This is a genomic window from Bradyrhizobium sp. LB8.2 (genome assembly GCF_040548035.1).
Taxonomy (GTDB): Bacteria; Pseudomonadota; Alphaproteobacteria; order Rhizobiales; family Xanthobacteraceae; genus Bradyrhizobium.
Window position 1 is genome coordinate 1 of sequence record NZ_JBEPQV010000037.1, and the last position, 57671, is coordinate 57671.

The window sequence follows — 57671 nt, forward strand, 5'->3', positions numbered from 1 at the left end:
CCAGCGGTCGGGACGAAAAGCTGGCAGCAATCAAACAAAAAGCTGAACATCCGCCTTGACACACCAAATCCCCATGTGAGCAATCCAGACTGCCAGCCGCGGAAAGATTCTGGATTGCTTCGCTACGCTCGCAATGACGGAGCAGAGGCTACATCTCGCAATGACGGAGTGTGCGGCCCCAGCGCGGCCTACTCCGCCAGCGCCTTCATTTCCTTGTAGAGGTCCGACTTGCCTTCGAAGCCGATGCCCGGCAGGTCGGGCATGGTGATGTGGCCGTTCTCGACGCGGACGCCGTCGGGGAAGCCGCCATAGGGCTGGAACAGGTCGGGATAGCTCTCGTTGCCGCCGAGGCCTAAGCCGGCTGCGATGTTGAGCGACATCTGGTGGCCGCCGTGGGGGATGCAGCGGCTTGGCGACCAGCCGTGGGTCTTCAGGACTTCCAGCGTGCGCTGGTATTCGCACAGGCCGTAGGACAGCGCGCAGTCGAATTGCAGCCAGTCGCGATCGGGCCGCATGCCGCCGTAGCGGATCAGATTGCGGGCGTCCTGGTGGCTGAACAGGTTTTCGCCCGTTGCCATCGGCCCCGGATAGAATTCGGCGAGCGCAGCCTGCAGTGCGTAGTCGAGGGGATCGCCGACCTCCTCGTACCAGAACAGCGGATAATCGCGCAGCATCTTGGCGTAGGCGATCCCGGTCTCTAGATCGAAGCGGCCGTTGGCGTCCACCGCAAGCTGCGCGTCCTTGCCGATTTCCTTCAATACCGCCTCGATACGCGTGCGATCGTCCTCGATTCCCGCGCCGCCGATCTTCATCTTCACGACGTTGTAGCCGCGATCGAGATAGCCGCGCATCTCGCCGCGCAGCATCGAGAGGTCCTTGCCGGGATAGTAGTAGCCGCCGGCGGCGTAGACGAACACGCGCGGATTGGCTTTGACGCCATGACGCTCGGCCAGCAGGCGGAACAATGGTTGGCCTGCGATCTTCGCCACCGCATCCCACACCGCCATGTCGATAGTGCCGACCGCGACCGAGCGTTCGCCATGGCCGCCCGGCTTCTCGTTGGTCATCATCGCGGCCCAGACCTTGTCGGGGTCGAGATTGTCGCCGGCCGCATTCAGCAGCGATTTCGGATCGGCCTCGAGGATGCGCGAGGCAAAACGCTCGCGGATCAGGCCGCCCTGCCCGTAGCGGCCGTTGGAATTGAAGCCGTAGCCGACGACGCGCTTGCCGTCGCGCACCACGTCGGTGACGACGGCAACCAGGCTCGTCGTCATCTTGGTGAAATCGATATAGGCGTTGCGGATCGGCGAAGAGATTGGTTTTGTGATCTCGCGAACGTCGACGATGCGGACGGACATGGGGGACCTTTTACTTTCGTCATTGCGAGGAGCGAAGCAACGAAGCAATCCAGGTTGTCACTGCGGAAAGATTCTGGATTGCTTCGCTTCGCTCGCAATGACGAGTGGAGAGAGCACGGCGAGTTCTATTTCTTATCTCTGAAATACGGCTCGACCAGGCCGTGCACCTTGATGGTCAGCGGGTTGCCGTGGCGGTCCTTGGCGTTCCCTGCGGTGACGCGGACCCAGCCTTCGCTGATGCAGTATTCCTCGACATTGGTCTTCTCGACGCCCTTGAAGCGGATGCCGACGTCGCGCGCCAGGATGTCCGCGTTGTAATGGGGGCTATTCGGATTGACCGAAAGGCGGTCCGGAAATTCGTCGCTCATGATTGTCTCGCTCATAACAGGGTCTCGATTTGCTGCCGCAATCCTTCGGGCCGCGCGGTCGGCGCATAGCGCGAAACCACCTTGCCGGCGCGATCAACCAGGAATTTTGTGAAATTCCATTTGATGGAGGCGCCCAACAGTCCGGATTGCTGGCGTTTCAGGTACTCATACAAGGGATGCGCATGGGCACCGTTGACGTCGATCTTCTCGAACAGCGGGAAGGTGACGTCGTAATGGGTCGAGCAGAACGCCTGGATCTCACTCGCCGGCCCCGGCTCCTGCGCGCCGAACTGGTTGCAGGGAAAGCCGAGCACCGAGAAACCGCGCGGCGAGAGCTCGCGATGCATATCCTCCAGCCCGCGATATTGCGGCGTGAAGCCGCATTTGCTCGCAGTGTTGACGATCAGGAGCACCTGCCCTTCGAAACGTTTCAGGGCGACTTCCTCGCCCGCAAGCGAATTTGCCTTGAAGTCGTAGATCGCAGACATCGCTAACCCACGGGGTCGATCGGCGACGGCGGCACGCCGCCCGCCTCGATCGCCTCGCCTGCAAGCAGACAAAGATCCTCGCGATAGCGGCCGGACACGATGTGCACGCCGACCGGCGCCTTGCCGACGAGACCGGTGGAGACCGCGAGGCCCGGCAATCCCATGAAGGGAATCGCGATCTGCGGCAGCTGTGCCTCCCAGACGCGCATGAAGGAGTCATCGTCCTTGCGGTCGAGATGATCCGGGAACGGCAGCTCGCCCGACACCGGGGTCAGCAGCACGGCATATGTCTCGAAGAACAGCATCCACTCGCGGGTCAGTGCGGCGCGGCGGGTCAACGCCTTGGCGTAATTCGCCTGGTCCATCGGCGTGACCTTGGCGCGGTTGCCGCGGAGGCACGCCAGCGCGCCGGGGTCGCCCTCACGCTCGGCCATCTCGAGCTGCGCCTCGTAGCCGTCGCCGAGCCAGAGTTTTGTCTGCCACTCCACCGGTTCGCGCATCGGCGGGGTGTTCTCGATCATTTCGACGGTCCAGCCGGCGCGTTCCAGCCGCTTGCCGGAATCGATGACGGCCGCCTTCACCTCGGGAGCCGTCGCAAGCCCGTCAGGGTTGAGGCAGAGCGCGGCGCGCTTCGGCCGCGCGGGACCTTCCAGCGGCGCCGGCACAAACCAGGGGTCGCGGATGTCGCGGGCCGACATCGCGGCGAGCGAAATCCTGAGATCATTGACGGTGCGCGCCAGCGGTCCCGACACAGCCATGATCTGCGGCCCGATCGGACGCTCGGGCAGCGCCGGGTTGAAGGCGGGAATGCGGCCCAGGGTCGGGCGCAGGCCGTGCACGCCGCAGGCATAGGCGGGATAGCGGATCGAGCCGGCAATGTCGGTGCCATGGGCGATATGGCCGATGCCGGCCGCGACCGCCGAACCGGCGCCGCCGGACGACCCGCCCGGCGTCAGCGAGGCGTCGCGCGGGTTTTTGGTATCGCCATGGACCAGATTGGTGGTGAACCAGCGGTAGGAGAAGGCCGGGCAATTGGTCCGCCCAAGGAGAATGGCGCCCGCTTTGCGGAAATTGGCGACCACCGGATTGTCCTCGCGCGCGATCAGGTCGCGCTGGAGTTTCAGGCCGTTGGTGGTGGCAAAGCCCTCCTGGTCGACATTGGCCTTGATGGTGACGGGCACGCCGGCCAGCACGCCGGGGTCCTCACCCCTCGCAATAGCGGCATCGACGGCATCAGCCTGCCTGAGCACGTCCTCCGGCCGATGATCGATCACGGCATTGAGGCTGGGGTTGACGGCATCGAGCCGGGCGAGGCCGGCCTTGGCGGCTTCCCTGGCGGAAACCTTTTTGGCTTTGACGAGGGTGACGAGGTCGGCGGCCGACAGGCGCCAGAGATCTTGCATGGCTTGCTCCGTATAACCGGGCTCTTTTAGCCCCGGGAACGCGGCAAAGTCATGCAGATTTCGCAGGGATACCTCCGTCATTGCTATGACGGGGAGAGAGCTGGGGGCTCAATGCCGCGTGGCGGACTGGTCGGGCATGTCGAGGAGCGCCTCGGTGAAGGGGAATTCGAGCACGATCTCGCCTTCGACGTCAGTGACCTCGATGACCGCCTCCATCAGGGCCGGCTGGGTGCCTTCCGATTTCAGGACCTCAAGGATCATTTGGCGGGCGACCTCCCAGGCGCGATCGGGATTGCGCAGGACCTCCCCTTCGGGATCCACGATCAGTTCGTTGCCGATGCGGGTGTTGAAGAAATATTTGGGCATCACCGAGATCCAATTGGGTCGCCTGTACCGGATTGAAAGCTGCACTGCACTCACAACTGCTTTATCAGGACAGCGTTCGCGGCCGAATGCCTCTTGGCGCAAGACTGCCTTATCAAAAGCGGTGTTCCAACCCCGATATTTCGCGCCGCAACATGGCTTTATCGGGAAGATTTCACTAGCGAACTTTTGCGCCCGCACTAACTTAAGGGGTGGGCGGATACGTCCGAATTCGCGAAAATGGAGAGCCGAAATGGCCTGGAAAGCCCCGAAGATCGTCGAAGTGCCCTGTGGCATGGAAATCAACATGTATGTGAGCGCCACCCGCAAGTAAGCGGCTGGCGATCTGCGTTCAGCGCAGGTGGGTCTCTCGGTCACGGCAGGTTTCCGAACGACGGAAACTGTGTTGGCCTGAGATCCACCTCGCAGCGTTCCTTCCAGGAGACGGATCATGCTTCGCGTCGTCGTCCTGGGCGCCGCAGCCGGCGGCGGAGTGCCGCAGTGGAATTGCGGCTGCGAGGGCTGCCGGGCGGCCCGTGAAAACGGCCAGGAGCTCCAGAGAACCCAGGCCTCGGTCGCCTTCAGCGGCGACGGCGAGCACTGGTTCCTGATCAACGCCTCCCCCGACCTCCGCCAGCAATTGAATGCCACGCCACAGCTGCATCCGAAGACAGGCGCGCTGCGCCACACCCCGATCGCAGGCGTGATCCTGACCAACAGCGAAGTGGACGCGGTGGCAGGCCTGCTGTCGATGCGCGAGGGCTCGCCCTTCACGGTCTATGCGCATGAGAAGGTGCTGGCGATCCTGAAGGCCAACAGCATCTTCAACGTGCTGAACGAAAAGAACGTGCGGCGTCAGCCGATCGACATCGATGAGCCGTTCGAGCCGCGGCTGCCGGACGGGGCGCGCTCAGGACTCGAGGTGCTGCCCTTCGCGGTCTCGGGCAAATCGGCCTGGTATCTGGAAGGCAAGGCGCATCCGGGCGGCGAGAGCGGCGACGGCGATACGCTGGGATTGAAGATCACCGACAAATCGACCGGCAAGTACTTCTACTTCATCGCCGCCTGCGCCGAGGTCACCGACGCGCTCAAGGCCGAGATCGACGGCGCCGCTTTGGTGTTCTTCGACGGCACGGTGTGGCAGGACGACGAGATGATCAGGTGCGGGCTCGGCCACAAGACCGGGAAGAGCATGGGCCATGTCGCGATGTCCGGCGACGACGGCGCCATTGAGCGGCTCGCCGATCTCACACTCGACAGGAAGATATTTCTGCATATCAATAACTCGAATCCGGCGCTGCTGCCCGCATCACCCGAGCGCAAGGCCGCTGAAGCGGCGGGCTGGCAGATACCCGCTGACGGAACGGAGATCGTGCTGTGAATGCCGCGTCACTGACTGGAATGACCTCGCTCTCGATCGGCAAGGACACCAAGCTCAACTCCGCCGAGGAGCTGGAGGCGACGTTGCGCCATATCGGGGCGACGCGCTATCACAGCCTGCATCCGTTCCATAAGCTGCTGCACGGCGGCAAGCTGAACAAGGGCCAAGTGCAGGCCTGGGCGCTCAACCGGTACTATTACCAGAGCACGATCCCGATCAAGGACGCGGTGGTGATCTCGCGCTTCCGCGACCGCGCCACCCGGCTGGAATGGCGCCATCGCATCGAGGACCATGACGGCGATATCGGTTCTGAGGGCGGCATCGAGCGCTGGCTCAAGCTGACCGACGGTCTCGGGCTCGACACGGCCTATGTGGAATCGACCGAAGGCATCTTGCCGGCGACGCGCTTTGCGGTCGAAGCCTATGTTCACTACTGCCGCGAAAAGAGCCCGCTGGAGGCGATCGCCTCCTCGCTCACCGAATTGTTTGCGCCGAACCTGCACGAAGAGCGCATCTCCGGCATGCTGGAGCACTACGACTTCGTCAATCCTGACACCATGAGCTACTTCAAGCGGCGGCTGGCGCAGGCACCGCGGGACGCCGGCTTCGCGCTCGACTATGTCAAGGCGCATGCGAGGACGCCGGAAGAGCGAGCCTTGGTCTGCAACGCGCTGATCTTCAAGACCAACGTGCTATGGGTGCAGCTCGACGCGCTCCAACACGCCTATGTCGAGGGCCACATTCCGCCGGGCGCGTTCGTGCCCCAAGAACACCAAAAGGCGAGCTGAGGGAACAACCGATGGCCGGGCCGCGTAACATCAGCGTCAGCGAGACGAGCCGGCCGGTTCTGCCGCGGCACGCCAAGCTGAAGTATGACGAAACGCGAAAAGTCTGGGTGATTCTGGCGCCCGAGCGCGTGCTGGCGCCCGACGAGATCGCGGTCGAGGTCTTGCAGCTCTGCAACGGCGAGCGCAATGTCGGCGACATCTCCGACCAGCTGGCCGCGAAATACGCCGCGCCGCGCGACGCGATCCTCACCGACGTGATCGCCATGCTGCAGGATCTCGCCGACAAGGGCTTTCTCACGGAGGCCCGGGAGAAGACGTCATGAGCGATGTGCTCGGTAATCCCACCATCCCGGCTGACGCCAGCGACAGCCTCGCGGTGCTCGAAAAGCAGCGCTCGACGGCGGAAACATTCGGCATTCCGCTCGCGGTGCTGCTCGAGATCACGCATCGCTGTCCGCTGCAATGCCCCTACTGCTCCAACCCGGTCGAACTCGACCGCTCGGGCAAGGAGCTGACAACCGAGGAATGGAAGAAAGTCCTGAGCGAGCTCGCCGAGATCGGCGTGCTCCAGGTGCATTTCTCCGGCGGCGAGCCGACCGCGCGCAAAGACCTCGTCGAGCTGGTCAAGCATGCCAGCGACGTCGGCCTCTACACCAACCTCATCACCTCCGCCGTGCTGCTGACACGCGAGCGGCTAAGCGAGCTGGCCGATGCCGGGCTCTGCCATGTGCAGATCAGCTTCCAGGGCGTTGAAGAAGCCCTCGCCGATCGCGTCGGCGGCTACAGAGGCGGGCACCACAAGAAGCTCGAAGTGGCAAAATGGACGCGCGAGCTGGACCTGCCGCTCACCGTAAATGCGGTGATGCACCGGCAGAACCTGCATCAGCTTCCTGATATCATCCAGATGTCGATCGATCTCGACGCCGACCGGCTCGAGGTCGCCAACGTGCAATATTACGGCTGGGCATTGAAGAACCGCGCCGCACTGATGCCGACGGTGGCGCAGCTCGACGAGTGCACCCGCACCGTCGAGGAAGCGCGCGAGCGGCTCAAGGGCCGGCTGACGATCGACTACGTCGTGCCCGACTATTACGCGCTGCGGCCGAAGAAGTGCATGGGCGGCTGGGGCCGGCAATTCTTCAACATCTCCCCGGCCGGCAAGGTGTTGCCCTGCCACGCCGCCGAGAGCATCACCGGGCTCGACTTCGAATCGGTGCGCTCCAACCATTCGATCGCCTGGATCTGGCAGAACTCGGACGCCTTCAACCGCTATCGCGGCACCGGCTGGATGAAGGAGCCGTGCAAGTCGTGCGAATTCCGGGAGATCGATTTCGGCGGCTGCCGCTGCCAGGCTTTTGCGCTGACCGGCGACGCCGCCAACACCGATCCGGCCTGCGCGCTGTCGCCGCTGCACGAGACCATCTTCAAGCAGGCCGAGCGCGAAGCCGAGGGCGACACCAACCGCTTCCTCTATCGCAATTTCGCCGGCGGCACTCTGGAATCCGAGAATGGTGCCTGACGCCGACGCGGCCGCATCCGCCAAACGTACCGATCCCTTTGCGCCGCTGACCTCCGAAATGCTCGACGTCGGCAACGGCCACGAGCTCTATGTCGAGAGCACCGGCCGCGCCGACGGAATCCCTGCGGTCTATCTGCATGGCGGCCCCGGCAGCGGCTGCCAGCCCGACCATCGCCGGCTGTTCGATCCCGACCGTTTTCATGCCGTGCTGTTCGACCAGCGCGGCTGCGGCCGCAGCCGGCCGAAGGGATCGCGCGAGCACAACACCACGGCGCACCTGATCGCGGACATGGAAAAAATCCGCGAAAAATTCGGCTGCGAACGCTGGATGGTGGTCGGCGGCTCCTGGGGCGCAACGCTGGCGCTGGCGTATGCGCAGGCGCATCCCGAGCGCGTCTCCGGCATCGCGCTACGCGCGACGTTTTTGGGTACGCGAGCCGAAGTGGAGACGGCCTTCAACTCGCGCCTGTCGCTATTCTATCCCGCGCTCTACGAGGATTTCTTGAGCGTGCTGCCGGTCGGGGAGCGCGACCGGCCGGTGGACGCCTATTGGCGCCGCATCCTCGATGCCGATCCCGCCGTGCACGGCCCAGCATCGCGCGCGTGGCATGATACCGAGCGCGCGTTGTCCGAGCACAAGGCGGCAAAGACGCGGATCGACCTAGGCTCGCTGAATGTGTGGCGCACATTGCCTGCGACGCCATTCATGGAGGCGCATTATTTCGTCCAGGACAGCTTCATGTCCGAGAACCAGTTGCTGCGGAACGCCGGTCAGCTCGATGGCATTCCAGGCATCATCGTCCAGGGACGCTACGATCTGCTGTGTCCTCCTGAGACATCTCAGGCGCTCGCGAAAGTGTGGCCGGGTTCCGAGATTCGCATCGTGGAAGAAGCCGGACATTCACTCTATGATGCCGGCGTGCGGGACGCGGTCATGAAGTCGATCGCGGATCTCGCCTCGAAGGCCGCGCGATAGATCTATCTCCTCATCCTGAGGAGCGCTTCGAAGGAGCGCGTCTCGAAGGATGCAGGCCCCGAGATGCGAAAGCCGGGCCTTCATGGTTCGAGACGCCACTTCGTGGCTCCTCACCATGAGGGTGTGGATGGGAAGGACAACAAGAAAATGCCGCTCGCCGGAACAGGCATGCTGCTGACGTCGATGAACATCGACGCGGCACACGAAGCCGATTTCAACCGCTGGTACGATCGCGAGCATCTGGAAGAGCGCGTCGCGATCGAGGGATTCCTCGAGGCGCGGCGCTATGTCGCTCACGCCGCCAATCCCAAATATCTCTCTTTGTATTCGACCGAAACGCTCGACGTGCTCGACAGCCCCGCCTACCGGGCGCGGCTCGCCAATCAGACCGAATGGTCGCGGCGGAACATGGCGCATTTCAAGGACATGCTCCGCGTTGTCGCGCGTATCACCATCAGCAACGGTACCGGGCGCGGGGCTGCGCTCGGCGTGGTGCGGCTGCGGCCGACGCCTGAGAATGCCGGGGCATGGCGTGACGCACTGCAAGAAAAGCTGGCGCCTCAACAGCGCGAGGGCATCATCTCCATGCATCTGCTCGAGAGCGAACCCGAATTGTCGGGCGCGACCGCGGACATTCCGGCGGTGCGCAACGAAGGCGCGCGCGACTGGTTCGTGCTGGTCGACGGCACGCATGTCAGCGCGGTCTCGGCCGTGATCGCCGAGCGCTTCACCGGCCCTGCCGCGGCGCCATTCCCGCTTCCTGTGTCGGTCGGCACCTACAGCCTCATGTGGGATCTCGCGAAGAGCGACATCGCTCACAATTAAGCAATCGGACGCATCGCAACATGCTGCACCGCCGCATACGGCGCGGCCGTTAATGCTGTGCGCGCGGAGCTCCCATGAAAGAGGGGAAGCGCGAAAATTTGCCGTTGTACTTCGGAAGGGTTCTAATAAGCTAACCCAATGACGTCATTCAGAAACCAGATCGAAGCGAGTTAGCGTTCGCCAAGCTCAAGAAAAGGCCGCGGGGGTCTTTGAGCCTGCGCGGACAGGGTAGGAATGAAACCGACCGATATCGCGGCCCCCGACTACTTTCACAAAGTGGTCGATTGCCAATGGGCCTGTCCTGCACACACCCCCGTCCCCGAATACATCCGACTGATCGCCCAAGGCCGCTACAGCGACGCCTACATGATCAATTGGAAATCGAACGTGTTTCCCGGAATTCTGGGACGCACCTGCGACCGTCCATGCGAGCCGGCGTGCCGGCGCGGACGCGTCGAGGAGACGCCGGTCGCGATCTGCCGCCTCAAGCGTGTCGCCGCCGACTTCAAGGACGATATCACGCAGCGCCTGCCGCGGCCTTCGGCGAAAAACGGCAAGCGTGTTGCATTCGTCGGCGGTGGCCCCGCCTCGCTGACGGTCGCGCGTGACCTGGCGCCGCTCGGCTATCACTGCACCGTGTTCGACGGTGACCCCCAGGCCGGCGGGATGATGCGCTCGCAGATCCCGAAATTCCGCCTGCCCAATTCGGTCATCGACGAGGAGACCGGCTACATCCTCAATCTCGGCGTCGACTTCAAAGGCGGCCATCGCATCGAGAGCATGAAGTCGCTGCTCGCGGAGAAATATGACGCGATCTTCGTCGGCTCCGGCGCACCGCGCGGACGCGAGCTCGACATCCCCGGACGCAAGGAAGCAGCCGCCAACGTCCATATCGGCATCGACTGGCTGTCCTCGGTCTCGTTCGGTCATACCGACAAGATCGGCAAGCGCGTCATCGTGCTCGGCGGCGGCAACACCGCGATGGATTGCTGCCGGACCGCGCGCCGCCTCGGCGGCGAAGAGGTGAAGGTCGTCGTGCGCTCCGGCTTCGAAGAGATGAAGGCCTCGCCCTGGGAGAAGGAAGACGCGCTCCACGAGGACATCCCGATCCTCAACTTCCTCGTCCCCGTCGCCTTCGTCCACGACAACGGCAAGCTCACCGGCATCACCTTCCAGAAAGTGAAGGCCGAATACGACGCCAAGGGGCGCCGTAACCTCGTGCCCTCCGGCGAGCCGGACCAGACCATCGAATGCGACGACGTGCTGGTCGCGGTCGGTCAGGAGAATGCCTTCCCCTGGATCGAGCAGGATTGCGGCATCGAGTTCGATAAATGGCACATGCCCAAGGTCGATCCGAAGACGTTCGCATCGACCAATCCAAAAGTGTTCTTCGGCGGCGACGCCTCGTTCGGACCGAAGAACATCATCTGGGCCGTGGCGCAGGGCCATGATGCCGCGCTGTCGATCCACAGGATGCTCTCTGGCGAGGACATCACCGAACGGCCATTGCCGGAGGTGCATGTCTCATCGCAAAAGATGGGCATCCACGAATGGAGCTATGACAACGACATTTCCAACGACAAGCGTTTCAAGGTGCCGCATCGCGACAAGGTGATCGCGCTGAAGGACATTGGCACCGAGGTCGAGCTTGGCTACGACGTCAAGCTGGCGCTTGGCGAAGCCGAGCGCTGCCTGAACTGCGACGTGGAGACGGTGTTCTCGACCTCGCTCTGCATCGAATGCGACGCCTGCGTCGATATCTGTCCGATGGATTGCATCACCTTCACAGAGAATGGTGAAGAGGCCGATCTGCGCCAGCGCCTGAAAGCGCCCTCGCCCCGTCCGGACCAGGACCTCTATGTGTCCAGCGACCTCAAGACCGGGCGCGTGATGGTCAAAGACGAGGATGTCTGCCTGCATTGCGGGCTGTGCGCCGAGCGTTGTCCCACCGGCGCTTGGGACATGCAAAAATATTTCATCGAGATGACTTACGCAGGTTCAGCATGTCCGACAAAAAGCCGATCAGCAGCGTAAACGACTTCGTCGTCCGCTTCGCCAACGTCAACGGATCGGGCTCGGCCAGCGCGAACGAGATGTTCGCGCGCGCGATCCTGCGTCACGGCGTCCCGGTGAGCCCCCGCAACATCTTTCCCTCCAACATCCAGGGCCTGCCGACCTGGTACGAGGTGCGGGTGACCGAACACGGCCATCTCGGCGCCCGCGGCGGCGTCGACATGATGGTGGCGATGAACCCGCAGACCTGGGACAAGGACGTCGCCGGCATCGAACCGGGCGGCTATCTGTTCTACGATTCCACCAAGCCGATGCCGTCGACGAAATTCCGCGACGACATCACCGTGATCGGCGTCCCCCTGACCGCGATCACCAACTCGACTTACACCGATCCGCGCCAGCGCCAGCTGTTCAAGAACATCATCTATCTCGGCGCGCTCTCGGCGCTGCTCGACATGGACCCGAAACTGATCGAGCAGCTGATCGGCGAGCAGTACAAGGGCAAGGAGAAGCTGCTTTCCTCCAACGTCCACGCGCTGCATCTCGGCCGCGACTGGGCGCTGCAGAACCTGAAATGCCCGACCGGGCTGCGGGTGAAGAAGTCCGATAAGGTCGGCGACCGCATCTTCATCGAGGGCAACAGCGCCGCCGCGCTCGGCGCCGTCTATGGCGGCGCCACCGTGTGCGCATGGTATCCGATCACGCCGTCCTCGTCCGTGGCGGAGGCTTTTACCGCTCACTGCAAGAAGTACCGGCACGATCCTGATACGGGCAAGGCGAAATACGCGATCGTGCAGGGCGAGGACGAGCTGGCTTCAATCGGTATCGTGATCGGCGCCTCCTGGAACGGCGCGCGCGCATTCACCGCGACCTCCGGCCCCGGCATCTCGCTGATGACGGAGTTCATCGGCCTTTCATACTTCGCCGAAATCCCGGCCGTGATCATGAACATCCAGCGCGCCGGTCCCTCGACCGGTATGCCGACCCGCACCCAGCAATGCGACATCATCGCCTGCGCCTATGCTTCGCATGGCGACACCAAGCATGTGCTGCTGTTCCCGGAAGATCCGGCTGAAGCGTTCGAATTTGCAGCCGCCGCTTTCGATCTCGCCGAGCGGCTCCAGACCACCATCTTCCTGATGCTCGACCTCGATATCGGCATGAACCACCGGCTCTGCCGTCCCCTGAAGTGGGACGACGCCAAGCAATATGACCGCGGCAAGGTCATGACCGCGGAGATGCTGGACGAAGGCCGTGACTTCGGCCGCTATCTCGACGTCGACGGCGACGGCATCCCCTACCGCACCTATCCCGGCACGCATCCGACCAAGGGCTCCTATTTTACCCGCGGCACTTCGCGTGATCGCTATGCGCGGTACTCCGAGGAAGGCTCGGTCTACGCCGACAACATGCAGCGTCTCATGCGCAAGTTCGAGACCGCGCAGGATCTGGTGCCGCGGCCGCTTCAGGCCAATGCGGAACGGCCGACCAAATACGGCGTGATCTATTTCGGCTCGACCACGCCGGCGATGGACGAGGCGATTGGATTGCTGGAAACGCGCGGGCATCAGCTCGACCGCCTGCGCATCCGCGCCTTCCCGTTCCACTCGAGCGTGGCGAGCTTCCTCGCCGAACACGATTTCGTCTACGTGGTCGAGCAGAACCGCGACAGCCAGCTCCGCCAGCTCATCGTCAACGAGAACGGCATCGACCCGGTGCGGCTCGTGCCGATCGTGCATTACGACGGTTCGCCGATCACCGCCCGCTTCATCGCAAAAGCCATTGGCGACCACCAGGATCACCTCAAGGTGACCCCGCTCCGCAAGGCCGTGTCATGACCTATGGTTTGCTCTATCCGTCATGCCCGGGCATAGCCGTCCGAAGGACGGCGTCGCTTCCGCTCGCCTATACCCCGGCATCCACGCCTTTCTTCTTTCCGGCCAAGACGTGGATGGCCGGGACAAGCCCGGCCATGACGCGTCGGGCCTTCCAGGTGCTCTCATGACCTACATTGCAAAGCCGAAATTCCATCATCCGGGCCTCAAGAAGAACGAGCTCGGCTACACCCATCGCGACTACGAAGGCAAGATCTCGACCCTGTGCGCCGGCTGCGGCCATGACTCGATCACGGCGTCGATCATCGAGGCCTGCTACGAGCTTTCGATCGAGCCGCACCGGGTGGCAAAAATCTCGGGTATCGGCTGCTCCTCGAAGACGCCGGACTACTTCCTCGGCAATTCACACGGCTTCAACACCGTGCATGGCCGCATGCCGTCGGTCCTGACCGGCGCCAACCTCGCCAACCGCGATTTGATCTATCTCGGCGTCTCCGGCGACGGCGACTCTGCCTCGATCGGCTTCGGCCAGTTCGCGCATTCGATCCGGCGTGGCGTCAACATGACCTATATCGTCGAGAACAACGGCGTCTATGGCCTGACCAAGGGCCAATTCTCCGCGACCGCCGACCGCGGCTCGAAATCCAAGAAGGGCGCCACCAACACCGACAACGCCATCGACCTCGTCGCGATCGCGCTACAACTGGGCGCCACCTTCGTCGCGCGCTCGTTCTCCGGCGACAAGTCCCAGCTCGTGCCGCTGATCGCGGCGGCGATCGGCCACAAGGGCGCGTCGTTCATCGACGTCATCAGCCCCTGCATCGCCTTCAACAACCACGCCGGCTCGACCAAGAGCTTCGACTATGTCCGCGAGCACAATGACGCGGTGAACCGGCTCGATGTGCTGGTCGGCCGCGACCCCATCGCGGTGGATTACGCACCAGGCACGGTGCAGATGGTCGAACAGCATGATGGCAGCAAGATCGCATTGCGCAAGATCGACGCCGACTACGATCCGCATGACCGGCTCGGTGCCCAGACCTTCCTCCAGAAGCACGCCGCCAAGGGCCAGATCGTCACCGGCCTGCTCTACGTCGATCCCGACGCGGAAGATCTGCACGAGCATCTCAACACGGTGGAGACGCCGCTCAACACGCTGGAAGCGGACACGCTGTGCCCGGGCTCGGCGATGCTGGACAAGTTCAACGCCAGCCTCCGGTGATCATTTGCCGCGCTGAGGCAACGGCCTGACGCGCACCGTGATCTTGTCCGACACGACGGGCGGCTCGAACGGATAGTGCTTGGCATCGCCGAGCACGAGTTGAAGCGTGTGCGTTCCGGGCGGGAGGTCGAGAAGAGTTTCGGTCTGCCCTGCCCCGAAATGCAGATGCGACTTGTCCTGCAAGATCGGCTCCTTGGGATCGACGGGGTCGTTGACGTCGATCAGCAAATGATGATGGCCGGCGTTCTGGTAGTCGTCGCCGGCATGCGTCACGCCCATGTTCCGCAAGCCGAACCGAACCAGAAATCCGCCGCGCACCTTCTGTCCGTCATGCGGGGTGATGAAATAGAGTTTTGCGTCCTTGGGGGCGGTCTTGCCTTGCGAACAAGCGACACCCGGAAGCAATGCAAGCGCCGTCGATAGCGCGATGCAGCGAAGGATTTGCATCAAACCTACTCCAGCACTTAAGGACTGAGCGCGACGCGGAATCCGTGCGTCGGATAACGGACATTGGTATCGTAGCCATCGCGGTTGGACGGCCGCACATATCTCGAATCGTTCTTCCAGGAGCCAGAGCGCAGGACATGAGCGCTGCAGTCCCCGCTGCTCCATGCCGAGCCGTCACCGGGTGCCCCCTGATAGGTTTTGTGCCAGCAGTCCTCGACCCATTGATCGACGCCGCCGCCCATGTCATGCAGTCCGAACGGATTCGGCTTGAAGCTACCGACCTTCGCGGGCTGCTCGGCCGCGAGGTCACCACAATCCTTGCAACCGGCCATGCCTTGCTGAAGCTTGTCGCCCCACCAATATTTTGTCTGCGTTCCGCCGCGCGCGGCATATTCCCATTCGGCTTCGGTCGGAAGCCGGTAGGGCTTCTTCGTCGACCGCACGAGATAGGCCGCATATTGTTGTGCGTCTGACCAGCTCACATTGGTGACCGGCGCATCATCCTTGCCGATGGCCGTGAAGCCGCATACCTTCGCGGCCGCGCATTCGTTCCATTCCTGCACGGTCACCGGATATTTTCCGATCGAGAAGGGTTTGATCGTGACCTGATGGACAGGTCGTTCGGTCGGATCTTCATTGCTTCCCATCGCGAAGCTGCCGCCGCGAATGGCGATCAATTCGGGTTCTCGGACAGCCGTTGCCGATTGGTCGGGCGCCGGGGCGGACGGCGAAGGTGATGAGGCCAACGAGGGCGACGGTTGCGGTGTCGGGCTCGCCGCTTCGCGCGGCGGAGGCTGCGGGATCGGGGACACGCTGGGAGAGACGGCCGGCGCGGCCGCCTGCTCGTTCGTCCTGATCGGCTGCGTCAGCAGGTACCAGAGCACGCCGGCGGCAATGACCAGCAGCGTGATGCTCAAGAGAAAGATGAGGGTATTCTCGCGCCGGCCTCGCGTCGTGCCGACCGCATTTGCGTCCGGCAGCACGCGATAGATGCGCACGGGATCCGTGATGTTCTTGACCTTACGGTCCCCGAGCGACTCATAGCCGCACACCACCTTGTGCTTGATCTGCTCGTAGATCGCGCCCGAGATGTAGACCTGACCAGGCTCCGCAATGCCTTCGATGCGTGTCGCGATGTTGACGCCATCGCCGTAGACATCGTCCGGCTCCACAATAACATCACCCAGATTGACGCCAATCCGGTATTCGATCCGGGTATCTTTCGCGAGCGATGCGTTGCGGCCGATGAGATTCTGCTGAATGACGATGCTGCATCGAACAGCCTCGACGGGACTGTCGAAAATCGCGATGAAGCCGTCGCCCGTCGTCTTCACCAGTGATCCGTGGTGCTCGACGATGCTGGGCTGGATGAGATCCCGTTCGATCCGTTTGACGCGGACGTGCGTGCCTTCCTCGTCGGCCTGCATCAGGCGACTGTAGGAAGCGATATCACCGACGATGATCGCGGCGAGACGACGAGGCATGGGGCCGTGTGAAGGCGGCTCGTCATTCCCGGATCTGAAGTTGCGAATTTCGCCCATCGCGGGGGGACTCCACCAACTACAAAGGCAGTCCCAGCTTACGACTTCCAAACGCGTCTGTCTGTGAAGGCTATCACATCGATGAAGCGGGGCAACGTCGAAGGAATCGCAGGCATCGAGTTCCGAAAGGCGACAGCGTCACCTCGATTGAACCTTCACGATCCCCGCGACGACTAACGCCCTGCATGGAACTATCAGCTCGCTCCGCCCCAGCGATGATCATGTCAGGGACACGCGACGTTGAACGCGTCGCACCCGGGCCGCGTCTACAGCTTACAGCTCAGCTGCGGCGTTCGAGGCCATCATGAAGTTTTCCCTTTTTGCTGCCGTCATTTTTGCCACGTTCATCGGCGCCGCCCGGGCCGAGGAGGCCGAAGACATCCGCGAGGCGGGCAAGACCGAGGCCGAGACCTTCAACGCGCGGATGTACGCAGGCACGCCCGGCAACAAGGCTTATGCCTGCTTCGTCCGCCGCTACGATGCCGAACACCTGGCGCGGCATCCCAAGCAGAAAGTCGCCTTGATGAAGCTGCTGGTCTCCGCGGAATTCGACAGCGAGGACAAGCAGCTGCACAATTCCTTCCGGCTCGGCTTCAAATATCGCCATCGTAGCGGCGATTTCAATTCCGGCGGCTCCTGTAGCCATGTTGTGTTTGTGAAGGACGGGAACGATGTCCGCCTCGGCTGCGGCGTCGACTGCGAGGGCGGCAGCATCGGGGTTGCGCTGTCGAAGGACGATAAATCGACCGTCGTGCGGCTGGTGCGGGTCAGGGTCTGGCAGAACAACAAGCCGGATGACGACGCCGAGCAATCGCTGGTCGCCGGCGCCGACGACGGGATCTTCCGCCTCGACCGCACTGACGCCAGAGAGTGCGCCTCGCTCGTGACCGATCGCAAGGAAGTCGCCGCGCTCCGCCACAAATGATATATCTCAGGCGCAATCGAGGGAGATCGTCATGAACCGCCGGAACATCCTGTGGAGCGCCGTCTCGGCCGTGGGCGCGGCGCTCGGCGCCTCGCGTGCACAAGCCGCCACCGAAGCGAGCACGGGCAGCAAGCTGAAGGTGGTCTATCACCTCAGCGACGCGGAGAAGGTCAATTTCGTGCTCGGCAACATCCAGAACCACATCGACGGCGTCGGCGGTCCTGATCAGGTCACGATCGCGCTGGTGATCCATGGACCGGCGCTGAAGGCGTTTCACGGGGCGCAGGCCAACCCTGACATCAGCAAGCGCGTCAGCGATTTCTCCAAGGACGGCGTCGAGCTCGCCGCGTGCGGCAACACGATGAAGGCGCAGAACGTCACGCTTACGGATCTCTTGCCGGGCTTCGTCAGCGCGGAAAAAGGCGGCGTGGTCCGCCTGGCCGAGCTTCAGTCGCAGGGTTATCTCTATCTGCGGCCGTAAGCAGGTCACTGCGAAAAGGTGAGCTCCCTCCCCCGCTTGCGCGTGAGAGGCGGGGGAGGATGTCTCGCAATCGAGACTTCCCAAGAGAACCCCCAAGAGGAGAAAACCCTCACCCGGCGCTGCGCGCCGACCTCTCCCGCAAGCGGGAGAGGTGCACCGGTGCCCGCGGCAAGTACTGAAATCCGACCGCCCCCTCATCGCGCTTGACATATCATAACCCTATGGTTATGAATTAATCCATAACTTACAGGTTATGGATTTCATGTCCGCCGCTCAAGATCTTCTGTTCAGGACGCTTGCCGATCCGACCCGGCGGGCGATCTTCGAGCGGCTGTGCCGCGAAGGGGAACAGACAGTCGGGGCACTGACGGCGGTATCGGGCGTTTCCCAGCCGGCGGTCTCAAAACATCTTGGCGCGCTGAAGCAGGCCGGGCTGGTGCGCGACCGGCATCAAGGGCGGCAAACGCATTACAGCGCGCAGCCCGGTGCACTCAATCCGCTGATCGACTGGACCGGCCAGATGGCGGGGTTCTGGCAAAACCGGCTCGACGTGCTCGACGATCTCCTGAAGAGGATGGACCAATGACCGAAGCCGCTACCGAGATGCGTTCTGTCGTCATCGAGCGCGAGTTTGCCTTTCCGGCGGAGCGGATCTGGCGCGCGCTGACGCAGCCGCACCTGATCGAGGAATGGCTGATGAAGAACGACTTCAAGCCGACCGTCGGCCATCGCTTCAATCTTCGCGGCGAGTGGGGTGGCGTGCTCGACTGCGAGGTTCTCACCATCGAGCCACAGCGCACGCTCGCCTACACCTGGAATTTCACGCATGACGACGCGGCCTTCGATCTCAAGAGCGTCGTGACCTTCACGCTGACACCGACGGGCGCTGGCACGCAACTGCGCGTCGAGCAAGCCGGCTTCAGCCCGACGCAGAAGCAGGCTTTTGGCGGCGCGCATGCCGGCTGGAAGCAGTTTTTCGCCAAGCTGGACGAGGTGCTGGCGCGGCCTGACTAGCCCAGCCGGCCTCTCTTCAGATCATTTCCAAAGGAGATCCCAATGAGCTCGAACATGTGGATTCGGCAAATCCATCGCTGGCTGTCGATCGCTTTCACGCTCGCCGTCATCGCGAACATCGTCGCCATGATCCAGCAGGTCGAGGCCGCCTGGATCGGCTTCATGGCGCTCGTCCCGCTGATTCCGATGCTGATCACCGGGTTATATTTGTTCGCGCTGCCCTATCTCGGCAAGCGCGACGACGCGCGACGCGAGGCGCGATCATGAAAAAGGCCGTGACCGCGGCGACAGGCAGCGCGAAGGAAGCAAACGGGCCTTCGCCTTCCAAGCTGATCGACGGCAGGATCAAGGAGCTCGGCGACTGGCGCGGCGAGATGCTCAAGCGCATCCGCGGCCTGATCAAGGAGGCCGATCCTGACATTGTCGAGGAGTGGAAATGGCGCGGCGTGCCCGTGTGGGAGCACGACGGCATCATCTGCACGGGGGAGACCTACAAGGCCGTCGTGAAGATGACGTTTGCCAAGGGCGCGGCGCTGGATGACCCGACCGGGCTGTTCAATTCCAGCCTCGAGGGCAATGTGCGGCGCGCGATCGATATTCGCGAAGGCGAGAAAATCAATGAGAAGGCGTTGAAGGCCCTCATCCGCGCAGCGGCGGCCCTGAACACGAGCAAGGTCAAGAAGAAGCCGGCCAAGAAGCGCTCGGCGTAGACGGCGGCGTCAGGCCGCCACCGGAATCGGGCGCGGGCTCACGACATATTCGCGCAAGACCTTGTCGTTGGCGTCGACCTCGATCAGCGCGACGTCGTAGGTCCAGAGATCGGCGAGGTGCTGGAGCACCCGCTTGGCATCGGTCTCGTTGAGCTGCGAGCCCTTGATGACGTGGTGATGCAGGATCAGGCGGCGGTCGCCGGAGAGATCGACGTCGACCACCTCGATATTGGCGTCGATGTAGCCGACATCATGCTGCCGCGCCAATTCGCGCCGCACGCGGCGGAAGCCGCGCTCGTCGTGGATGGCATCGACGCGAATGCCGGCGCGCTCCTCGGGATCGTCGTGCAGATGGAACATGCGAAGTTGCCGCATCAGCTTCGGGCTCAGGAATTGGGCGATGAAGCTTTCATCGCGGTAGTTCGCCCAGACGTCGCGCAGCACGCCCATCACGTCGTTCTTGCCGGCGATGTCGGGGAACCACTCACGATCCTCGTCCGCGGGATTTGTGACGATGCGCTCGATGTCCTGCATCATTGCGAAGCCGAGCGCGTAGGGGTTAAACCCGGAGAAGCGCTGGTCGTCGAATTCGGGCTGGAACACGACGTTGGTGTGTGACTGCAGGAATTCGAGGAAATTGCCGTCGCTGATGCGGCCCTGCTGATGCAGCTTGGTCATGATGCGATAGTGGACGTAGGTCGCCGTCCCCTCGTTCATCACCTTGGTCTGGCTCTGCGGATAGAAATATTGCGCGATGTGGCGGACGATGCGCAACAGCTCGCGCTGCCATGGCGCCAGGCGCGGCGCGCTTTTCTCCAGGAAATACAGCAGGTTTTCCTGCGGCAGGCCGAGCAGCTTGCGGCGCCGTTCGAGGGAGATGGCTGACCGGGTCTTCGACGCCCCCTTGGGCACCGTGCGCCAGAGATCGTTGAAGACCTCCTCTTCGTGCTGGCGGCGACGGCCGGCACGCTTCTCTTCCTCGCGCAAATCCAGCTTCTTCTTGCCGGGATAGCGGTCGATGCCGTGCGACATCAGCGCATGCGCGGCATCCAAAGTGCGCTCGACCTCGACGCGACCGTAGCGCTCCTCGCAGCTCATCACATACTTCTTGGCGAAGTCGAGGTAGTCCAGAATACCGTCGGCGTCGGTCCACTGCTTGAACAGATAATTGTTCTTGAAGAAGTGGTTGTGGCCGAAGGCGGCGTGGGCAATCACCAGCGTCTGCATCGTCGCCGTGTTCTCCTCCATCAGATAGGAGATGCAGGGCGAGGAGTTGATCACGATTTCATAGGCAAGCCCCATCAGTCCCTTGCGATAGGACGCCTCGTGATACGCGAACTGCTTGCCGAACGACCAATGCTTGTAGAACAGGGGCATGCCGACCGACGAATAGGCATCCAGCATCTGCTCGGCGGTGATCACCTCGATCTGGTTCGGATAGACGTCGAGCCCGAGATCCTTGGTCGCCACCTCTTCGCAGGCATCGGTGATGCGCTGCAAGATGTGAAAATCCCAATCGGCGCCTTCGAACAAGCGTTCCGTCATGGAGCGGTCTTCTCCTGGGCAGTTTCGCGGCGCTGGAACAAATCGTGGAACACCGGAAAAATCTCGCTGCGCTCGCTGACCTTGCGCATCGAGAGCGGTTCGCCGCTGTTGCGCAGGCGCTCGTAGAGGGTCCAGAGCGAGGAGTCGGAGAGATCGAAGGCGCTGCCGCCTGATTCCCCGACCTCGAGATAGGCGAAGAATTGGCAGATCGGCAGGATCTTGTCGGTCAACAGCATGCCCGTGAGCTCGCCGTCGGAATAGGAATTGTCGCCGTCGGAGGCTTGTGCGGCGTAGATATTCCAGTCCGACGGATTGAAGCGCTCGCGCACGATCTCGTGCATCGCCTGGAGCGCGCTGGAAACCAGCGTGCCGCCGGAGGCCGGACCGTAGAAGAAGGTCTGCTCGTCCACTTCCTCGGCGCGGTCGGTGTGGCGAATGAAGACGATCTCGACATGCTTGTAGCGGCGCTTCAGGAACACGTAGAGCAGCATGTAGAAGCGCTTTGCGAGATCCTTCATGTGCTCGGACATCGAGCCCGACACGTCCATCAGGCAGAACATCACGGCCTGCGCAACGGGCTTGGGCACCGTCTCGAAGCGGCGGTAGCGGATGTCGAGCGGATCGATGAAGGGAATGCGCTTGATCTTCGCTTTCAGCTTTTCCAGCTGGGCGAGAAGCACCACACGCTCGTCCTCATCCGTGCATGCGGCGATTGCGGCTTCCAGCTCCTCGATCTCGTCCTTGCGGGGACGTTTGAGCGCGATGCGGCGTGCCAGCGCGAGCCGCACCGTTCGGCTGACCGAAATATTGGCCGGCGAGCCGGACGTGGTATAGCCGGCGCGCTGGATGCCCTCGCTCTCGGTGTGCGCGATCTTGCGCTTGGCAAGGTCCGGCAGTTCGAGATCGTCGAGGAAGAGATCGACGAACTCGTCGCGGCTCAGCACGAAGCGGAAGGCGTCCTCGCTGTCGCCTTCGCCCGGCCCGGAATCCTTGGCGCTGCCCTGGCCGGAGCGCTGGAGATAGTCGCCCTCGATGAACTTCTTGTTCCCGGGCAATACCATGTCGCGCGTTCCGCCGTCGCGGCGGAAACGCGGCTCGTGCATGCCGTCGAGCGGGATCGTGACCTCACCACCCTCCAGGACATCCTTGATGTCGCGTTCCTGCGAGGTCTTCTTGACGGCGCCCTGCACCAGGGATTTGGCCCGACGCAAGAACCGCTGCCGGTTCTCAAGACTCTTGCCGCCTGGATTCAGACGCCTGTCAATAATGTGAATGGGCACTTTTCCATCCGCCTCAACCGGCCTGCTTCACGCGCATGTACCATTCGACGAGCCGGCGAACCTGACGCTCGGTGTAGCCGCGCTCCACCATGCGTGCGACGAACTCGCCGTGCTTCTTTTCCGTCTCGCCGTCCTTCTTCGATCCGAAAGAGATGACCGGAAGCAGGTCCTCGACCTGAGAGAATATCCGCTTTTCGATCACATCGCGAATCTTCTCATAGGAGATCCAGGTCGGATTCTTGCCACCGTTCTGGGCGCGCGACCGTAACGAGAATTTGACCACCTCGTTGCGGAAATCCTTCGGATTGGCGATGCCCGCCGGCTTCTCGATTTTGGTCAATTCCTGGTTCAACAGTTCGCGATCAAGCAGCTGGCCGGTGTCGGCATCCTTGAAATCCTGGTCCTCGATCCAGGCATCGGCGTAGTCGACGTAACGGTCGAACAGGTTCTGGCCATAGTCCGAGTAGGATTCGAGATAGGCCTTCTGGATCTCGTTGCCGATGAACTCGGCATAGCGCGGTGCGAGATCCGCCTTGATGAATTCGAGATAGCGCTTCTCGACTTCCTCGGGCAGCTGCTCGCGTTTGATCGACTGCTCCAGCGCGTACATCAGATGCACGGCGTCGGCGGCGACTTCCTGCGGATCATGGTTGAAGGTGGCAGCCAGGATCTTGAAAGCGAAGCGCGTGGAGACACCGTCCATGCCCTCGTCGACGCCGGCGGCGTCGCGATATTCCTGGACGCTGCGCGCCTTCGGATCGGATTCCTTCAGGCTCTCGCCGTCGTAAACCCGCATCTTGGCGAACACCGTGGAATTTTCGTGCTTGCGCAGACGCGACATCACCGAGAACCGGGCCATCGTCTCTAGCGTCGAAGGGGCGCACGGTGCGGCCGCGAGCTCGGAGCCCTGGATCAGCTTCTCGTAGATCTTCTGCTCTTCGGTGATCCGCAGGCAATAAGGCACCTTGATCACGCAGATGCGGTCGATGAAGGCCTCGTTGTTCTTGTTGGCCTTGAAGCTCGACCACTCGGCTTCGTTGGAGTGGGCGAGGATGACGCCGGTGAACGGAATCGCGCCGATATTCTCCGTGCCGATATAGTTGCCTTCCTGCGTTGCCGTCAGCAGCGGGTGCAGCATCTTGATCGGCGCCTTGAACATTTCGACGAATTCGAGGATGCCCTGGTTGGCGCGGTTGAGGCCGCCCGAATAGCTGTAGGCATCGGGATCGTTCTGCGCGTAAGTCTCGAGCTTGCGGATATCGACCTTGCCGACCAGCGAGGAGATGTCCTGGTTGTTCTCGTCACCGGGCTCGGTCTTGGCGACCGCGATCTGGCGCAGCCGCGACGGTTGGATCTTGGCGACCCGAAACTGGGAAATGTCACCGCCGAAGGCTTCGAGCCGCTTGTAGCACCACGGGCTCATCAGGCCGGTGAGGCGGCGGCGCGGAATGCCGTATTTCTCTTCCAGCATCGGGCCGAGCTGATCCGGATCGAACAGGCTGAGCGGGCTTTCGAACACCGGGCTCAACTCGTCGCCGGCCTTGAGCACGTAGATCGGATGCACTTCCATCAGCGACTTCAGCCGCTCGGCAAGCGAGGATTTGCCGCCGCCGACCGGACCGAGCAGATAGAGTATCTGCTTGCGCTCTTCGAGGCCCTGCGCTGCGTGACGGAAGAAACCGACGATGCGCTCGATGGTTTCTTCCATGCCATAAAAACCGGCGAAGGCCGGATAGGTGCGGATCGTGCGGTTCAAAAAAATACGGCCAAGGCGTGGGTCCTTGGCCGTGTCAATCGTCTGGGGCTCGCCGATCGCCGCGAGTAATCGTTCGGCCGCGTTCGCGTATTTCATGGGATCGCTTCGACACGATTCCAGATATTCCGCCATCGACATGTCGTGCTGGCTTCTCGCCTCGAACGACTTAGCGAAAGCGTTGAATAGAGAATCGTTGTACATGATCCCTCTCCGCGTGAGTTCCGCTACGAGCTGAAACGAAAGCAGTTACCGGACCGTTCCTCAGGCCGGATCGAATCAGCGTGAGCACATGACGATCATTGGACACCCTGGTGTCGACTCGACGCAACGCACAACGTAGGCACTCGTTGGGTTACGAACAGGCACCTGCCCGTAATTTGTGCGAATCTCTATCTATATTGGCCTATTTCCAGAAAATGTCACTCGGTCGCAACATCCGGGCGTTACCGGGGATGAGCCTATCCTGCCCGGCACCATAGCGATCCGCGAGCGGCGATCTTATGACGCTTGTACGGCGAAGCCTTGGGTGCCGCGTTCATCTTCCTGCTGCAATGCAGTGGCCGGACTGCTGGCGGCGTGACAGTCGCGGCAAGCGCGCAGCAGTGTATCAAAATCGGTCGCCAAACCCTCCGACCGGATGACAATCCGACCGTTCTGCCGATTGTCCTGCGCACAACGGGCCAAGTTGGGGATGGTGCAGAGCTGCCGCTGCAAGGCCGGCGTCGGCGTCAGCACGATCATCTTGCGCCCGCGGCGTTCTTCAGCCGAAATCTCCGCGATCGAGTCCCACAGCAGAAATTCATTGCCGATGCGGAGATCTCGGATGCCGTAGGGGGTAACGATTACCACCGGCCCCCGTTCGGCTGGGAGCATCCAGATCAGCCAGCACGTGATCGGACCGAACACCGCGACGCCCGCATAGCCCATTGTGGTATCGTAGTCGCTCATACCGCCCCACCAAGCGAGGGCCAGACCTGCGCTGAGCAGTGTCACGGCGAAACCCGCCGCGACCAGCAGCCGCAGTTGGGTCTTGCATAGACTGATTTCGAGATCGTTGGAGGCGTCGACGCATCCGGCCCGCGTGACCGATTGCGGGCTGTCAGCGACAGCGAGCGCCAGGCCATCATGATCTGCGTGCATGCTTTCCCCCAGCATGGCCATTCGCGACCGAGCCACAATGCATCAGGCGGACCGGAATCCGCCGATCGTACTCCGCGCAGCCACTAGCGACGAGGTTAGGCAGCTGACGCTACGCAACGAGCCCCCGGCCGATTCCCGCGGCCAACGACTTTTTACGTAACTCGGCTCCTTCACCAGGATCGCCATGATGGCGACGGAGTTACACTGGAGGGTATGACGTCCATACCCTTGAATGGTTCCCTCAAGGAAGCATGTAAGCTAGAGGATAGCGCGTCAGGACCGGCGCGGAAACCCCTCGCCCGCAGGCTTGGAGATAAATAAGCAGCATGAATCCCGTCAAAGAACTGGAAAAGCACGGACAAGCCGTCTGGCTGGACTTCCTGGCCCGTGGCTTCATCGCCAAGGGCGACCTGAAGCGGCTGATCGACACCGACGGCGTCAAGGGCGTCACCTCCAATCCATCGATCTTCGAGAAGGCGATCGGCAGCTCGGACGAGTACGACGCGCAGATCGGCAGGGCGTTGAAGCGCGGCGATCGATCGGTCGCCGACCTGTTCGAGGCTGTCGCGGTCGAGGACATCCAGAACGCCGCCGATGTGCTGCGCCCGGTGTATGACCGCCTCAGGGGAGACGACGGATATGTCAGCCTGGAGGTCTCGCCCTATCTGGCGATGGACACAGGCAGCACGGTCGCCGAGGCGCGGCGGCTCTGGAAGGACGTCAACCGCAAGAACCTGATGGTGAAGGTGCCGGCGACACCGGAGGGCCTGCCCGCGATCGAAACGCTCATCGGCGACGGCATCAGCATCAACATCACGCTGCTGTTCTCCAGGGACTTCTATCTGCAAGTCGCCGAGGCCTATCTCGCCGGCCTGGAGAAATACGTCGCAGGTGGCGGCGACCCCTCGCACGTGGCGAGCGTGGCGAGCTTCTTCGTCAGCCGCATCGATTTGGTGGTCGACAAGCAGCTCGATGAAAAAATCGCTCGCGCCAACGACCCGAGCGAAAAGGAACGGCTCGCCGCGCTGAAGGGCAAGGTCGCGATCGCCAACGCCAAGGTCGCCTATCAGGACTACAAGCGGCTGTTCTCGGGTCCCCGCTGGGACAAGCTCGCCGCCAAGGGCGCCAAGCCGCAGCGCATGTTGTGGGCCTCGACCGGCACCAAGAACAAGGACTACAGCGACGTCCTCTATGTCGAGGAATTGATCGGTCCCAACACCATCAACACCGTGCCGCCGGCGACGCTGGATGCGTTCCGCGACCACGGCACGCCGCGCGACAGCCTTGAAGAGAATGTCGACGACGCCCGCCGCGTGCTGGAAGAGCTGGAGCGCTCCGGCGTCTCGCTCGATGCCGTCACCGAAGAGCTCGTCAAGGACGGCGTCAAGCAGTTTGCCGATGCCGCCGACAAGCTCTATGGCGCGGTCGCCCACAAGCGCGCCACCGTGCTCGGGCCCGCGATCGACCGCCAGCTTCTCTCGCTCGGCGACGGTCTCGGCAAGGCCGTGGCCAAGAGCACCGAGGAATGGCGGGCCTCTGCCAAGATCCGCAGGCTGTGGCAGCGCGACAAATCGGTTTGGACCGGAAGCGACGAGGACAAATGGCTCGGCTGGCTCGACAGCGCCGCCAAAGCCGACGTCGCCGATTATGAAGACTACGCAAACCGCGTGAAGGGCCAGAAGTTCTCCGACGCCGTCGTGCTCGGCATGGGCGGTTCGAGCCTTGGTCCCGAGGTGCTGGCCGAGACGTTCGCGCGGAAGTCCGGCTTCCCGAAGCTGCACGTGCTGGATTCCACCGATCCGGCGCAGGTGCGGGCGATGGAGGCCAGGATCGACATCGCCAACACCGTGTTCATCGTCTCCAGCAAATCCGGCGGCACCACCGAGCCTAACGCGATGAAGGATTATTTCCATGAGCGCGTCGCGCAGGCCCTCGGCCCGAAGGCCAAGACCGGCTTCCGCTTCGTCGCGGTGACCGATCCCGGCTCGTCTCTGGAGACGGCGGCGAAGAAGCTGAACTATGCCCGCATCTTCCACGGCGAGCCCTCCATCGGCGGACGTTATTCGGTGCTCTCGCCGTTCGGCCTGGTGCCGGCGGCAACCGCGGGCGTCGATATCAAGACCTTCGTCAAGCACGCGCTTGCGATGGTCCGCTCCTGCGGACCGGACGTGCCGCCAAGCGAAAACCCGGGCGTGCAGCTCGGCCTTGCCATGGGCCTCGCGGCGCTCGAAGGCCGCGACAAGGTGACGATCCTGTCGTCGAAGAAGATCGCCGATTTCGGCGCCTGGGCCGAACAGCTCATCGCGGAATCGACGGGCAAGGACGGCAAGGGCCTGATCCCGATCGACGCCGAGCCGCTGGGCGAACCCGCGGTCTATGGCAATGACCGGCTCTTCATCGACATCCGTATCGAGGGCGAGGCGGACGCCGCCCACGACTCGAAGCTTGCCGCGGTCGAAGCTGCCGGCCATCCCGTGGTGCGCATCACAATGAAGTCGATCGACCATCTCGGCCAGGAGTTCTTTCGCTTCGAGATGGCAACGGCGGTGGCGGGCAGCATCCTCGGCATCAATCCGTTCGACCAGCCGGACGTCGAAGCGGCCAAGATCAAGACCCGCGAGCTCACCGCGTCGTTCGAGAAAACCGGGGCGCTGCCGGCGGAGCAGCCGGTGGTCAGCACGGATGAAGCCGATCTCTACACCGACGAGACAAACGCCACGGCGTTGCGCGCTGCCGGCGCCAACGGCGACCTGACCTCATGGCTGAAGGCGCATCTGTCGCGCTCCAACGATGGCGATTATGTCGCCCTGCTCGGCTACATCGCGCGCGACAAGGCGACGATCGAGGCACTGCAAACCATGCGGCTCGAAGTGCGCGAGAAGCGGCACGTCGCAACCTGCGCCGAGTTTGGACCGCGTTTCCTGCACTCGACCGGGCAAGCCTACAAGGGCGGGCCCGATAGCGGCGTATTCCTCCAGATCACTGCCGACGACGCCAAGGACTTGCCCGTGCCGGGCCAGAAGGCAAGCTTCGGCGTCATCAAGGCAGCACAGGCGCGCGGCGACTTCGACGTGCTCACCGAGCGCGGCCGGCGCGCGCTGCGGGTCCACCTGAAGGGCGGGCTCAAGAGAGGCCTCGCTGCGCTCAACGCGGCGCTTAACGACGCGCTGAATTAAAGGAATCTCTCAGATGCAACTCGGCATGATCGGTCTCGGCCGGATGGGCGGCAACATCGTTCGCCGGCTGATGCGCCACGGCCATTCGACCGTGGTTTACGACAAGGACGCCAAGGCCGTCGCCGGCCTCGCCGCAGACGGCGCGGTTGGCTCCGCGACGCTGGAGGAGTTCATCTCGAAACTCGCGCGGCCGCGTACGGCCTGGGTGATGCTGCCGGCCGGTCACATCACCGAGACCACGATCGACACGATCACGGGCGTGATGCAGGAAGGCGACGTCATCATCGACGGCGGCAACACCTTCTGGCAGGACGACGTCCGCCGCGGCAAGGCGCTGAAGACGCGCGGCATCCACTATGTCGACGTCGGCACCTCCGGCGGCGTCTGGGGCCTCGACCGCGGCTATTGCATGATGATCGGCGGCGAGAAACAGGTGGTCGACCGGCTCGATCCGATCTTCGCCGCGCTCGCACCCGGCGCCGGCGACATTCCGCGCACGGAGGGACGCGAGGGACGCGATTCCCGAATCGAGCAAGGCTACATCCATGCCGGCCCTGTCGGCGCCGGGCATTTCGTCAAGATGATCCACAACGGCATCGAATACGGACTGATGCAGGCCTATGCCGAAGGTTTTGACATCCTCAAGAACGCCAGCATCGAGGCGTTGCCGGCGGATCATCGTTACGATTTCGATCTCGCCGATATCGCCGAAGTGTGGCGACGCGGCTCCGTGATTCCGTCCTGGCTGCTCGACCTCACCTCGACGGCACTCGCCGACAGCCCGGCGCTGACGGAATATTCCGGCTTCGTTGAAGATTCCGGCGAAGGACGCTGGACCGTGAACGCGGCGATCGACGAGGCCGTGCCGGCCGAAGTTTTGACGGCAGCGCTCTACACACGTTTCCGTTCGCGGCAACAACACACTTTCGCCGAGAAAATTCTCTCCGCGATGCGCGCGGGTTTTGGCGGCCACAAGGAGCCGAAGTCCAAATAAGAAGTCCGAGTAAGAGGAAGTCCACAAAGCGAAGGCCAGTAATTCGTGACAAAAGACCAGCAGCCAAAGCGCAAGCCGGAAAATTGCGCCTTTGTCATTTTTGGTGTCACCGGTGATCTCACTCACCGCCTCGTGATGCCGTCACTTTACAATCTTGCTGCCGAACACATGTTGCCGGAGAAGTTCTGCGTCGTCGGCGTCGGCCGCAACGCCATGTCGGACGACGAGCTCCGCGACAGCCTGATGAAAGGCCTGCGTGAGTTTGCGACCCGCTCCGTGGACGATGTCGTCGCCAAGAAGCTCCTGGAACGCGTCAGCTTCGTCGAAGCGGATCCAAAAGACCCGCCATCCTTCGATCGCTTGCGCGAACATCTCGATGCGCTCGAATGCGCGCAAGACACCGGCGGCAACCGCTTGTTCTACCTGGCGACCCCGCCGGCCGCGTTCGCGCCGACCGCGCGCGAGCTCGGCCGCACCGGCATGATGAAGGAGAACGGCACCTGGCGGCGACTGGTGATCGAAAAGCCGTTCGGCACCGACCTCGCCTCCGCGCGCGCGCTGAACGCCGAGCTGCTGAAGATCATGGAGGAGCACCAGATCTACCGGATCGATCACTATCTCGGCAAGGAGACGGTGCAGAACATCCTGGTACTGCGCTTTGCCAACGGCATGTTCGAGCCGATCTGGAATCGCAACCATATCGACCACATCCAGATCACGGTGGAGGAGAAGCTCGGCGTCGGCCATCGCGGCGGCTTCTATGACGCCACCGGTGCGCTCCGCGACATGGTGCCGAACCACCTGTTTCAGCTGATGTCGCTGGTGGCGATGGAGCCGCCGGCCCGTTTCGACGCGCATTCCGTGCGCTCGGAAAAGGCCGAGGTTTTGACCTCGATCCAGCAGCCGAGCGAGGAGGAAGCGCTGAAGAGCTCGGTGCGCGCGCAATATCTCTCGGGGCGCATCGGCGACGATGAGATCCCGGACTATCGCAAGACCGAGGACGTCAAGCGCGGCAGCACCACCGAGACTTTTGTCGCGCTGAAGCTGATGATCGACAATTGGCGCTGGGCCGGCGTGCCGTTCTACTTGCGCACCGGCAAGGCGCTGGGGCACAAGCGCACCGAGGTCGCGATCAAGTTCAAGCAGGCGCCGCTGTCCATGTTCTCAGGCACGGCGGTCGACCGGCTCTCGCAGAACTTCCTCACCATCGGCATCGCGCCGACCGAAACCATCGAGCTCCAGTTCAACGCCAAGATCCCGGGCCCGAGCATCACCATCGACGGCGTCGAGATGAAGTTTCGCTATGGCGACTATTTCCGGGCCGATCCCAGTACCGGCTACGAGACGCTGATCTACGACTGCATGATCGGCGACAACATCCTGTTCCAGCGCGCCGACGGAATCGAGGCCGGGTGGCAAGCGGTGCAGCCGTTCCTGGACGCCTGGAAGAACGCGGGCACGAACGGCATCGAGACCTATCAAGCCGGCAGCGACGGCCCCGCCTGCGCTGATGAGTTGCTCCGTCGCGACGGCCGAACCTGGCGGAAGTTTTCGTGATGGCAGCGGCCGGACAGCCGAAGCTGATCGTCGAGGCGGACGCCGAGGCGCTGGCGCAGACCGCGGCCGAGCGGGTGATGGCGCGGATCGATGCCAATCTCGGGCGGATCGCGATCTGCCTCACCGGCGGCTCCAGCCCAACGAAGCTCTATCAGCTGCTTGGCAGCGATGCCTGGCGCGGCAAGATCCCATGGGAGCGCGTGCACTGGTTCATCGGTGACGAGCGCTTCGCGCCCGAAAGCGATCCCCTCAACAACATGGCGATCGCGCGCGCGACCTTTCTCGATCGCAATGCGCCCCCCGGCCATATTCACCCGATCCCGACGGCGGCTGACAACCCTGATCAGAGCGCCGCGGCTTATGCGCGCGAGTTGCAGTCTTTCTACGGCGCGGAAAGCCTCGATCCGGCACGGCCGCTGTTCGACATGGTTTTGATGGGTGCGGGCCCGGACGGCCATACGGCTTCGCTCTTTCCGGGCTACCCCGCGATCGAGGAGACCATGCGCTGGGTCGTCGGGGTCCCCAAGGCCAATGTCGCGCCTTTCGTGCCGCGGGTATCCCTCACACTGCCCGCGCTGGCATCCTGCCGCGAAATGCTGTTCGAGATTGCGGGGCACGACAAGCAGCCGATCTTGACGCGCCTCCTCAATGGCGAGACTCTGCCGGCTCTACGCGCGCGCTCGAATGGTGAGACCGTCTGGCTGGTCGACCGGGCCGCGCTACCGGAGGGAATTCGTGGCGGGCGTTGAAGCACCTTGTGCATTGATCGTGATGGGCGTGTCGGGCTCGGGCAAGAGCACGGTTGCAAGCGCGCTCAGCGAGCGCCTCGGCTGGCGCTTCGAGGACGGCGACAGCTTTCACCCCGCCAGCAATGTCGAGAAGATGCGGGCTGGCCATCCTCTCACCGACGAGGACCGCTGGCCCTGGCTCAACGCCATCGCCGACGAGATCGCGCGGGTCTGCGACAAAGGCGAGCAAATCATCATCGCCTGCTCGGCGCTGAAGCACACCTATCGTGACGTGCTCCTGCGTGGACGCGACGACGTGCGCTTCGTCTTCCTCAGGGGCACGAAGGAGCTGATCGCCGCTCGCCTCGCGCAACGCAAGGGGCACTTCATGCCGCCCGGGCTGCTGACGAGCCAGTTCAGCACGCTGGAACCGCCGGAGGCGGGCGAGCACGTCATCACCGTCTCGATCGACGAATCCGTCGAAGCGATCGTGGACGGGGTTGTACGGCAGCTGAAACTGGGCGTCGCGAAGCGCTGAGGCCAAAACCCCCAAGGTCCTGCCATGACGAAAATCTCACTCGTGGTCTCCGACGTCGACGGCACGCTGCTGACCAAGGACAAGACGCTGACGGAGCGCGCGAGGTCCGCGGTGCAGCGGCTGCACCAGGCCGGCATCGGTTTCACGATAACGTCGAGCCGCCCCGCGATCGGCATGCGCTTCCTGATCGAGCCGCTGGCGCTCTGGCTGCCGGTCGGCCCGTTCAACGGCTCATCGATCGTCGATCCCGAGATGAATCCGGTCGAGCAGCATCTCATCCCGGCCGGCGCGGCCGAGCGAAGCTTAAAAATCCTCCGCGACTTCGGCGCCGACATCTGGCTGTTCACCACCGACAAATGGCTGATCGACAACCCCAGCGGCAAATACGTCGCGCATGAACAGCACACCATCCGCTCTGACCCGACCATCGTGACGGACTTCTCGCCCTACCTTGCGAGCGCCTGCAAGATCGTCGGAGCCAGCGCCGATGCAGCCGGCCTAGAAGCTTGCGAGAAGGCGATGCAGAAGGCGCTCGGCAGCGAGGCGACCGCAGTGCGTTCGCAAACATATTATCTCGACATCACCCCGCCCGGCTTCGACAAAGGTACATTCGTGCAAGCCATGGCCAAGCGCCTCGGCATTTCAACGGACGCCGTCGCCACCATCGGCGACATGCAGAACGACCTCGCGATGTTTCGCGTCAGCGGCGTCTCGATCGCCATGGGCAACGCGACCGACAGCGTCAAGGACCAGGCCACCCACGTCACCGCGACCAACGAGCAGGACGGTTTTGCCGAGGCGATGGAGATGATCCTGACGCGGAACGGGGTCGCTTAAGTCACTGCTTCGACCGCTGCACCGCCGGCTTCTCGCTCCCTTGCCTCGCCGCGGACAGATTGTGCGCGGTGTTGATCAGCGCGATATGGGTCAGTGCCTGCGGGAAGTTGCCGGTCTGGCGCCGGGCGCCTGAATCATACTCCTCGGCCAATAGCCCGACGTCGTTCGCGATACCGACCACGCGGTCGAACAAGATCTGCGCCTTGTCGAGATCGCCCGCCAGCACAAGGGCGTCGGCGAGCCACAGGCTACAGGCGAGGAACGCGCCTTCGAGCGGCGGCTGTCCCGCAGGCACTTCGCGCGGGTCGTGCCGCAGCACGAAACCGTCGCGCATCATGTGGTTCTCGACAGCCCCCATGGTGCCACGGATGCGCGGGTCCGATGGCGGCAGGAAGCCGACGGCCGGCAACAGCAGCACGCTGGCATCGAGCAGTTTGGAACCGTAGGATTCGACGAAGGCGTTTTCCTCCGCGTCAAATCCCTTGTTGCAGACGTCGCGATGGATGGCATCGCGCAACGCGCGCCAATGCAGAAGCGGCGCCTTGAAGCCAAAAGTCTCGGCACTCTTGATGCCGCGATCGAAGGCGACCCAGGTCATCACCTTCGAGAAGACGTAGTGCCTGGGCTCGCCGCGCCGCTCCCAGATGCCGTGGTCGGGCTCGTCCCAGACCTCGGCGAGATGATTGAGCACGTTGCATTCCAGCGCCCAGGTCGTTTCGTCGTCGAGCTTGAGCTTGGCCATGCGTGACTGATGAAAGGCGTCGATCAGCTCGCCATAGACGTCGAGCTGAAGCTGCGCATGGGCGGCATTGCCGACCCGCACCGGCCGCGCGCCCTCATAGCCGTCCAGCCAGCCCGCCTCCCATTCCAGCAGCCGCCGCTGGCCCCAGATGCCGTACATGATCTGCATGTTCGCCGGCGAGCCTGCCGCCGCGCGCAACAGCCAATTGTGCCAGGCCAACGCTTCCTCGGTATAGCCGGAGTTCATCAGCGCCAGCAGGGTGAAGGTGGCATCGCGCAGCCAGCAGAAACGGTAATCCCAGTTCCTGCTGCCGCCGAGCTTCTCCGGCAACGAGGTGGTGGGCGCAGCGACGATGCCGCCGGTCGGGTCGAAGGTCAGCGCCTTCAGCGTGATCAGCGAGCGCATGATGAGGTCGTGATAGTCGCCGTCGCTGGTGCATTTTCTGCACCAGTCCTGCCAGAATTTTTCGGTCTCCTGGAGCGCGACCTCCGGATTGATCGGCGCGGGCGGTTCGAGATGCGAAGGACCGTAGGTCAGCACGAACGGCACAGTCTCGTCGGCTTTTACCTCGAAGTCGGACACGGTTGTCATATCCTCGCCGCGGGTCTTTGCCGGCGTATGGAGCACCGTCATGTCCTGGCCGGCGACCGCAAGCAGCGAATGGTCAATCCGCCGCACCCAGGGAATGTCGACACCGAAGCCGAAGCGGATCACGAGCTCCATCCGCATCTTCACCGTGCCGCTGACGCCGCGGACCAGCCGCACGATGTCGGAGGCCTTGCCGCGCGGCGGCATGAAGTCGATCAGCGCAACTGTGCCGCTCTTCGCCTCAAAGCGCGTCTCGAGGATGAGGGTGTCGCCAAGATAGCGGCGCGACGTCGCGGTGACGTCCTCGTCCGGTGCGATCAGCCAACGGCCGTTCTTGTGCGTGCCGAGGATCGCTGCAAAGCAGGCATCGGAATCGAAGGCCGGCCAGCACAGCCAGTCGATCGAACCGTTGCGCCCAACCAGCGCCGCGGTCTCGCAGTCGCCGATCAGCGCATAGTCCTCGATCCTCTGAGACAATGTCGTGCGAGCCTCGAAAACGGCGTTTTGGAAGTTCCCGGCGATCAACGCCCGCCGGGCAACGAGCGTTCCCGTGTCGCGGCCTTCAAAGCTGCGAGATCGACCTTCGAGGCGATCTTGTCGAGCGCAACCGGCAGGCGCTGGCGCCAGTTCGGATGCTCGTCGATCGTGCCGGGAATGTTGGGCTGATCGATCACGCCGAGCAGGTCCTCCAGCGACACTGCGAGCAGCCGCGACGGTGTGCGCGACAGGAAGGCGAGCACCGAATAAAGGTCGTTGGCGTTGATGCCGTTCTGGCGCAGGATGTCGTCGAGCTTGCCGAGCGCATCCCAGCGCGCCTTCTCGTCCTCGCCGGGGTCGAGCCCGAGCGAGAGCTTCATCCTGAGATCGCTGAAGGAGCGCCAGCCGGCATAGGTGCACAGATCATGCGTGTTCAGCGTGACCAGCGCGTTGGGCCGGTAGTGATCGGTGTTGCGGAAATGGCCGGCATCGTCGCGCTCGAACATCATGACGAGATAGGACCAGATGCCGAAATCCTGCATGGTCTCGCGGAATCCTTCCGGCACGGTGCCGAGGTCCTCGCCGATCACGATGCATTTGTTCGCCGCGCTTTCACGCACCACGGCGCCAAGCAGCGCCTCGAACGGCATCTGCACATAGGCGCCATTATCCGGCTTGAAACCGCGCGGCACCAGATAAAGCCGCTTCAGCCCCAGCACGTGATCGAGACGGATGGCCCCGGCATGCCGCATCGAAGCGGCCAGCATGTCGGCGAACGGCACGAAGGACTGAGCTTCCAGGCCGCCGGCATTGAAGCCGGCAAGGCCCCAGTCCTGGCCGACGGTGTTGAGCACGTCGGGCGGCGCACCGACCGCGAGATGGCGCGAGATCGCCATCTGCTCGTTCCAGGCATCGAAGCCGTTGGACTGCACGCCGACGGCGACGTCGAGATAGAGGCCCACGCGCATGCCAAGTTGGCCGGCCAGTTCCTTGGCGGCGTGCAACTGGCTATCGGCGGTCCATTGCACGAATTCAACGAACTCGACGTCGTGTTTGTCGGGCCCGTTGCGCAGTCGGGCGCATTTCGCCTCGTCCGGCTGCTGCCATTCCACCGGCCATTCCCACCACGGCGCCGTGAAGCGATGGCGTAGCACCTCGAAGCAGGCAAAACGGGACAACAGCGGCGCGCGCGCCGCGCGGAAGGCGTCGAACTGGTTGCGGCGGACACCGCTGGCGCTTTTCAGAAAGCTGTCGAAGGCCGCGCGCAAGGCCAACCACTTCAAGGCCGCCATGGCCGCATAGGGCACACGATCGCCTTCACGGAGCCGCGCGGCGGTCGCGGCCGCGTCGGGGACGAGATCGCCGGAAAATTCCGGGATTGCCTCGACGTCGATATAGAGCGGATTGAGAAACAGCCGGCTGTTCGGCGAATAGGGGCTGCAATCGGCCGGATGGTCGTCGAACAACACATGCAGAGGATTAAGCCCGACGCCGTCGGCCCCCAACTGCTTGGCGAGCCGGACGAGATCGGCAAGATCAGTGAAATCACCGATGCCCCAATTGCGGTCGGAGCGGACGCTGTAGAGTTGCATAGCAAGCAGCCAGCCGCGGTCGAAATCGCCGCCAAAGGCCCGCTCGGGCGCCACGATCATCGGCACCTCTTCGCTCACGCCTTCGGCATCGGTCAGCGTCAGACGGTGATAGCCGAGCGGCAGACCGGCGGGCCATGCAATCACGGGCTCGCGCGCCTCACCTTGCGCGATCAAATTGCCATTGCCGGTCATCGTCCATTTGAGCGGCGGTGCACCGATCGTCACCAATTCGGTGCGCGGATGGCCCAAGGCGCGCACCACCACGGGTCCGCTAACGAAGCGATAGACCCGCTTCTCCGGCAGGGCGTCGAGGATGGATTTGAGGGCCACGGGATCGGTGATCCGCAGCTTTCCGAGGGCATCGACGAATTCGGACTGAACGCCCTTGATCTGGGCTTGAGCTAAAAGATCCATTCGGCACGTAGTTGGCAGGCCAGATTTTGGCCGGGGGTATTGATTTTAACGAGGCGGTGGAAGACGTTAGTCTGGCTTAACTCACAAACCGCGCTTGCCGTTCCCGAGGGAACTAATGACACCCAACCGGCTTTCTATATAGGTATCAAGCGTAGGTTCCCGACAAGGGAAACGGGCTCCTGCTTTCTTGTCAATGGCATCACCGTGAACAAGACAATTCAAACTGTCGAGAGTGCCGCAGCCGGCAGCGCTTTCCTCATCGAAGACGTCTATCCCTTGATCGATGGCGGCCGCTTCCCCGTGAAGCGGATCGCGCGCGAACCGGTCGAGGTCTGGGCCGACATCTACCGCGACGGCGACGCCGTGATCGGCGCAGCGCTGATCTGGCGGCAAGAGCAGGACCGCGAATGGCGGAGCGAGCCGATGATCCCTCACGGCAATGACCGCTGGTCCGGCGCGTTCACACCGGTTGAGCCCGGCAAATATGTCTATGCGATCGAAGCCTGGACCGACGAGTTCGCGACGTGGTCGCACGGGGTCGCGCGCAAGCAGCGCTCTGGCGCCGATGTCAGCCTCGATGCGATCGAGGGCGCCGGCCTTCTGACCAAGGCGCATGGCGCGCGGCAGGACGCCGCGGCTGTCATCGTCAGGCAATGCGAGGACTATCTTCAGACCGGCGACGTTGCCCCGCTGCTGGCAACTGAACTCGGCGAAGCCATGGCCGAGAGCCAATCGCGGCCCGACCTCACCCGCTCGGCGCCCTTCCCGCTCATCATCGACCGCGACAAGGCGCGCTTTGGCGCCTGGTATCAGATGATGCCGCGCAGCCAGAGCCAAATTCCAGGCCGGCACGGCACGCTCCGCGACTGCATCGCGCGGGTGCCCGAGATCGCGGCGATGGGCTTCGACGTACTCTACTTCACGCCGATCCACCCCATTGGCCGCACCCGCCGCAAGGGCCGCAACAACGCGCCGGTAGCGACCGAAGGCGATCCCGGCTCGCCTTATGCGATCGGCACCATCGAGGGGGGGCACGATGCGCTGCATCCGGAGCTCGGCACGATCGAGGATTTCCGCGCGCTGGTCGTGACCTGCCTGGAATACGGCCTCGAGCTCGCGCTCGACTTCGCCGTGCAATGCTCGCCGGACCATCCCTGGCTGACGCAGCATCCGGAATGGTTCAAATGGCGGCCGGACCGCTCGGTGCGGACGGCTGAGGGGCCCTATTCCGATATCGTCATCCCCGATTTCACGTCCGTCGATCGGGCCGGATTGTGGAACGCGTTTCGCGACGCCATGCTGTTCTGGATCGACCACGGTGTCACCATCTTTGCCATCGACAATCACGATACCGCGCCGCTTGCTTTCTGGGAGTGGCTGATCCGCGATATCCGCCGCCAGCACCCCGAGGTGATCCTGTTCTCCAAGACGTTCGCGCGACCGAAGCTGATGAAGGGCCTCGCCAAGCTCGGCTTTGCGCAGTCCTTCAGCTATTTCCCGTGGCGCACGGCGAAGTGGGAGCTGGAGCAATATATCGGCGAGCTGACGCGCTATCCCGAACGTGACTTCTATCGGCCGAACCTGTTCGTGAGCACGCCCGACCTGCTGCCATATCATCTTCAGGGCGGCGAGACCTGGGCGTTCAAATCGCGCGTCGCGCTGGCCGCGACACTGTCCGGCAGTTACGGCGTCTACAGCGGGTTCGAATTGCTGGAGCACGACGCGATCCCCGGCCGCGAGGAATATCTCGACTCCGAGAAATACCAGATCAGACAGCGCGACTGGGACAAGCCCGGCAACATTAAGCCGTACATCACGGAGCTAAATCGTATCCGCAACGAAAACGTAGCCCTTCAGCAGATGGCGAACCTGCGCTTCCTCGGCATTGAGGACGGCGACACGATTGCTTTTGCCAAGGAGGCCGCCGATCCCGCCAATATCGTCATTGCCGCGATCGCGCTCTCGCGCAATGCACGCGAGTTCTGGTTGCCGCTCGGCGACCTCGCCATCGATGTCGGCGGCGAGCGCCGCCATGTCACCGGACTCGAAAATCTCCTCACCGGCGAACAGTCCCGCATCGAATGGGGCGGGATCAAATTGCGTATCGATCCCGACCGCGATCCGGCGCTGCTGTTCCGCTGCCTGGCGTAAAGGCGCACGCCATGAACGTATTGTCTTCCGTCGACACCAAGAAAGCCGAGGCTGCCGGGATCGTGGATGAACTCTGGTACAAGGACGCCGTTATCTACCAGCTTCACGTCAAGGCGTTTGCCGACAGCAACAATGACGGCATCGGCGACTTCGCCGGGCTGACCGAGAAGCTGCCCTATCTCCAGGAGCTCGGCGTCACCGCGCTCTGGCTGCTGCCGTTCTATCCCTCGCCCGGCCGCGACGACGGCTACGACATTGGCGACTACGGCTCGATCAATCCCGATTTCGGGACGATGAAAGATTTCAAGCGCTTCATCCAGGAAGCGCAGAAGCGCGGCTTGCGCGTCATCACCGAACTCGTCGTCAACCACACCTCGGACCAGCACAATTGGTTCAAGCGTGCGCGCCGCAGCCCGGCAGGCTCGAGCGCCCGCAATTGGTATGTCTGGAGCGACACCGATCAGAAATACCAGGGTACGCGGATCATTTTCACCGATACCGAGAAATCCAACTGGACCTGGGATCCCGAGGCCGGCGCGTTCTACTGGCACCGCTTCTTCTCGCACCAGCCGGATCTCAATTTCGACAATCCGCGCGTCGTCAGCGCGCTCATCCAGGTGATGAAGCGCTGGCTCGATGCCGGCGTCGACGGCTTCCGGCTCGATGCCATCCCCTATCTCTGCGAGCGCGAGGGCACCTCGAACGAGAACCTTCCCGAGACGCATTCGATCATCAAGCGCCTGCGCAAGGAATTGGACGCCTATTCCAAGGGCAAGTTGCTGCTGGCCGAGGCCAATCAATGGCCGGAGGACGTGCAGGAATATTTCGGACGTGGCGACGAATGCCACATGGCCTACCACTTCCCGCTGATGCCGCGCATCTACATGGCGATCGCGCAAGAAGACCGCTTTCCGATCACAGACATACTGCGACAGACGCCGGACATTCCTTCAAGCTGCCAGTGGGCGCTGTTCCTGCGAAACCATGACGAGCTGACGCTGGAAATGGTCACCGACGTCGAACGCGATTATCTGTGGTCGACCTACGCCAATGATCCGCGCGCCCGCATCAATGTCGGCATCCGCCGGCGCCTTGCGCCGCTGATGGACAACGACCGGCGCAAGATCGAGCTGATGAACTCGCTGCTGTTGTCCTTCCCTGGTACGCCGATCATCTATTACGGCGACGAGATCGGGATGGGCGACAACATCTATCTCGGCGACCGCAACGGCGTGCGCACGCCGATGCAGTGGAGCCCGGACCGCAATGGCGGCTTCTCACGCGCTGATCCGGCCCGCCTTTACGCGCCGCCGATCATGGACCCCGTCTATGGCTACGAGTCCGTGAACGTGGAAGCGCAGTCGCGCAGCCTTTCGTCGCAGCTCAACGCCACCAAACGGCTGATCTCGGTGCGCAAGTCCACGCTCGCCTTCGGCCGCGGGACCATGACCTTCATCCGCCCGACCAACCGCGCTGTGCTGGCCTATGTCCGGCAGTACCGCGACGAGGTGATCCTCTGCGTCGCGAACCTCTCGCGCGCCGCGCAGGCAACCGAGCTCGATCTGTCGCCGTGGAAGGACCGCATCCCGCAGGAGATGCTCGGCCGCACGCGTTTTCCGGCGATCGGCGAACTGCCCTACATGGTCACGCTGGGGCCCTATGGCTTCTACTGGTTCCAGCTCACCGAGCGCGACAAGTCCGAGCCGGTGACGCCGCGCGCGGTGCCGGAATTCGAAACGCTGGTGGTGCCTGTCAATTCGACCTGGGTCTCTCTGGCACGCGAACGCGGAATGTTCGAGCGCGATGTGCTGCCGGGCTTCCTGTCACGGACGCGGTGGTATCCAGAAAACAATCCCAAGCACATCAAGCCCACGCTGACATCGGCGGTGCCGTTCTGCGACATCGGCGACAACAGGCCCTGGATCGCGTTCTTCGAAGCGACCCGACACGATGTGACCACCCGCTACGTCGTACCGATGCAGATTGAGTGGGTGCGCTTCGATCGCGAACGCTTCAACCCGAAGGCGCTCGCCGCCGTGCGCCAGGGTGCCCGCGAAGGCACGCTGCTCGACGTTGCGACAGAGCAGATCTTCATCGGTCTGTTCCTGCGCAATCTGTCGCAGAACTTGGTGGTGGAAGAGAACAATCTGCGGCTGGAGTTCAAGGCGACCAGCAGGTTTGCCGACTACACCATCAAGGAGCCAGAACGCATCCGCACGGTCGAGCAGTCGAACAGCACCGCACTGGTCGACAACCAGTATGTCGCCAAGATCTATCGCCGGCTTGAAAGCGGCATCAATCCCGAAATCGAGATCGGCTCCTACCTCACCGAAATCGCCCGCTTTGCCAATACGCCGGCACTGCTCGGCAACGTCGAGCTGGTCGAAGGCGATAGTCGCAGCGCGGTAGGCGTGCTGCACGCCTATGTCGAGAACCAGGGCGATGGCTGGGCCGTCACCGCGGGCTATCTCGACCGCTATATCGACGAGCAAAGGGTGCTGCCACCGGGCGAGATGCTCCGCGAGACCCAGGAGCAAGCGCCATATCTGCACTTCATAGCGCAGATCGGCCGGCGGCTCGCCGAGCTGCATGTGGCTCTGGCGGCCGCAAAGCCCGACGATCTCGCGCCGGAGTCGATCGGCTCCGCACACGTCGAGCGCTGGACATCCGACCTGACGAGACGGGCCGAGCGCGTTCTCGAGCGGCTGGCCGACACTCGCGGCGGCCTGCGAGAGGCGGACCGGCCGCTGATCGATCAGCTCGTGGCGATGCGTGCGTCCCTGTCCGGCCAGCTGAATGCGCTATTGCCTTCCGAGATCGGCGGGTTGAACATCCGTCATCATGGCGACTTCCGCCTCGGGCAAACGCTGATCGTAAAGGACGATATCTTCATCATCGACTTCGACGGAGATCCGCGTTTGCCGCTGGCCGACAAGCGGCGCAAGCTGCCTGCCGCGCGCGACGTCGCCGGCCTGATCCGCTCGATTGATCTTTCGGTTAACGCGGCGCTCAACCGCGCGCTCACGGGCGCCTCCGACGAGCAGGGCCGGCTTACGGCCGCGCTCGGCGAATGGCGCGAGCGCGCCACTGCGACGTTCCTCAACGCCTACCGCGAGGCCACGACGGATCGGCGGCTGTGGCCAGTGGATCGGCAATCCGCGGCAGGCCTGTTAAGTTTTTTCCTGCTTGATCAAGCGTTCGACGAAGTAGAGTACGAGCTGTCCCACCGGCCTGAGGGGCTCCATGCGCCGCTGTCCGGACTGCTTCGCATTCTGTCCAGCACCGAGAGCGAAGCCCATGCCTAAACTCCCTGCCGAGGCCTATGCGATCATCGAGGGCCGCCACTCCGACCCCTTCCACTATCTCGGGCTGCATCCCGAGGGCGGCAAGAGTGTTGTGCGCGCGTTTCTCCCCGAAGCCTCCAATGTCGAGGCGGTCAGCGAGCATGGCGAGGTGGCCCGGCTCGACCGCGTCCACGATGCCGGCCTGTTCATCGGCAGCCTGCCGAATGGCTCGAAGCACTACCAGCTCCGCGTCAAATTCGGCGACAGCGTCGTCGAATTCGAGGACGCCTACCGCTTTCCGCCGATCCTGTCCGATTTCGATCTCTATCTGCTCGGCGAAGGCACCCACCAGCGCCTTTACGACAAGCTCGGCGCGCATCCGATGCGGCTCGAAGATATCGATGGCATCGGCTTCGTAGTGCTGGCGCCGAATGCACGGCGCGTCTCCGTGGTCGGCGATTTCAATTTCTGGGACGGGCGGCGCCATCCGATGCGGGTGCGCGGCGCAGGTTATTGGGAGTTATTCATCCCGCACGCCAAGGCCGGCGACCACTACAAGTTCGAAATTATCGGACCCCATGGCCATCTACTCCCGCTGAAGTCCGATCCGATGGCGTTTGCAAGCGAGGTGCGGCCGAAGACGGCTTCCATCGTGTTCGACGAGGCGCATCTGCCGCGGCCGCGACCAGCACCCGACGGCATCAACGCATTGTCGGCGCCGATGTCGATCTACGAGGTCCATCTCGGCTCGTGGCGGCGCAAGAACGGAGATGAATGGCTGACCTATCGGGAGCTGGCCGAGCAGCTGCCGGCCTACGCCCGTGACATGGGCTTCACTCATCTCGAATTTCTCCCCGTCAGCGAGCATCCTTTCGACGGCTCATGGGGCTACCAGCCGACCGGCCTGTATGCGCCGACCAGCCGCTTCGGCACGCCGGAGGATTTTGCCGCACTGGTCGATGCCTGCCACCGCGAGGGCGTCGGCGTGCTGCTCGACTGGGTGCCTGGGCACTTCCCGGACGATCCGCACGGGCTCGGCAGTTTTGACGGCACAGCGCTGTACGAGCACGCCAATCCGCTCCAAGGCCGTCACCTCGATTGGGGCACGCTGATCTACAATTACGGCCGCACCGAAGTGACGAACTTCCTGGTGTCGAACGTGCTGTTCTGGCTCGAGCGTTACGCTATCGATGGCTTGCGCGTCGATGCGGTCGCATCCATGCTCTACCTCGACTACAGCCGCCCGCCCGGCGCGTGGATTCCGAATCAGCATGGCGGCCGGGAGAACATCGAGGCGATCGCGTTCCTGCGCCGCTTCAACACCGAGCTGTTCGCGCGTTTCCCGCAGGCGACCACGGCCGCCGAAGAGTCCACCGCCTGGCCGCAGGTCTCGCGTCCGGTCGAATTCGGCGGGCTCGGCTTCGGCTACAAGTGGAACATGGGCTGGATGCACGACACGCTGAACTACATCAGCAAGGATCCGATCCACCGCAAGCATCATCACGGCGACATTCTGTTCGGCCTGCACTATGCCTTCTCGGAAAACTTCGTCCTGCCGCTGTCGCATGACGAGGTCGTGCACGGCAAGCGCTCGATCCTGGGCCGCATGCCCGGCGACGAATGGCAGCGCTTTGCGAATCTGCGCGCCTATTACAGCTTCATGTTCGGCCATCCCGGCAAGAAGCTGCTGTTCATGGGTGCCGAGATCGCGCAAAGCCGCGAATGGAATCACGACCAATCGCTCGACTGGCACTTGCTCGAGCACAAGACTCATTCCGGCATCCAGGCGCTGATCCGCGACCTCAACCGGCTCTATCGCGCGGTGCCCGCTCTGCACCAGATGGACTGCGAGCCGGCCGGTTTCGAATGGCTTGTCACCGACGACGCCACCCGCAACGTGTTCGCCTGGCTGCGCAAGGGATTTGACGAGCACGCCCGGTGCATGGTGATCGTCAACTTCTCACCCAACGTCTATCGCAACTACCGCGTTCGCGCGCCCTTCGGCGGCAAGTGGAAGGAAGTGTTCAACTCGGACTCCGCCCATTACGGCGGCAGTAATGTCGGCAACATCGGCGAAGTCCATGCTGTCGATGGCGAGCTCCGCCTCACCATTCCGCCGCTCGCCGGGATCTTCCTCGTTCCGGAAAGCTGAACGATGCGCCTGACTGCTGGATCGCCCGCACGCCTCGGCGCAAGCTGGGACGGACGCGGCACCAATTTCGCGCTGTTCTCCGCCAACGCGCAGAAGGTCGAGCTGTGCCTGTTCGACACGCAAGGCCGCCGCGAACTCGAGCGCATCGAGCTGCCGGAGCGCACCGAGGACGTCTGGCACGGCTATCTCAACGACGTTTCGCCCGGCCAGCTCTACGGCTACCGCGTGCATGGCCCCTACGAGCCGGAGCAGGGGCATCGCTTCAACGCCAACAAGCTGCTGCTCGACCCCTATGCCAAGCGGCTTTCCGGGCGGCTGGTCTGGAGTGACGCGCATTTCGCCTATCGCACCGGAAGCCCGCGTGAAGATCTCTCCTTCGACCGGCGCGACAACGCGCGCGGCATGCCGAAGGGCGTCGTGGTCGACGAGACCTTCAACTGGGGCCGCCGCGAGATCCGGCCCAACATCCCCTGGGAAGATACCATCATCTACGAGGCTCACATCAAGGGCCTGACGCAGAAGCGCAACGACGTGCCGCCGAATTTGCGCGGCACCTATGGCGGGCTGTCGTCGCCGGCGATGATCGAGCATCTGAAGAAGCTCGGCGTCACCACGGTCGAGCTCCTGCCGATCCACGCGTTCATCGACGACCGCATCCTGGTGGAGAAGAAGCTAGCCAATTACTGGGGCTACAACACGCTGTCGTTTTTCGCGCCCGAGGCGCGCTATGCCCAGGACAACGCGCTCGACTCATTTCGCACCACGATTGCACGCCTGCACGATGCCGGCATCGAAGTGATGCTCGATGTCGTCTACAACCACACTGCCGAGGGCAATCACCTCGGCCCGACGCTGTGCTATCGCGGCATCGACAACGCCTCCTATTACTGGCTGAACCGCGAAAACCCGCGCTATTACGACGATTTCACCGGCTGCGGCTCGTCGGTCAACCTCACCCACCCGCGCGTGCTGCAGATGGTGATGGATTCGCTGCGCTACTGGGTCGAGGTCTGCCACGTCGACGGCTTCCGTTTCGACCTCGCCACCACGCTGGCGCGCGGGCCGAACGGTTATGATCGCGGCAGCTCGTTCCTCACCGCGATCCGGCAGGATCCGGTGCTGGCGAGCGTCAAGCTCGTCGCCGAACCCTGGGATCTCGGCCTCGGCGGCTACCAGGTCGGTGCATTTCCCTCGCAATGGTCGGAGTGGAACGACCGTTACCGCAGCGCCATGCGCCGCTACTGGAGCGGCGAAGGCAGCCTGATCGGCGACATCTCCAGCCGCATGACGGCGTCCTCCGACTTGTTCAACCACGACGGACGGCGGCCGCGCGCCAGCATCAACCACATCACCGTCCATGACGGTTTCACGCTTGCCGATCTCTTCAGCTACAATGAGAAGCACAACGAGGCCAATGGCGAGGACAACCGCGACGGCTCCAACGACAACCATAGCAACAATTGCGGTGTCGAGGGCCCGACCGACGATCCCCAAATCCTCAGCTTGCGCCGGCAGCTTCGCAAGAACGTGCTGGCCTGCCTGATGCTGGCGCAGGGCATTCCGCTGATCCTCGCCGGCGACGAGGTCGGCAATTCGCAATCGGGCAACAACAACGCCTATTGCCAGGACAACGAGGTCGGCTGGGTCGGCTGGGACAATCTCGGCAAGGACGGCGACGGCATGGTCGATTTCGTCGCCGAACTCGCCGATATCCGCCGCCGGTTCTCGCAGCTTCGTAGCCATCGCTGGCTCGACGGCCGCCCTAAAGACGGCATCTCCTACGGCGCGCTGTGGCTGACGCCGGCCGGCGACGAAATGACGGAAAGCGACTGGAAATTCCCGGAAGGGCGGTTTCTTTCCTATGTGATGGGGCCGATGGAACCGGGCAGCGCCGCGATCTTTATCGTACTGAACGCCGCCCCCGAAGAGATCGCATTCAAATTGCCAAAAATGACCGAATACAAGAGCTGGCAGCAGATCCTGAACACGACCGAGGCCAAGCTGAACACGATCGACTTCCAGCCCGGAAGCGCCAGCAAGGCGCCGCCGCGCTCCGTGCTCGCTTTCGCGGGGGCGCTATGAGGCCATCCTTCGGGGCGAGGCTGACCAAGGACAGCGTGTCGTTCCGGCTGTGGGCGCCCGCCGCGCGCCGTGTCGATCTCCTGCTCGACGGACGACACGCGATGCAGCGCCGGCAGGATGGCTGGTATGTCGCCGACATTGTCGGCCTGGCCGTTGGCAGCACCTACAAATTCAGGATCGACGACGAGATCGACGTGCCCGATCCGGCGTCTGCATTCCAGCCCGAAGACGTGTTCGGCCCGAGCGAAGTGATCGATCACGATGCCTTCGCCTGGCGCGCGCGCGATTGGCGCGGCCGCCCCTGGGAGGAGACTGCGCTGATCGAGACGCATGTCGGCACCTTCACTGCTGAAGGCACCTATCGTGCCATGATCGACAAGCTCGATCATCTCGTCGCAACCGGGATCACCGCGGTCGAGCTGATGCCGCTGGCCGATTTCGCCGGCTGCCGCGGCTGGGGTTATGACGGCGTGCTGTGGTACGCACCCGACAGCGCTTATGGCCGCCCCGATGATTTGAAGACGCTGATCGACGAAGCACATCTGCGCGGGCTGATGGTGTTCCTCGACGTCGTCTACAATCATTTCGGTCCCGAGGGGAATTACCTCGGCCGCTATGCGCCGGCCTTCTTCACCGATGCGCACACGCCATGGGGCAGTGCGATCGATTATCGCGTGCCGCAGGTTCGCGCTTTCGCCGTCGAGAACGCGCTGTCATGGCTCACCGACTACCGCTTCGACGGCCTGAGGCTCGATGCCGCCAATCACATCATGGCGACCCCCGGTGAGCAATCGATGCTGCAGGACCTCAGCATCGCCGCAGGCGAGCTTGCCAAGGCAACGGGACGGCACATCCATGTCGTGCTGGAGAACGGCGACAACCGCGCGAGCCTGCTCGACGCCGCGCAGGAGCCCCCGAACGGCAAATATCGCGGACAGTGGAACGACGACTACCACCACGTCTGGCACGTGATGCTGACCGGTGAGCTCGCCGGCTATTACGCGGACTATCAAACGCCGCGCCTCGATCTCGCACGCGCGCTTGCATCCGGCTTCGTCTATCAGGGCGAAATCTCGGAATTCTGGGGCAAGAAGCCGCGCGGCGAAAAAAGCGGCGAGCTGCCGCCGACGACCTTCGTCAACTTCCTGCAAAACCATGACCAGATCGGCAACAGGCCGCTGGGCGAGCGACTCGAGAGCCTGGCATCGCCCAGGCAGATCGAAGCCGCACTCGCGGTGACCTTGCTCGCGCCGATGGTGCCGATGCTGTTTCAGGGCGAGGAGTGGGGCTGCACCGCGCCCTTCCCGTTCTTCTGCGATTTCCAGGGCAGCCTTGCCGATGCCGTGCGCGCGGGGCGCAAGCAGGAATACGCCTGGGCTTACGAAAAATACGGCGACGAGGTGCCCGACCCGCTCGATCCGGCAACGCTGCAAGCGGCCGTGCTTGACTGGACCGGCCACACGCCGGAACAGGACGCACGTCTCGCACTGGTGCGGGAGCTGCTCGCGCTTCGCCACAAAGAGATCGCGCCACGACTGAAAGATGCCCGCTTCGGTGATGCCGCCGTAGCCGATAGCGGCCTGCTCACCGCACATTGGCGCATGGGAGATGGCGCGACGTTGCGTCTGCTCGCCAATCTGTCCGACAAAGACATCGCATACTCCAACGGCAGTGCGGGCACCCCGATCTGGGGCGGCGCGGCCGGCGACAAGCTTCCGCCTTGGTCGGTGGTCTGGCGTCTCGGAGGTTGAGATGCCTCCAGCCATTCCTCTCGCAACCTACCGGCTTCAGCTCACCGCGGATTTCGACTTCGACAAGGCCGCCGCGGTGGTACCCTATCTAAAGGCGCTGGGGATCACGCATCTCTACACCTCGCCGGTGATGAAGGCCCGCAAGGGCTCGACGCACGGCTATGACACCGTCGATCACAGCCAGCTTAATCCGGAGCTCGGCGGCGAGGCCGGCTTCGCGCGACTGAGCGAGGCGCTGACGCAGAACGACCTAGGCCTCATCATCGATTTCGTGCCGAACCATGTCGGCGTCCACTTTGCCGACAATCCCTGGTGGCTGGACGTGCTGGAATGGGGCCAGACTTCGCCGCACGCAGTTTCCTTCGACATCGACTGGGATCTGCTGCCCTACCGCGCCCGCGACGGCGTGCTGCTGCCGATCCTCGGCGCCTCCTATGGCGAGGCACTTGAGCGCGGCGAGATCGACCTGCGCTACGATTCCGACGAAGGCAGCTTCTCGGCCTGGTATTTCGAGCACCGCCTGCCGATCGCGCCGGAGCGCTATGGTGAAATGCTGCGCATGGTCGTGAAGGAGGCGGACGCGGCCGAGAGCGAAGCCGGCAAGCGCCTGCTGTCGCTTGCCGCGCGCTACACGGGACTGCGCCGCCCCAACCGCAAGGAAGCGCCCGGCTTCAAGGCGGAGCTCAGGGAGATCGCAGGCAGCGCCGACCTCGTCGCGCGCGGCCTCGGCGCCTATCGCGCCGCCAAGGACCGTCCCGCGCAGACGCTGGCGCTGCATCACCTGCTGGAACGCCAGCACTACAAGCTCGGGCACTGGCGGCTTGCCTCCAGCGACATCAACTATCGCCGCTTCTTCGACGTCAACGGGCTCGCCGGCCTGCGCGTCGAGGACCCCGGCACGTTCGCCGCCACGCACCGGCTGGTGAAGCAACTCATTGCCGAGGGCAGACTGCAGGGCATCCGCCTCGATCACATCGACGGCCTGCGCGACCCCGCGCAATACTGTCAGCGGCTCCGCCGGCTGGTGCGCGACGCGCAGGGCACGACGAAGCCGTTCTATACGGTGATCGAGAAGATCCTGTGCGAGCACGAGCGTCTGCCGCACTTCGCCGGCGTCCAGGGCACCACCGGCTATGAGTGGATGAACGCCATCACTCACGTTCTGGTCGACGCCAAGGGGCTGGAGGCTTTGGACGAAACCTGGCGGCAGATCAGCAACCGGCCGCCGCGGCTCGCGCCTTACGTCAAGGACGCCAAAAGGCGCGTGCTGGAGACGCTGCTGACCAGCGAATTCACGGTTCTGACCCGCCTGCTTGCGCGCATCGCCAACGGGCATTACTCGACCCGCGACTTTTCAGCCGACAGCCTGCGGCAGGCGCTCGAGCTTTATGTGCTGCATTTCCCGGTGTACCGCACCTACCTGACGACAAGTGCGCCGACGGCGAACGATCGTAAGCTGATCGACGACACCATTGAGCACGCTCGCCGGGAATGGTTCGCTGCGGACGACGGCATCTTCGACTTCCTGCGCGACGCGCTCACCATGGACCTGCTCAAGCCTGGCCGTCCCCCGCACAGCGCCCCGCGGGTGCGCCGCTTTGCGCTGAAGGTGCAGCAGTTCACCGGGCCGATGATGGCAAAGTCGCTGGAGGACACCGCGTTCTATCAATTCCACCGGCTGCTCGCCCTGAACGAAGTCGGCGGCGATCCCGCGAGCAAGGGTCTCACCATTCCCGCTTTCCACGAGACCATGCAGGCTCGCGCCAGAGAATGGCCGCAAGGGATGACGGCAACCGCCACGCATGACACCAAACGTGGCGAGGACGCCCGAGCGCGGATCTCGGCCCTGAGTGAGATTCCCGGCGAATGGACCAGCGCCGTGGCACGCTGGAAAGTCCTGAACGCGCCGCACATCGCGCTCGAAGGCAATCTGCGCGCCCCGTCGGCAACGTTCGAATACATGCTCTACCAGACGCTGCTCGGCGCCTGGTCGCTCCGGGAGCCGGCCGATGCCGGTTTCGTCGAGCGTATCCAGGCCTATGCGCTCAAGGCCGCGCGCGAGGGCAAGGAGGAGACGAGCTGGCTCAACCCGCATGAGGCGTATGAGAACGGCGTCAAGAGCTTCATCGCGAAGATCCTCGATCCGGCGCTGTCTGGCGAATTCCTGGAGGCGCTGCAAACCCTGGCGCGCCGCGTCGCGCTGCTCGGCGCGCTGAACGCGCTGAGCCAGCTCACGCTCAAGGCGACCTTGCCCGGCGTACCAGACTTCTACCAGGGTACCGAATTTTGGGACCTGTCGCTGGTCGATCCCGACAACCGACGCCCGGTGGATTTTTCCGCGCGACACGCGGCGCTTGGCATGCTGGACAATCCGGACTGGAATCATCTGATCAAGAGCTGGCCGGATGGCCAGCTCAAGCTGGCCTGGACGCGGCACCTCCTCAAGCTGCGCAACGAACTCCCTGACGTCTTCGCGCGAGGCGATTACCAGCCGCTTCAGGTTCGGGGCGCGCACGCCGACCATGTCGTGGCCTTTGCCCGCCGCCACGGCCGCGCCGCGGCGATCGTCGTGGTCGGGCGCCAGTTCGCACCCTTCACGCAAGCAGGACGCGAATGGCCGATGCTCGATGGGTTCGACGCTGCCATCGACGTCACGGGCTACCACGTGCCGGGTCTTGCGGGCAACGATCTGCTGCTCGCGCAGGCGCTTGGCAATTTTCCCGCTTCTGTCATCTCGGCGCGCGCCGCGGGTGCGGCGAGGCCGATGCGACCGCGCGCCCGCGCGTGAACGCTAGCTTTTTTCGTCTTTGCCCAGCAGCAGCTGGCCGCGCTTGCGGATCGTGGCCTGCGCCATCTCGGCAAAGCGCTGCAACAGCCAGGGCAGCACCACCTGCACCTTGACGTGATCGTCGGCGACATCGACCTGGCCGCTCGCGATCTGCCCCAGCGCTCGGATGCGAAAATTCATGCTGTCGCCGCTCCAGCGCTCCTCCTCGACCTGCATCACCGGAATGCTGGCCGCGGCGCGGCCGAGCCCGGTCTTGAGCCGGCGCACCGCCTCCTCGCGGCCGAGACGGTGCGGAATGGAGACGACAAGCGGTGCTGACATGGCCGTGCCCTGTAAGTGACTGATCCTCACATAGTCATGCCGGCCGGTGGGTCAAAGGTTCCATGCAAGCTGGCCGTGCAACCACTGTTTCATCGGGGGAACTTTAAAACCTGCGGCAAGTTGCCCTCGCACAACGGGACAGGTTGCAAACGACCCTTTCAAGAAGGGCTGGAGGAGATTCGCATGTCTATCGGTACGATCATTCTGATCATTTTGGTTATCGCCCTGCTCGGCGGCTTCAGCGGCATCGGCGGCGGTCCGTTTTACGGCACCGGCTATTATGGCGGCGGCGGCCTCGGACTTGTCATCGTCATTCTGCTGATCTTGCTATTGCTGGGACGGATTTAGCCGCTCTTGCAGGGTGGGTTAGCCGAAGGCGTAACCCACCATTGCTTCCGTGAATGCTGAACGAAGTAGGGTGGGCTACGCCTTCGGCTACCCCACCCTACTTCACTTTCCCCGCGAGCTTCTTGATCGCCGCCTTGATCGACGCGGCTGCATCATCGTAGCCATCCCACGCCTTTGATCGCGTCAGCAATCCGGGTACCGTCCGCACCGTGTAGCGCTTCGGATCGAGATCGCTCTTTACCTGCGCCCACGTGACGGGCATCGACACGGTTGCACCATCTCGTGCGCGGGGGGAGAGCGGCGCCACCGCCGTCGACATCCGATCGTTGCGCAGATAGTCCAGAAAAATCTTCCCGTCGCGCAGCTTCTTCGACATGTTGAGCAGATAGCGCTCGGGCTCGTCACCCGCCATCCATTGGCAGACCCCTTGCGCGAACGCCTTTGCCTCCTTCCAGCTCACCTTGTCCCGTGCGCCGTGGAGCAGCGGCACGACCACATGCAGGCCTTTGCCGCCGGTGGTTTTGCAAAAACTCTCCATGCCGACATCGGTGAGGCGCTGCCGCATCTCCTTGGCCGCATCGACGACCTCGGGAAAATCAACATCCGGCGCCGGATCGAGATCGAACACCAGCCGGCCCGGTGTGTCATAAGAACCTGGCGCACAATTCCAGGGATGCAGCTCGACGCCACCGATCTGCGCCACGGTCGCGAGCCCCTCGACACGATCGATCTGCAGATAGGGCTTGCGATCGCCTGAAACCTTGGCGAGTTCGATCAGGTTCGAGGTGCCCTGCATGGCGTGGCGCTGGAAGAACTTCTCACCGCCAATGCCATCAGGCGCACGCACGATTGAGCAGGGACGGCCCTTGATATGCTCGATCATCCAGGAACCGATCGCCTCGAAATAGCGCGCGAGATCGAGTTTCGTCACGCCCTTGCCGTCGCCGCCGTCCGGCCACAACTCCTTGTCCGGCTTGGAGAGCACGACGCCCATCACTTCGGCACCGCCGCTTGCCTTCGGCCGGGCGGCAGGCCTGGGTCTGCCCCGTGACCTGGTGGAAGGCTCGGCAAGCTCGGTATCGGCGGGCGTTTCGGCCTCGACCTCCTCCGCCGGCTTGTCCTGCCGCAGACCCTTGAAGGCGGCCTGGCGGATATTGCCGTCGGCGGTGAAGCCGGCGAACTCGATTTCGGCTACGAGCTCCGGCTTCAGCCAGTGCACCTCGCCCGTCTTTTTCGGCGCATTCTTGCCGCCGAAGGGGCTTTGCTTGGCCTCCATGGCCTTCAACGACGGCATGATGCGCTTGACCTTGTCGGCGCCGAAGCCGGTGCCGACGATGCCGATGAAGGCGAGATGATCACCGCGATGCACGCCGGCCATCAGGGAGCGAAATTTGCCGTTGGTGGTCTTCCAGCCGCCGATCACGACTTCATGCCCGGCACGGCATTTGGCCTTGGTCCAGCTTTCTGACCGTCCCGAACGGTAAGGCGCATCGAGCTTCTTCGACACCACGCCTTCGAGCTCGAGCTTGCAGGCCGATCGCAGCACCGCATCGCCGCCGCTTTCGAAATGCTCGACATAACGGATCTGGCTCGATTTCTTCTTGCGTGCTTCCAGCAGTTCCTTGAGGAGGTCTTTCCGTTCACCGAGCGGCAGGCGGCGATAATCGAGTCCCTCGGTGAACAGGAGATCGAAGGCGAAGAAGATGAGATCTTCGGTCTTGCCGTCCGATAGTGCTGCCTGGAGCGAGGAGAAGTTCGGCGCACCATTATGGTCGAGCGCGACGATCTCGCCGTCGATCATCACGTCCGGCAGCGCGCTTGCTTCCTTCGCAATACTTGCGAATTTTCCGGTCCAGTCGAGGCCCTTGCGCGTCTTCAACGTCGCCTCGCCGCCCTCGACCCGAAGCTGCACGCGGTAGCCGTCGAACTTGATCTCGTGACACCAGCCATCGCCATCCGGCGGACGCTCGACCGACGTGCAGAGCTGCGGCGCCACGAAATCCGGTATCTCCGCCGCCTTCTTCGCGGTCGCGGTCGTGGCTTTCTTCTTTGCCGTCTTGCCGGTCTTCAACGCCGCGCGCGGCGCCGGCTTGACCGTGCGCCCTTTCGCTTCTTCGGCCCGATTGGACTGCCAGACCGCGTCGGCCTTGGCATTGGCGCCCTTCGCCAGCATGAACGGTCTTGGCGCGCGTCCCTTGCCTCCGGCGATCTGATCCATCGCGCGGCCGGAGGCGACCGACTTGTCCTCCTCGAGAATGTCGTTGTCTGCGCCCTCACGGACATGTTCGTCGCGGTGCTTGATCAGGAGCCAATTGGTGCGCTTCCCGCCGGTGCGGTCGTTGCGCATGCGCACCAGCACCCAGCTGCCGTGCAGCTTCTCGCCATGCAGCGTGAACTTGAGGTCGCCCTTCTTGAACCCGCGTTCGGGATCCTCGGATTCCCAGGTGCCGCGGTCCCACAGCATGACCGTGCCGCCGCCATACTGGCCCTCCGGAATGGTGCCCTCGAAGTCACCATAGTCGAGCGGGTGGTCCTCGACCTCGACGGCCAGCCTCTTGTCGTGCGGGTCGAGCGAGGGCCCTTTCGTCACCGCCCAGGACTTGAAGACTCCGTCGAACTCGAGCCGTAGATCGTAGTGCAGTCGCGTCGCATCGTGCTTCTGGATCACGAAGCGTCGCTGCTTCGAGGGCACCACTGCCGTTTTGCCCGACGGCTCCGGTGTCTTCTCGAAATCACGTTTCTGTCGATACCTAGAGAGCTTTTGCAGCACGACTGGTCCCGGATTCTCTTGCGGCGTGGAAGCCTATAACAGCACAAGTCCCACCCGGAACCAAAACCCCACGGGACGGTTGGGGTTCCAAAATGACTCGAAGACGCTGGAGAACGGAATGGCCCCGCGCGCCTATTGGAAGGGAACGTTGAAGCTCTCGCTGGTCAGTTGCCCCGTTGTGCTTTATCCGGCGACCACCGCGGCCGAGAAGACGCGGTTTCACATGATCAACCGCGAGACCGGCAACCGATTGAAGCAGCAGATGATCGACGCCGAGACCGGCGACGTCGTCGAGAGCGATCAGAAAGGACGCGGCTACGAGCTACGCAAGGGCAAATATGTCGAGATCGAGCCGGAGGAGCTTGAAGCGGTCCAGATCGAGAGCAACCACACCATCGACATCGAAAGCTTCGTGCCGAGCGACGAGATCGACCAGCGCTATCTCAACCATCCCTATTATGTCGCGCCCGACGGAAAGGCTGCGATCGACGCCTTTGCCGTGATCCGCGATGCCCTGAAGGACCAGGACCGCGTGGCGCTCGCCAAGATCGTGCTCACCAATCGCGAGCATATCATCGCGATCGAGCCGCTTGGCAAGGGCCTGCTCGGCACCACCCTGCGCTTCCCGTACGAGCTGCGCGACGAGGGCCAGTTCTTCGACGACATCAAGAGCCCGAAGATCACCAAGGACATGGTGGAGCTCGCCGGCCATATCCTCCAGACCAAGACGGCCCATTTCGACCCCAGCAAGTTCAAGGACGAATACGAGAACGCGCTAAAGGCACTGGTGAGGCGCAAGGCCAGCGGCAAGACAATCGAACTGCCGGAGCCTGAGGAGAAGCCGAGCAACGTCGTCAACCTGATGGATGCGCTGAAGCAGAGCTTGAAGGGACGCGGCGGGAAGAAGACGTCGGGAAAGTCTCATGCCCGCCGCACGAGGGGACGGCAACGTAGCGCGAAGAAGACGCAAAGGGCCGCGGCGGGGCGTCGCAAGGCGGGTTGATTTACTCCGTCATTGCGAGCGTAGCGAAGCAATCCAGAACCTTTCCCGAGAGACAGTCTGGATTGCTTCGCTGCGCTCGCAATGACGATGCTGATGGAGGCTCGCGCCACAATCTCCGTCGTGGCTGCCGCAAGCAGCTAGTCCCCCGCCCTTAGCCGATACCCGATCCCGGTCTCCGTCAGCACATATTGCGGCCGTTCCGGATCGGCCTCGATCTTCTGGCGGAGCTGGCGGACATAGACGCGCAGGTATTGCGCATCCGTCAATTCGTCCCAGAGCTCCCTAAGCAGGAAGCGATGGGTCAGCACCTTGCCGGCGTGCTGCACCAACAGGCGCAGGAGATCGTATTCTTTCGGCGACAATTTGACGTCCCGCTCGCCGACCTTGACGATGCGGCGCACCAGATCGACGGAGAGGTCAGCAGTGCGGAACACCGGGCGCTCGCCCTGGACCTGAAGCTGGTGCCGCAGCGCGGCGCGCAGACGTGCCAGGAGTTCGTCCATACCGAACGGTTTGGTCAGGTAATCGTCGGCGCCGAGATCGAGAGCCTGTACCTTGCCGGCCTCGTCGCCGCGGCTCGACAGCACCACGATCGGCACAGCTTCATTGCGGGCCCGGATGGTGCGCAGCAGCTCATGGCCCTGGATGTCGGGCAGGCCGAGATCAAGAATGATCAGCGCGGGTTCTTCGACAAGCTTTTCCAACGCCATCTTGCCGTTTGACGCCTCCAGGATTTCATAGCCTTGCGTCGAGAGTCCCATCCGCAGCAACTTGCGGATCGGCGGCTCGTCGTCGATGACGAGCACCTTGATCGGGGCAGCACTCATGCGGCGGTGTCCAATGCCTGGGTCTGGGCCGGAATGGGCAGACGGATGGTCAGAACCGCGCCGCTCCGGTCGTTGCGATTCGCGGCCGAGATCGTGCCCCGCATCGCCTCGACGAAGCCGCGGGAGATAGCAAGCCCGAGCCCTGTGCCGGGACGGACACGATCCCCCTTCTGTGCGCGATAGAACTTGTCGAAGACGCTCTCGAGCTCCTCGGACGGAATGCCGTCGCCCTCGTCGGCAATCTGGAGCACCACGTGATCGCTGTCGCGCCGGCTGCGGATCGAGACCGTCGTGTCGGGCGGCGAATATTTGGCGGCGTTGTCGAGCAGGTTGAACAGCACCTGCTCAAACAGCACCGCATCGAGCTGGAGCATAGGAAGATCTGCGGCCAACACCAGTTCGACCTTGTGGGCGGTGAGGATCTTGGCTGCACGCCGCAGCGCGCTGCCGACGATCTCGCCGAGATCGTGCAACGCGGTGTTGGGCACGATGGCGCCGGATTCAAGCTTGGTCATGTCGAGCAGATTGGCAATGAAGCGGTTGAGCCGTTCGGATTCGTCGATCACCGTGGCAAGCAGGTCGCGCTTCTCGGTGTCGGAGAGCGCGCTGGCGAGATCGCGCATGGTCGAGGCCGCACCTAGCACGGATGCGAGCGGCGTCTTCAAATCATGCGAGATCGAGGTCAACAATGCAGAACGCAACCGCTCGGATTCGACGGTGCGCTTGACGCGATCGACGTCCTCAACCAGCAGCACGCGCTCGATCGCCAGCGCACCCTGGTCGACCAGCGCATCGAGCAGGCGGCGCTGGTCCGGGGTCAGCAACGGGCCGGTGCGGTCGTTGTCGATGCCGATGACGCCGATCGGGCCGCGCCCGGTGCGCATCGGCAGGAACAGCCGTTTTGCGCCCGGCAACGTGTCCGAGCCGCGGCCTGCGGGGCGGTCGTTGCTGCAGGCCCAGTTGGCGGCGGCCAGGTCAGCCTGATCGAGATCATCCTCGGGCGGATAGCCTGATTTCACTGTGAGCAGGCCTTCCTCCGGCAGCAGCAGCACCACGCGGACTTTCAGCATCAGCGCGATTTGGTAGGCGGTCGTCCACAGCACGTCGTCGAGCGTGCCGGTGCCGGCGAGCTTGCGGCTGAAAGCGTAGAGCTGCTCGGTGGTCCTGATGCGG

Annotated in this window: 47 protein-coding genes (1 of these 47 running past the window's edge); 30 read left to right on the forward strand and 17 right to left on the reverse strand. The window is 63.3% G+C overall.

What is annotated here, in order from left to right; genetic code table 11:
• Positions 1-188: 188 nt before the first annotated feature.
• The 5 genes from tarD to ABIB06_RS32885 all read right to left on the reverse strand — a co-directional run bounded on the left by tarD (position 189) and on the right by ABIB06_RS32885 (position 3983).
• Complete coding sequence (gene tarD / locus ABIB06_RS32865; protein ID WP_354051998.1) at positions 189-1358, reverse strand: D(-)-tartrate dehydratase; 1170 nt, start codon at positions 1356-1358, stop codon at positions 189-191.
• 125 nt (positions 1359-1483) lie between these two features.
• Complete coding sequence (locus tag ABIB06_RS32870) at positions 1484-1741, reverse strand: DUF3297 family protein (RefSeq protein WP_354051996.1); 258 nt, start codon at positions 1739-1741, stop codon at positions 1484-1486.
• A complete protein-coding gene (locus ABIB06_RS32875; RefSeq protein ID WP_354051995.1) occupies positions 1738-2214 on the reverse strand; it encodes a glutathione peroxidase in 477 nt (158 codons plus the stop codon). Before ABIB06_RS32875 ends, ABIB06_RS32870 begins: the two co-directional genes overlap by 4 nt.
• A 2-nt stretch (positions 2215-2216) precedes the next feature.
• A complete protein-coding gene (locus tag ABIB06_RS32880; RefSeq protein WP_354051994.1) occupies positions 2217-3617 on the reverse strand; it encodes an amidase family protein in 1401 nt (466 codons plus the stop codon).
• A 108-nt stretch (positions 3618-3725) separates the two neighbouring features.
• Complete coding sequence (locus tag ABIB06_RS32885; protein WP_247339247.1) at positions 3726-3983, reverse strand: DUF6894 family protein; 258 nt, start codon at positions 3981-3983, stop codon at positions 3726-3728.
• Positions 3984-4233: 250 nt separating this feature from the next.
• Between ABIB06_RS32885 and pqqA the strand changes: the two genes are divergently transcribed.
• From pqqA to ABIB06_RS32935, 10 genes are all read left to right on the forward strand, one after another.
• Positions 4234-4314, forward strand: coding sequence for a pyrroloquinoline quinone precursor peptide PqqA (pqqA, locus tag ABIB06_RS32890; RefSeq protein ID WP_007595659.1), 81 nt, complete (start codon positions 4234-4236; stop codon positions 4312-4314).
• Between the two features lie 117 nt (positions 4315-4431).
• Positions 4432-5361, forward strand: a complete 930-nt coding sequence (gene pqqB / locus ABIB06_RS32895; protein ID WP_354051992.1) for a pyrroloquinoline quinone biosynthesis protein PqqB — start codon at positions 4432-4434, stop codon at positions 5359-5361.
• Complete coding sequence (gene pqqC / locus ABIB06_RS32900; protein WP_354051990.1) at positions 5358-6149, forward strand: pyrroloquinoline-quinone synthase PqqC; 792 nt, start codon at positions 5358-5360, stop codon at positions 6147-6149. Before pqqB ends, pqqC begins: the two co-directional genes overlap by 4 nt.
• Positions 6150-6160: 11 nt before the next feature.
• A complete protein-coding gene (gene pqqD / locus ABIB06_RS32905) occupies positions 6161-6472 on the forward strand; it encodes a pyrroloquinoline quinone biosynthesis peptide chaperone PqqD (RefSeq protein WP_354051988.1) in 312 nt (103 codons plus the stop codon).
• Positions 6469-7668: a pyrroloquinoline quinone biosynthesis protein PqqE gene (gene pqqE, locus ABIB06_RS32910; RefSeq protein ID WP_354051986.1), complete on the forward strand. Its 1200-nt coding sequence runs from the start codon at positions 6469-6471 to the stop codon at positions 7666-7668. Before pqqD ends, pqqE begins: the two co-directional genes overlap by 4 nt.
• Complete coding sequence (gene pip / locus ABIB06_RS32915; RefSeq protein WP_354051985.1) at positions 7658-8644, forward strand: prolyl aminopeptidase; 987 nt, start codon at positions 7658-7660, stop codon at positions 8642-8644. Before pqqE ends, pip begins: the two co-directional genes overlap by 11 nt.
• A gap of 147 nt (positions 8645-8791) precedes the next feature.
• On the forward strand, positions 8792-9469 hold the full coding sequence (locus ABIB06_RS32920) for a hypothetical protein (RefSeq protein ID WP_354051983.1): 678 nt from the start codon (positions 8792-8794) through the stop codon (positions 9467-9469).
• A gap of 234 nt (positions 9470-9703) precedes the next feature.
• Positions 9704-11503, forward strand: a complete 1800-nt coding sequence (locus tag ABIB06_RS32925) for an FAD-dependent oxidoreductase (protein WP_354069871.1) — start codon at positions 9704-9706, stop codon at positions 11501-11503.
• Positions 11473-13320 (forward strand): 2-oxoacid:acceptor oxidoreductase subunit alpha, encoded by a 1848-nt coding sequence (locus ABIB06_RS32930; RefSeq protein WP_247339267.1) that lies wholly within the window; start codon positions 11473-11475, stop codon positions 13318-13320. The genes ABIB06_RS32925 and ABIB06_RS32930 overlap by 31 nt, the downstream gene beginning before the upstream one ends.
• A gap of 163 nt (positions 13321-13483) precedes the next feature.
• Positions 13484-14539: a 2-oxoacid:ferredoxin oxidoreductase subunit beta gene (locus tag ABIB06_RS32935; RefSeq protein WP_247339269.1), complete on the forward strand. Its 1056-nt coding sequence runs from the start codon at positions 13484-13486 to the stop codon at positions 14537-14539.
• Here ABIB06_RS32935 and ABIB06_RS32940 read toward each other — a convergent pair whose 3' ends face one another.
• Positions 14540-14986, reverse strand: a complete 447-nt coding sequence (locus ABIB06_RS32940) for a DUF4399 domain-containing protein (protein WP_354051977.1) — start codon at positions 14984-14986, stop codon at positions 14540-14542.
• A 17-nt stretch (positions 14987-15003) separates the two neighbouring features.
• Positions 15004-16527 carry an SUMF1/EgtB/PvdO family nonheme iron enzyme gene (locus tag ABIB06_RS32945; RefSeq protein ID WP_354051975.1) on the reverse strand — a complete coding sequence of 508 codons (1524 nt, stop codon included), beginning with the start codon at positions 16525-16527 and terminating at the stop codon, positions 15004-15006.
• A gap of 304 nt (positions 16528-16831) precedes the next feature.
• Here ABIB06_RS32945 and ABIB06_RS32950 point away from each other — a divergent pair, with 304 nt between their 5' ends.
• The 6 genes from ABIB06_RS32950 (at position 16832) to ABIB06_RS32975 (ending at position 19657) form a co-directional block, all read left to right on the forward strand.
• Complete coding sequence (locus tag ABIB06_RS32950; protein WP_354051973.1) at positions 16832-17452, forward strand: hypothetical protein; 621 nt, start codon at positions 16832-16834, stop codon at positions 17450-17452.
• A gap of 31 nt (positions 17453-17483) precedes the next feature.
• Positions 17484-17933 carry a DsrE family protein gene (locus tag ABIB06_RS32955; RefSeq protein WP_247339280.1) on the forward strand — a complete coding sequence of 150 codons (450 nt, stop codon included), beginning with the start codon at positions 17484-17486 and terminating at the stop codon, positions 17931-17933.
• 262 nt (positions 17934-18195) lie between these two features.
• Positions 18196-18519: an ArsR/SmtB family transcription factor gene (locus ABIB06_RS32960; protein WP_354052003.1), complete on the forward strand. Its 324-nt coding sequence runs from the start codon at positions 18196-18198 to the stop codon at positions 18517-18519.
• On the forward strand, positions 18516-18947 hold the full coding sequence (locus tag ABIB06_RS32965; RefSeq protein WP_354051971.1) for an SRPBCC family protein: 432 nt from the start codon (positions 18516-18518) through the stop codon (positions 18945-18947). The genes ABIB06_RS32960 and ABIB06_RS32965 overlap by 4 nt, the downstream gene beginning before the upstream one ends.
• 42 nt (positions 18948-18989) lie before the next feature.
• On the forward strand, positions 18990-19214 hold the full coding sequence (locus tag ABIB06_RS32970; RefSeq protein ID WP_354051969.1) for a hypothetical protein: 225 nt from the start codon (positions 18990-18992) through the stop codon (positions 19212-19214).
• Complete coding sequence (locus tag ABIB06_RS32975) at positions 19211-19657, forward strand: DUF1801 domain-containing protein (RefSeq protein ID WP_354051968.1); 447 nt, start codon at positions 19211-19213, stop codon at positions 19655-19657. The genes ABIB06_RS32970 and ABIB06_RS32975 overlap by 4 nt, the downstream gene beginning before the upstream one ends.
• Before the next feature lie 9 nt (positions 19658-19666).
• Here ABIB06_RS32975 and ABIB06_RS32980 read toward each other — a convergent pair whose 3' ends face one another.
• The 4 genes from ABIB06_RS32980 to ABIB06_RS32995 all read right to left on the reverse strand — a co-directional run bounded on the left by ABIB06_RS32980 (position 19667) and on the right by ABIB06_RS32995 (position 25399).
• Complete coding sequence (locus ABIB06_RS32980) at positions 19667-21202, reverse strand: SpoVR family protein (RefSeq protein WP_354051966.1); 1536 nt, start codon at positions 21200-21202, stop codon at positions 19667-19669.
• Entirely contained in the window at positions 21199-22476 is a 1278-nt protein-coding gene (locus tag ABIB06_RS32985) for a YeaH/YhbH family protein (protein WP_247350891.1), read from the reverse strand. The genes ABIB06_RS32980 and ABIB06_RS32985 overlap by 4 nt, the downstream gene beginning before the upstream one ends.
• A gap of 19 nt (positions 22477-22495) precedes the next feature.
• Positions 22496-24439, reverse strand: coding sequence for a PrkA family serine protein kinase (locus ABIB06_RS32990; RefSeq protein WP_247350872.1), 1944 nt, complete (start codon positions 24437-24439; stop codon positions 22496-22498).
• A gap of 297 nt (positions 24440-24736) precedes the next feature.
• Complete coding sequence (locus ABIB06_RS32995) at positions 24737-25399, reverse strand: STM3941 family protein (protein ID WP_354051964.1); 663 nt, start codon at positions 25397-25399, stop codon at positions 24737-24739.
• Between the two features lie 305 nt (positions 25400-25704).
• Here ABIB06_RS32995 and ABIB06_RS33000 point away from each other — a divergent pair, with 305 nt between their 5' ends.
• Genes ABIB06_RS33000 through ABIB06_RS33025 form a run of 6 tightly spaced genes read left to right on the forward strand, consistent with a single transcriptional unit; the run spans position 25705 to position 33208 of the window.
• Positions 25705-28554 carry a bifunctional transaldolase/phosoglucose isomerase gene (locus ABIB06_RS33000; protein ID WP_354051963.1) on the forward strand — a complete coding sequence of 950 codons (2850 nt, stop codon included), beginning with the start codon at positions 25705-25707 and terminating at the stop codon, positions 28552-28554.
• Between the two features lie 13 nt (positions 28555-28567).
• Positions 28568-29548, forward strand: coding sequence for a phosphogluconate dehydrogenase (NAD(+)-dependent, decarboxylating) (gene gnd / locus ABIB06_RS33005; protein ID WP_354051961.1), 981 nt, complete (start codon positions 28568-28570; stop codon positions 29546-29548).
• Between the two features lie 45 nt (positions 29549-29593).
• Complete coding sequence (gene zwf, locus ABIB06_RS33010) at positions 29594-31105, forward strand: glucose-6-phosphate dehydrogenase (RefSeq protein WP_354051959.1); 1512 nt, start codon at positions 29594-29596, stop codon at positions 31103-31105.
• Positions 31105-31854 carry a 6-phosphogluconolactonase gene (pgl, locus tag ABIB06_RS33015; RefSeq protein WP_354052001.1) on the forward strand — a complete coding sequence of 250 codons (750 nt, stop codon included), beginning with the start codon at positions 31105-31107 and terminating at the stop codon, positions 31852-31854. The genes zwf and pgl overlap by 1 nt, the downstream gene beginning before the upstream one ends.
• Positions 31841-32371, forward strand: coding sequence for a gluconokinase (locus ABIB06_RS33020; RefSeq protein WP_354051957.1), 531 nt, complete (start codon positions 31841-31843; stop codon positions 32369-32371). The genes pgl and ABIB06_RS33020 overlap by 14 nt, the downstream gene beginning before the upstream one ends.
• A gap of 24 nt (positions 32372-32395) precedes the next feature.
• A complete protein-coding gene (locus ABIB06_RS33025) occupies positions 32396-33208 on the forward strand; it encodes an HAD family hydrolase (RefSeq protein WP_354051956.1) in 813 nt (270 codons plus the stop codon).
• A 1-nt stretch (position 33209) separates the two neighbouring features.
• Here ABIB06_RS33025 and ABIB06_RS33030 read toward each other — a convergent pair whose 3' ends face one another.
• Both ABIB06_RS33030 and malQ read right to left on the reverse strand, forming a co-directional pair.
• Positions 33210-35015, reverse strand: coding sequence for a glycoside hydrolase family 15 protein (locus tag ABIB06_RS33030; protein ID WP_354051954.1), 1806 nt, complete (start codon positions 35013-35015; stop codon positions 33210-33212).
• A gap of 44 nt (positions 35016-35059) precedes the next feature.
• A complete protein-coding gene (gene malQ / locus ABIB06_RS33035) occupies positions 35060-37021 on the reverse strand; it encodes a 4-alpha-glucanotransferase (RefSeq protein ID WP_354051953.1) in 1962 nt (653 codons plus the stop codon).
• A gap of 204 nt (positions 37022-37225) precedes the next feature.
• Between malQ and ABIB06_RS33040 the strand changes: the two genes are divergently transcribed.
• Genes ABIB06_RS33040 through treY form a run of 6 tightly spaced genes read left to right on the forward strand, consistent with a single transcriptional unit; the run spans position 37226 to position 51229 of the window.
• A complete protein-coding gene (locus ABIB06_RS33040) occupies positions 37226-39172 on the forward strand; it encodes a maltotransferase domain-containing protein (RefSeq protein WP_354069868.1) in 1947 nt (648 codons plus the stop codon).
• A gap of 11 nt (positions 39173-39183) precedes the next feature.
• Positions 39184-42477, forward strand: coding sequence for a maltose alpha-D-glucosyltransferase (treS, locus tag ABIB06_RS33045; RefSeq protein ID WP_354051949.1), 3294 nt, complete (start codon positions 39184-39186; stop codon positions 42475-42477).
• Positions 42470-44608 (forward strand): 1,4-alpha-glucan branching protein GlgB, encoded by a 2139-nt coding sequence (gene glgB, locus ABIB06_RS33050; protein WP_354051947.1) that lies wholly within the window; start codon positions 42470-42472, stop codon positions 44606-44608. Before treS ends, glgB begins: the two co-directional genes overlap by 8 nt.
• A 3-nt stretch (positions 44609-44611) precedes the next feature.
• Entirely contained in the window at positions 44612-46690 is a 2079-nt protein-coding gene (gene glgX, locus ABIB06_RS33055) for a glycogen debranching protein GlgX (RefSeq protein WP_354051945.1), read from the forward strand.
• Positions 46687-48441: a malto-oligosyltrehalose trehalohydrolase gene (gene treZ / locus ABIB06_RS33060; protein ID WP_354051943.1), complete on the forward strand. Its 1755-nt coding sequence runs from the start codon at positions 46687-46689 to the stop codon at positions 48439-48441. The genes glgX and treZ overlap by 4 nt, the downstream gene beginning before the upstream one ends.
• A gap of 1 nt (position 48442) precedes the next feature.
• Positions 48443-51229, forward strand: coding sequence for a malto-oligosyltrehalose synthase (treY, locus tag ABIB06_RS33065; RefSeq protein WP_354051941.1), 2787 nt, complete (start codon positions 48443-48445; stop codon positions 51227-51229).
• A gap of 3 nt (positions 51230-51232) precedes the next feature.
• On the opposite strand, the gene ABIB06_RS33070 is transcribed toward treY, so the two are convergent.
• Positions 51233-51550, reverse strand: a complete 318-nt coding sequence (locus tag ABIB06_RS33070; RefSeq protein ID WP_247442824.1) for a polyhydroxyalkanoic acid system family protein — start codon at positions 51548-51550, stop codon at positions 51233-51235.
• A gap of 183 nt (positions 51551-51733) precedes the next feature.
• Between ABIB06_RS33070 and ABIB06_RS33075 the strand changes: the two genes are divergently transcribed.
• Positions 51734-51898 carry a DUF3309 family protein gene (locus ABIB06_RS33075; protein ID WP_007595743.1) on the forward strand — a complete coding sequence of 55 codons (165 nt, stop codon included), beginning with the start codon at positions 51734-51736 and terminating at the stop codon, positions 51896-51898.
• Between the two features lie 97 nt (positions 51899-51995).
• Here the strand turns inward: ABIB06_RS33075 and ligD are convergent, their stop codons facing one another.
• Positions 51996-54668, reverse strand: a complete 2673-nt coding sequence (gene ligD, locus ABIB06_RS33080) for a DNA ligase D (RefSeq protein ID WP_354051938.1) — start codon at positions 54666-54668, stop codon at positions 51996-51998.
• A gap of 118 nt (positions 54669-54786) precedes the next feature.
• Between ligD and ku the strand changes: the two genes are divergently transcribed.
• Positions 54787-55671: a non-homologous end joining protein Ku gene (gene ku, locus ABIB06_RS33085; RefSeq protein ID WP_354051937.1), complete on the forward strand. Its 885-nt coding sequence runs from the start codon at positions 54787-54789 to the stop codon at positions 55669-55671.
• 137 nt (positions 55672-55808) lie between these two features.
• Here ku and ABIB06_RS33090 read toward each other — a convergent pair whose 3' ends face one another.
• Together ABIB06_RS33090 and ABIB06_RS33095 are read right to left on the reverse strand one after the other, a co-directional pair.
• Positions 55809-56498 carry a response regulator gene (locus tag ABIB06_RS33090; RefSeq protein ID WP_354051936.1) on the reverse strand — a complete coding sequence of 230 codons (690 nt, stop codon included), beginning with the start codon at positions 56496-56498 and terminating at the stop codon, positions 55809-55811.
• Positions 56495-57671 carry the final stretch of a DUF4118 domain-containing protein gene (locus ABIB06_RS33095; RefSeq protein WP_354051935.1) on the reverse strand. 1547 nt of this gene lie beyond the right edge of the window, so 1177 of the gene's 2724 nt are visible here — the last part of the coding sequence; its start codon lies off the right edge, out of view; its stop codon occupies positions 56495-56497. Before ABIB06_RS33095 ends, ABIB06_RS33090 begins: the two co-directional genes overlap by 4 nt.

Coding starts and splice junctions, on each gene's coding strand:
- tarD (WP_354051998.1), bottom strand. CDS start 1,358: ATGTCCGTCCGCATCGTCGACGTTCGCGAGATCACAAAACCAATCTCT.
- ABIB06_RS32870 (WP_354051996.1), bottom strand. CDS start 1,741: ATGAGCGAGACAATCATGAGCGACGAATTTCCGGACCGCCTTTCGGTC.
- ABIB06_RS32875 (WP_354051995.1), bottom strand. CDS start 2,214: ATGTCTGCGATCTACGACTTCAAGGCAAATTCGCTTGCGGGCGAGGAA.
- ABIB06_RS32880 (WP_354051994.1), bottom strand. CDS start 3,617: ATGCAAGATCTCTGGCGCCTGTCGGCCGCCGACCTCGTCACCCTCGTC.
- ABIB06_RS32885 (WP_247339247.1), bottom strand. CDS start 3,983: ATGCCCAAATATTTCTTCAACACCCGCATCGGCAACGAACTGATCGTG.
- pqqA (WP_007595659.1), top strand. CDS start 4,234: ATGGCCTGGAAAGCCCCGAAGATCGTCGAAGTGCCCTGTGGCATGGAA.
- pqqB (WP_354051992.1), top strand. CDS start 4,432: ATGCTTCGCGTCGTCGTCCTGGGCGCCGCAGCCGGCGGCGGAGTGCCG.
- pqqD (WP_354051988.1), top strand. CDS start 6,161: ATGGCCGGGCCGCGTAACATCAGCGTCAGCGAGACGAGCCGGCCGGTT.
- pqqE (WP_354051986.1), top strand. CDS start 6,469: ATGAGCGATGTGCTCGGTAATCCCACCATCCCGGCTGACGCCAGCGAC.
- pip (WP_354051985.1), top strand. CDS start 7,658: ATGGTGCCTGACGCCGACGCGGCCGCATCCGCCAAACGTACCGATCCC.
- ABIB06_RS32920 (WP_354051983.1), top strand. CDS start 8,792: ATGCCGCTCGCCGGAACAGGCATGCTGCTGACGTCGATGAACATCGAC.
- ABIB06_RS32925 (WP_354069871.1), top strand. CDS start 9,704: ATGAAACCGACCGATATCGCGGCCCCCGACTACTTTCACAAAGTGGTC.
- ABIB06_RS32930 (WP_247339267.1), top strand. CDS start 11,473: ATGTCCGACAAAAAGCCGATCAGCAGCGTAAACGACTTCGTCGTCCGC.
- ABIB06_RS32935 (WP_247339269.1), top strand. CDS start 13,484: ATGACCTACATTGCAAAGCCGAAATTCCATCATCCGGGCCTCAAGAAG.
- ABIB06_RS32940 (WP_354051977.1), bottom strand. CDS start 14,986: ATGCAAATCCTTCGCTGCATCGCGCTATCGACGGCGCTTGCATTGCTT.
- ABIB06_RS32945 (WP_354051975.1), bottom strand. CDS start 16,527: ATGGGCGAAATTCGCAACTTCAGATCCGGGAATGACGAGCCGCCTTCA.
- ABIB06_RS32950 (WP_354051973.1), top strand. CDS start 16,832: ATGAAGTTTTCCCTTTTTGCTGCCGTCATTTTTGCCACGTTCATCGGC.
- ABIB06_RS32955 (WP_247339280.1), top strand. CDS start 17,484: ATGAACCGCCGGAACATCCTGTGGAGCGCCGTCTCGGCCGTGGGCGCG.
- ABIB06_RS32960 (WP_354052003.1), top strand. CDS start 18,196: ATGTCCGCCGCTCAAGATCTTCTGTTCAGGACGCTTGCCGATCCGACC.
- ABIB06_RS32965 (WP_354051971.1), top strand. CDS start 18,516: ATGACCGAAGCCGCTACCGAGATGCGTTCTGTCGTCATCGAGCGCGAG.
- ABIB06_RS32970 (WP_354051969.1), top strand. CDS start 18,990: ATGAGCTCGAACATGTGGATTCGGCAAATCCATCGCTGGCTGTCGATC.
- ABIB06_RS32975 (WP_354051968.1), top strand. CDS start 19,211: ATGAAAAAGGCCGTGACCGCGGCGACAGGCAGCGCGAAGGAAGCAAAC.
- ABIB06_RS32980 (WP_354051966.1), bottom strand. CDS start 21,202: ATGACGGAACGCTTGTTCGAAGGCGCCGATTGGGATTTTCACATCTTG.
- ABIB06_RS32990 (WP_247350872.1), bottom strand. CDS start 24,439: ATGTACAACGATTCTCTATTCAACGCTTTCGCTAAGTCGTTCGAGGCG.
- ABIB06_RS32995 (WP_354051964.1), bottom strand. CDS start 25,399: ATGGCCATGCTGGGGGAAAGCATGCACGCAGATCATGATGGCCTGGCG.
- ABIB06_RS33000 (WP_354051963.1), top strand. CDS start 25,705: ATGAATCCCGTCAAAGAACTGGAAAAGCACGGACAAGCCGTCTGGCTG.
- gnd (WP_354051961.1), top strand. CDS start 28,568: ATGCAACTCGGCATGATCGGTCTCGGCCGGATGGGCGGCAACATCGTT.
- pgl (WP_354052001.1), top strand. CDS start 31,105: ATGGCAGCGGCCGGACAGCCGAAGCTGATCGTCGAGGCGGACGCCGAG.
- ABIB06_RS33025 (WP_354051956.1), top strand. CDS start 32,396: ATGACGAAAATCTCACTCGTGGTCTCCGACGTCGACGGCACGCTGCTG.
- malQ (WP_354051953.1), bottom strand. CDS start 37,021: ATGGATCTTTTAGCTCAAGCCCAGATCAAGGGCGTTCAGTCCGAATTC.
- treS (WP_354051949.1), top strand. CDS start 39,184: ATGAACGTATTGTCTTCCGTCGACACCAAGAAAGCCGAGGCTGCCGGG.
- glgB (WP_354051947.1), top strand. CDS start 42,470: ATGCCTAAACTCCCTGCCGAGGCCTATGCGATCATCGAGGGCCGCCAC.
- glgX (WP_354051945.1), top strand. CDS start 44,612: ATGCGCCTGACTGCTGGATCGCCCGCACGCCTCGGCGCAAGCTGGGAC.
- treZ (WP_354051943.1), top strand. CDS start 46,687: ATGAGGCCATCCTTCGGGGCGAGGCTGACCAAGGACAGCGTGTCGTTC.
- treY (WP_354051941.1), top strand. CDS start 48,443: ATGCCTCCAGCCATTCCTCTCGCAACCTACCGGCTTCAGCTCACCGCG.
- ABIB06_RS33070 (WP_247442824.1), bottom strand. CDS start 51,550: ATGTCAGCACCGCTTGTCGTCTCCATTCCGCACCGTCTCGGCCGCGAG.
- ABIB06_RS33075 (WP_007595743.1), top strand. CDS start 51,734: ATGTCTATCGGTACGATCATTCTGATCATTTTGGTTATCGCCCTGCTC.
- ku (WP_354051937.1), top strand. CDS start 54,787: ATGGCCCCGCGCGCCTATTGGAAGGGAACGTTGAAGCTCTCGCTGGTC.
- ABIB06_RS33090 (WP_354051936.1), bottom strand. CDS start 56,498: ATGAGTGCTGCCCCGATCAAGGTGCTCGTCATCGACGACGAGCCGCCG.